The organism is Streptomyces tendae, assembly GCF_008632955.1.
In the GTDB taxonomy this organism is placed as follows: domain Bacteria; phylum Actinomycetota; class Actinomycetes; order Streptomycetales; family Streptomycetaceae; genus Streptomyces.
This window is the reverse complement of sequence record NZ_CP043959.1, coordinates 5066574-5124244: the sequence shown is the minus strand read 5'-3', so window position 1 is coordinate 5124244 and position 57671 is coordinate 5066574. Positions and strand designations below refer to the sequence as shown.

Sequence of the window (57671 nt, the reverse complement as noted above, 5' to 3'; positions counted from 1 at the left end):
AGCTTGGTGGCGTTCTGCTGGCCGACGGAGGCCTGGCCCTGGTCGTCGAGGGCCTCGATCTTGAAGGTGACGCCCTCGACGTACTTCTCCTTGTTGGCGGTCTTCGCGGCGAGGTCCACGGAGTTCTTGATGCCGAGGCCGAGCGCGGAGAGGTCACCGGTCAGCGGCGCGTCGACGCCGATGACCACGGTGGTGCCACCGTTGCCGGAGTCCGAGCTGCCGCCGCCGTCGTCGTCGCGTGAGCCGCAGGCGGTGAGGGTGAGTGCACCCGCCGCCAGGGCGGCGGTGATGGCGATGAGCGAACGTTGACGCACGATCCAGTCCTTTCCCCTGACAGCCGCTTCCCGGTGGAAACGGCCGAGTCGAGCGCTGGGCCGAGTGAGAATCAGGCGGCGCGGTGACTGGCCGTGACTCTAAGCGTGTGTGGGGAATGCGGAGGAGACTCTGGCCAAGGCTGTGACGCTCTTGTTATGACACGACGTATTGCAGAGCGGTACTGAGTGGGGGGAAGAGCAGAATTCCCGCCGTTTTGCCCTGTCCGCATGGTGAGAAACCGCAGGACTCGGTGGGGGCGGTTCAGGTGTATCAGGCGTTTTGCTGATTACCGGAATTCGTTGCTGCAGGCTACCTGCAGGGCCCGGGAGAGGTCCTGTGCGTACCGGGCTCCCAGGATGAAGCTGTGCACCTCCTTTGCGTGCGTGTTACGCAGTGTTACATCCAGGAAAGGGAGTCCGGCGTTCCGTGGCACTTTCCCGCATTCCGTCACCTCCGCGGTCACGGTGATCTTGCGTGGCGATCCGCTTTTCACCCCGAAAGGGATGGTCGGGGCGGTGGTGAGAGTCAGGCCCGCGTAGGGCTGGGAAATGCGCAGAACGGTCACCGGAGGGCCGGATTCCATGAATGTTTGTATTGTGAACTCAAAAGTTCGCGCCGTCCCCTGCGAGCCTCTGACCTGCATGTCCAGGTACGTGAAGGCGGTCACCTGGCTCGGAAACGGGGGGTCGGGAGGCGGCTCGGGGCGCGGCCGCGTGAGGTACAGGGACGTGCCGCCCGCCAGGACTGCCGCGGCGAGAAAGGCGCCGGCCACGGTCCTGCGGCGCCGGGGCGACCAGCGCGGGAGGAACACGTGCCGGGCGTCGGGGGCGGGGTCCGTGTCCCGGACGTGCGTGTCCCCCTCCGGCTCCACGGGGCCGACCCCGCTCCCGCTCATCGCCAGGGCCTCTCGCCGGGCCCGCCGCCCCGGTACCACGCCTCGCATCCCTGGCGCGCCTGACGGTCGATCAACGCGTCGGCGTCGTCCGTCCCTTGGCGCCGGGCGGCCCGGGCGGCGTCCACCACCTCGCGCAGGATCTCGTACTGGCCGCCGGACATCCCCATGGACTGGTAGTCGCCGTACCCGCGGCCGTCGAGCACCTCGCGCGACCAGTGGCCGACGATGTTCACGCACAGGTCCACGTCGGACGTCACCCGGGGTGACGGTGACGCGGGGCCGGGCGTCGCCGAGGGGGTGCCGTGAGCCTCGCCCGGGCCCGCCGCGCCGCACCCGGCCACGGCCACCGTCAGGCCCGCCGCGAGCGCGGCCAGCACAGGCACACCGAACGCCCCCGGCCGAGAGGTGCTGCACCGTCCCATGCCCCGAACGCTAAGGCGCCCGCCGGCCGCAGGCAATGGCGGCGACGGGCGCGGTGCGGCAGGGGGTCACGGGGAGCGGTGCGTGCGGGGCGGCCGGTGCGGGTCGCGGGGGCGCGGTGCGTGGTGACGGGGGCGCCGTGCCTGGCACCGCGCCCCCCGCATCGCCAACCCCCGTCAACAGGCGGCCTGTTCCGCGTCGCCGTCAGCCGGCGGCCTTCTCCGCGTCGCCGGGCCGCACGTCCCGCAGCAGGCAGGTCAGCCGGGCGGTGCACACCCGCTTGTCCGCCTCGTCGGTGATCACGATCTCGTACGTCGCCGTGGACCGCCCCCGGTGCACCGGGGTGGCGACCCCCGTGACCAGACCGGAGCGGGCGCCGCGGTGGTGCGTGCAGTTGAGGTCCACCCCGACCGCGATCTTGGTCACCCCGCCGTGCAGCATCGAACCCACCGACCCCAGCGTCTCCGCCAGCACGGCGGACGCGCCGCCGTGCAGCAGGCCGTAGGGCTGGGTGTTGCCCTCCACCGGCATCGTCCCGACGACGCGCTCCGCCGACGCCTCCGTGATCTGCACGCCCATCCTCGTGCCCAGGTGGCCCGCCGAGAACAGCGCCCGGAGGTCCACACCGAGCGCGGCGTACTCGTCGATGACCTCCTGCGGGAACTTCACCTGCTGCGGCTCTCCCATGGGCCCGGCTCCAATCGTCGTGCGTCGGTACGTCGGTACGTCTGTGTGCTGAGCGAACGCTCAGTCGGTCGCCGATTGTTCCAGACGCACCACGACCGACTTGCTGGCCGGGGTGTTGGAGGTGTCCGCGGTGGCGTCCAGCGGCACCAGCACGTTGGTCTCCGGGTAGTACGCGGCGGCGCAGCCCCGGGCCGTCGGGTAGTGCACGACCCGGAAACCGGGCGCCCTGCGCTCCACGCCGTCCTTCCACTCGCCGACCAGGTCGACGTAGGCGCCGTCCGCCAGCTCCAGCTCCCGCGCGTCCTCCGGGTTCACCAGCACCACCCGTCGGCCGTTCCTGATGCCCCGGTAACGGTCGTCGAGACCGTAGATCGTGGTGTTGTACTGGTCGTGCGAGCGCAGCGTCTGCAGCAGCAGCCGCCCCTCGGGCAGGTGCGGGTGCTCGACCGGCGCCGCGGTGAAGTTGGCCTTGCCCGTGGCGGTGGGGAAGCGACGCTCGTCGCGCGGGGCGTGCGGCAGCGCGAAGCCCCGGGACGCGCCACGCGCGCGGGCGTGCGGCAGCGCGAATCCCCGACGCGACGCGCGCGTTGAAGTCCCGAACCGCGCGATGCGGTAGTCCTTCTCGAACTCCTCCCACGGCACCTCGTCCTCCGCGCCCAGGACGCGGCGGGCCAGCCGGCACACGATCGCCGGCTCCGACAGCAGGTGCCGGCTCGCCGGTTCGAGGCGCCCGCGCGAGGCGTGCACCATGCCCATGGAGTCCTCCACCGTCACGAACTGCTCGCCACCCGCCTGCAGATCGCGCTCGGTGCGGCCCAGCGTCGGCAGGATCAGGGCGCGCGCCCCCGTGACCGCGTGCGAGCGGTTCAGCTTCGTCGACACGTGCACCGTCAGCCGGGCCCGGCGCATCGCGGCCTCGGTGACCTCCGTGTCGGGGGAGGCGGAGACGAAGTTGCCGCCCATCGCGAAGAACACCTTCGCCTCGGCGTCACGCAGCGCGCGGATCGCCCGTACGACGTCGTAGCCGTGCTCGCGCGGCGGAGCGAAGCCGAACTCCCGCTCCAGGGCGTCCAGGAACGCCGGCGCGGGCCGCTCGAAGATGCCCATGGTGCGGTCGCCCTGCACGTTGGAGTGACCGCGCACCGGACACACGCCCGCGCCCGGGCGGCCGATGTTGCCCCGCAGCAGCAGGAAGTTCACGATCTCGCGGATCATCGGTACCGAGTGCTTGTGCTGGGTCAGGCCCATCGCCCAGCAGACGACGATCCGCTCCGACTCCAGGACCATCCGCAGGAACCGCTCGACGTCCTCGCGCGCCAGACCGGTCGCGGTGAGCGTCGGGTCCCAGTCGGCGGCGCGCGCCGCCTCGGCGAACTCCTCGAAGCCGTGGGTGTGTTCGCGGACGAACTCCTCGTCGACCGCGCCCGGAGTGTCCAGGATCAGCTTGTTGAGGAGACGGAAGAGGGCTTGGTCGCCACCGATGCGGATCTGCAGGAACAGGTCGGTCAGCGTGGTGCCGGCGGTGAGGCCCTTGGGCGTCTGCGGGTTCTTGAAGCGCTCCAGGCCCGCCTCGGGCAGCGGGTTGACGCTCACCACGCGCGCGCCGTTCGCCTTGGCCTTCTCCAGGGCGGACAGCATGCGCGGGTGGTTCGTGCCCGGGTTCTGCCCGGCGACCACGATCAGGTCCGCCTGGTACAGGTCCTCCAGCAGGACGCTGCCCTTGCCGACGCCGATCGTCTCGGAGAGCGCCGAGCCGGACGACTCATGGCACATGTTGGAGCAGTCGGGCAGGTTGTTCGTCCCCAGCTTGCGCGCGAAGAGCTGGTAGAGGAACGCGGCCTCGTTGCTGGTGCGGCCCGAGGTGTAGAAGACGGCCTCGTCGGGGGACGACAGCGCGGTCAGCTCCTCGGCGACGATGTCGAAGGCGCGCTCCCAGCTCACCGGCTCGTAGTGGTCGGCCCCCTCCGGGAGGTACATGGGGTGGGTCAGCCTGCCCTGCTGCCCCAGCCAGTAGCCGCTGCGGCGGGCCAGGTCGGACACCGGGTGCGCGGTGAAGAACTCCGGGGTGACCCGGCGCAGCGTGGCCTCCTCGGCCACCGCCTTCGCGCCGTTCTCGCAGAACTCCGCCTTGTGCCGGTGCTCCGGCTCGGGCCAGGCGCAGCCCGGGCAGTCGAAGCCGTCCTTCTGGTTCACGCTGAGCAGCGTCAGCGCCGTGCGCCTCACACCCATCTGCTGGTGGGCCATGCGCAGCGTGTGGCCGATCGCGGGAAGTCCGGCGGCCGCCCGTTTCCGCTCGGCCACCTGCGGCGCGTCCTGAACCGGGTCACCCTGGGGCGGCTTCGTTGCCATCGCGCACTCCTGTTCACGCACACGTGTGAGGTGGATCTCTCCGATCCTCGCACGGGGAGGGGCGGGGCCTACGGTGCGGTCCGGTGGGGGTGGGGTGGGGGTAGGGGTGGGGAGCGTCCGACGTCTGCTGCGCGGGGTTCTGTCCGGTGGGGGTGCGCGCCGTGCCTGCGGTGGGTGGGTGTGCGGGGACGGGGTGGGGGCGGTCGTCCTCGGTCCGGCGCGATGAGGCCGCCCGGAGAGGTCAGGGTGCGGACGCGCCGGCCGCTGCGGGCGCCCACCCCCACCCCGTCCCCTCCCCGCCGTACGCGGCTACGCCGACACCGGTGGCCCGGGCGGGCGGCTGGTGGCGGGCGGTGGGCGGTGGGCGGTGGGCGGTGGGCGGTGGGCGCAAGTCTTGCCCACTGCGGGCAGTCGTGCCTCCCCCAGTGCCTTGAGGGCCTGGGAGGTGCCCCCAGGGCGATGGGGGTCCCCCGCTCGAGCCGAGCCGAGAGTGGGGGAGGGTGGGCGCGGCGGCATCCCGTAAGCGCCGGGCTGCGCGACCCCCGGCGCCGGCACCCGGTGTCAGTGGGGCGTGGCAGGATCGGACCTGTGGCAGAGACAGCATCGAAGAAGACCGACCAGACCTCCGGCGGGCCCCGCCCGCGCCTGATGCTCATGGACGGGCACTCACTGGCGTACCGCGCGTTCTTCGCGCTGCCCGCGGAGAACTTCACCACCGCGACGGGCCAGCCGACGAACGCGATCTACGGCTTCGCGTCGATGCTCGCCAACACCCTGCGTGACGAGGCGCCCACGCACTTCGCGGTCGCCTTCGACGTGTCCCGCAAGACGTGGCGGTCCCAGGAGTTCACCGAGTACAAGGCGAACCGCTCCAAGACCCCGGACGAGTTCAAGGGCCAGGTGGAGCTGATCGGCGAACTGCTCGACGCGATGAACGCGCCGCGCTTCGCCGTCGAGGGCTTCGAGGCGGACGACGTCATCGCCACCCTCGCCACCCAGGCCGAGGCCGAGGGCTTCGACGTGCTGATCGTCACCGGCGACCGGGACTCCTTCCAGCTGGTCTCCGACCACGTGACGGTGCTGTACCCGACCAAGGGCGTCTCCGAGCTGACCCGCTTCACCCCGGAGAAGGTCTTCGAGAAGTACGGACTCACGCCCGCGCAGTACCCGGACTTCGCCGCGCTGCGCGGCGACCCGTCGGACAACCTGCCCGGCATCCCCGGCGTCGGCGAGAAGACCGCCGCGAAGTGGATCAACCAGTTCGGTTCCTTCGCCGAGCTGGTCGAGCGGGTCGAGGAGGTCAAGGGCAAGGCCGGGCAGAACCTCCGCGACCACCTGGAGGCCGTCAAGCTCAACCGCCGGCTCACCGAACTGGAGCGCCGGGTGGAGCTGCCGAAGGGCGTGCCCGACCTGGAGCGCACCGCCTACGACCGCAAGGCCGTGGCGATGATCCTCGACACCCTGGAGATCAGGAACCCGTCGCTGCGGGAGCGGCTCTTCGCCGTCGACCCGGGCGCCGAGGAGGCCGACACCACCCCCGTCGTCACGGACGGCGTGGAGGTCGACGGCACCGTGCTGGGCACCGGCGAGCTGGCCGGCTGGCTGACGGAGCACGGCACCGGACCCCTCGGCGTCGCCGCCGTCGACACCTGGGCGCTCGGCACCGGTTCCGTCGCCGAGATCGCGCTGGCCACGGCGGACGGACCGGCCGCCTGGTTCGACCCGTCCGAGCTGGACGAGGCCGACGAGCAGGCGCTGCGCGCCTGGCTCGGCGACGCCGCCCGGCCCAAGGTGTTCCACAACGCCAAGCGCGCCATGCGGGTCTTCGCCGAGCACGGCTGGGTGATCGAGGGCGTCACCATGGACACCGCGCTCGCGGCCTACCTGGTCAAGCCGGGCCGCCGCTCCTTCGACCTGGACGCGCTGTCCCTGGAGTACCTGCACCGGGAGCTGGCGCCCGCCGCCGCTCCCGACGGGCAGCTGGCCTTCGGCGCGGACGACGGCGCGCAGGCGCAGTCGCTGATGGTGCAGGCGCGCGCGATCCTCGACCTGGGCGAGACCTTCGAGGGCCGCCTGGCGGACGTGGGCGCGTCCGACCTGCTGCGCGACATGGAGCTGCCCACCTCGGCCCTGCTCGCCCGCATGGAGCGGCACGGCATCGCGGCCGACCGGGCGCACCTGGAAGCCATGGAGCAGATGTTCGCCGGTGCCGTGCAGCAGGCGGTGAAGGAGGCGCACGCGGCGGCGGGACACGAGTTCAACCTGGGCTCGCCCAAGCAGCTGCAGGAGGTCCTCTTCGGCGAGCTGGCCCTCCCTAAGACGAAGAAGACCAAGACCGGCTACACCACGGACGCCGACGCCCTGGCCTGGCTGGCGGCCCAGACGGACAACGAACTCCCGGTGATCATGCTCCGTCACCGTGAGCAGGCCAAGCTGCGGGTCACCGTCGAGGGCCTGATCAAGACGATCGCCGCGGACGGCCGGATCCACACCACGTTCAACCAGACCGTCGCCGCGACGGGCCGGCTGTCCTCCACGGACCCCAACCTGCAGAACATCCCGGTCCGCACGGACGAGGGCCGCGCGATCCGCCGCGGCTTCGTGGTCGGCGAGGGCTTCGAGTCCCTGCTCACCGCCGACTACAGCCAGATCGAGCTGCGCGTGATGGCGCACCTCTCCGAGGACGCCGGCCTGACCGAGGCGTTCACCTCCGGCGAGGACCTGCACACCACGGCCGCGGCCCAGGTGTTCTCCGTCGAGCAGTCCGCGGTGGACGCGGAGATGCGCCGCAAGATCAAGGCGATGTCCTACGGCCTGGCCTACGGGCTGTCCGCGTTCGGCCTCTCCCAGCAGCTGAACATCGAGGCGGCGGAGGCGCGCCAGCTGATGGACGCCTACTTCGAGCGCTTCGGCGGCGTACGGGACTATCTGCGCCGCGTCGTGGACGAGGCGCGGGCGACGGGGTACACGGCGACCCTGTTCGGCCGCCGCCGCTATCTGCCGGACCTCAACAGCGACAACCGTCAGCGCCGCGAGGCGGCGGAGCGGATGGCGCTGAACGCGCCGATCCAGGGCACGGCGGCGGACATCGTCAAGATCGCCATGCTGAACGTGGACCGCGCGCTGCGCGAGGCGGACCTGCGCTCCCGCATGCTCCTCCAGGTCCACGACGAAATCGTCCTGGAACTCGCCCCCGGTGAGCGCACCCAGGTCGAGGAACTGGTCCGCCGCGAGATGGCGTCCGCCGTCGAGCTGAGGGTGCCCCTGGGCGTCTCGGTCGGTGTCGGCCCGGACTGGGAGTCGGCGGCCCACTGACGCGAGCCGCCGCGGCCGGCGGCGGGGAAGGTGGGCCGATCGGGCGGGCGTCCGATCGGCCCGCCCCGCCGTGCGCGGGCGACGGCCCCGGCGGCCCCCGGCTGCAAGGTGGTCCGTACGGGCCGCTCGGCCGCGTGGTCCGTCGCCTGCCGGCCGCCGTGAGAATGCGGCGGAGGCGCTCCGAACCTCCGGCTGCGGGGGCGCCTGGCAGGTGGGTGGGGCGCCGGAGCCCGACCGGTCACCGGGTGTCTCGGACACCGGTTGGGCGTCGTGAGCCTTGGGCCTGGTGGCGAGCAAGCAGGGCTCCGTGGCGGGAGCCGGCATCCAAGCCGGGCGTCGTCCTGGCGGGCGGCGGGGCGTATGCCGGGCACGTGGGGGTTTCACCCGCGTGGCCCTCGCAGGGGAGCCGTCGGCGAGGTGGGCGGACAGCATGCCATGCATGGGTATACGCATGCTTCACCGCAGAGCGGCACCCCCGCGGGCCGGATCCGACGGACCCACCCCCAAGACGTTTCCGCCGGTCCCGGTCTTCGCGGCCGCCGCAAGTACCGCCCGCATCCCCACCGGTCTCACCACCGGACTCCGTGACGCCGCCGCACACCTCGGCCGCCGCCTCACCGACGGCCGCTGGAGAACGGGCCGCACCCCCACCGCCCCGGGCCGGGGGACCGAGCAGCCACCGTGGCGGCTGTGGGCCGAGCTGGCCCGCGCCTACCTCACCCTCGTCCTCACCCTGCTGCCCCGGCCCCGCCCGGTCCGCACGGTCACCGTGTTCGTCGCCGCGAGCGAGACGCTCAGCGTGCGGCCGTACGGTCCGGCCGCCGCGTATCCGCGTCCGCAGGGCCCTCCGTGGCCGGGGCCGGACGCCACGCCCTGACGGCCACGGCGTAGACCGGCAGCGCGAGGACCAGCCCCGCGCCCGCGCCGAAGCACACGGTCGGAATCAGCTCGTAGGGCTTCGCGACGGAGCCCCAGTGGGCCCACCACCGCGAAGCCCGCAGCGCCGCCGCCACGAGCGCGCAGCCGCCGATCAGCGCGAGCGCCCTCCACCGGTCGCCCGTGGACAGCACCGGCACCCCCGAGGCCCCCGTGGCCGCGGGGACCGCGCGGCGCACCGCCCGCGCCACGAACAGCGCGACCACCACCGCGGCCACCGCCGAACTCCCGTACTGCGCGTACCAGTACACCGGCGACCCCCCGATCTCCTCGCCCAGCACCGGGACGAGCCGCGTCCCCCACCGGTCGTGATGGGTGAACGCGTCCCAGACCACGTGCGTCGCGACCCCCAGCACCGCCGACACGTACCAGCGCGCCACCAGGGAGGGCCGTACGCGCGCCCGGGGCGCACCGCACCGCGTCAGCGCCGCCACCCGCCCCTGGCGCGCCCGCGGCAGCAACGCCACCAGCGGCTCCCGCACCAGCAGCCACAGCCCCACCAGCACCCAGGCGATGACCACGTCGACGGTGAACACGCCCCAGGCCGCGTGGGTCACGTCACCGAACTCCATGGCCCCCGGCACCGCACTTGCCGCGTAGTAGGTCATGTCGGGTGCGAAGCTGCCCGCGACCAGCACGGCCGGGACCAGTGGGCCCCGTCCGCCTCCGTCGGTGCGGACGGCGGGCAGGACCGCCGCCGCGTGGCTGAGTGTGAACGGCAACGGGACTCCTCGCGGCAGGGGTTGGCCGGGACGGTCGGCGGGCGCGTCGGCCGGCGGCCCCGGTGATCGGCGCACCCAGTATTCGGCAGAGCGCGCCGCCACACCGCGGACCTGGCCGTCGAAGAGATGGCCAACCGGTGAATATCGGGCAGCAACGGGTGTCCGCGCAAAGCAAGTTGTCGTAGGGTCGCGAGGGTCGCCGAGCCGGTGGCGCACAACAAGGCAACCGGCGGGGCGCACGGATCGTCACAACAGGGCGGGCACAGCACACGGTGACGGGCGCCGACAGCGCCCACGGGAGGGGTTCACTCTATGGCGGCGCAATTCGGCAGGAGGCTGCGCAAGGGAGCGGCAACCACCGCCGTGGCCGCGGCAGCGGTGGCGGCCCTGTCCGCGTCCCAGGCTCCCGGCGTGACGGTCGACGACCAGGGCAGACAGAACACCGGCGACGCCACGTCCGTGCCCGACGCGACCGTCGACGGCGACGACAGCGCCACCGGCAACTCGCCGTACTACACGGACCTCCCTCCGCTCAGCAGCCCCAACCCGTCGCCCTCCGTGGGCTCGGAGACCGGCACCGGTGCCCAGGGCGCCACGGAGGCCGGCATACCCGCGACCGTCCTCGACGCCTACAAGAAGGCCGAGGCCGCGCTGCGCGAGAAGAAGCCCGGCTGCAACCTGCCCTGGCAACTCCTCGCCGCCATCGGCAAGGTGGAGTCCGGCCAGGCCCGGGGCGGCCGGGTCACCGCCGACGGCACCACCGTCTCGCCGATCCTCGGCCCCCAGCTCGACGGCAACGGCTTCGCCCTCATCAAGGACACCGACAACGGCGCCTACGACGGCAACGCCACCTACGACCAGGCCGTCGGCCCCATGCAGTTCATCCCCTCCACCTGGGAGTGGGCGGGCCGCGACGGCAACGGCGACGGCCGCAAGGACCCCAACAACGTCTACGACGCCGCCCTCGCAGCCGGTCACTACCTGTGCCGCTTCGACTGGGACCTGTCCGAGCCGAAGGACCTGAGGAAGGCGATCCTCAGCTACAACAACTCCACGGACTACCTGAACACCGTCCTGTCGTGGCTGGAGTTCTACCGCAAGGGCACGCACGAGATCCCGGACGGCAGCGGGAGCCTGCCGGTGGACCGCAGCGACGACGGCGTGCGCCCCGGCATCACTCCGTCGGCCCCGGGCACCACCCCGCCGGCCAGGCCCGGCACCCGGCCCGGCAAGCCCTCCGGTTCCCGGCCCACCCCCACCTCGCCCGCCCCCGGCGGCCCGAGCGCGCCGCCCACCACGCCGCCGGCGACCACCCCGCCGACGCCCACCGACACGGTCGGCCGCCTGGAGCACGCCGGCACGGCGAGCCTGACCGCCATGGCGGGCCACACCTTCGCCGAGCGCATCAGCGCCCGCGCGGAGACCGACGCGGGCAAGGCGGTGGCCAAGGTACGGATCCGCTTCACGATCGCCGGGGACACCGACACCACCTTCGCCGGCGGCGAGAGCGTGGCGACCGTCGTCACCGACGCGTCGGGTGTCGCCGTGGCGCCCGCGCTGCTGGCGGGGGAGAAGACCGGCGCGTTCGCCGTCCAGGCCGCCGTCGTGGGGCGCTCCGTCAAGGGGGTCGCCTACAAGGCCACGGTCACCGAGCGGGCCGCCGACGCGCTCGTCCGCACCGGCGAGAAGGCGCTGACGTGCGTGCCGGGCGGCGAGTTCGCCGAGCCGGTCGAGGTGAGGGCCACCTACCGGGGCGAGGCCGCGGGCAAGGTCGCCGTCGCCGCCACCCTCGTCACGTCGGCCGACGACCCCACCGAGAACGACAAGGGTCCCTTCTTCAAGGACGCCGACGGCAAGGCGGTCCGCACCCTGACGGGTCTGAGGACGGACGCGGACGGCCGGCTGACCCTGCCGAAGCTGTACGCGGACGACGCCGCCGGCACGTTCCTGCTCCGCCTCACCACGGCGGGCGGCGCGACCCTCACGGTGGAACTGACCGTGGCCCCGGCCGACACTCCGTCCCCGGAACCGGACCCTTCCTCCGACCCGGACCCGAGCCCGATGGAAACCCCGACGCCCTGACGCCCTGACGCCCGCTCACCGTGGTGAGCGGGCGGTGTCGTCCCGCCTCACCGCCCCGCGCGCGTGCGGGCCCTCACCGGCGCAGCCGTGCGTTCGTGTGGCGGGTCGGCCGGGCCGACGCCGGGTCCTCGGGCCAGGGGTGCCGGGGGTAGCGGCCGCGCAGTTCGGCGCGCACCTGCTGGTAGCCCTCCCGCCAGAAGGACGCGAGGTCGGCGGTCACCGCGGCCGGCCGCCCGGCCGGGGACAGCAGGTGGACCAGCAGCGGCACCCCGGCGACCGTGGGTGACTCCTGCAGCCCGAACATCTCCTGGAGCTTCACGGCCAGCACCGGCCGCTCCGGGTCGGACCAGTCGATCCGTATCGCCGACCCGCTGGGCACCGTGATCCGCTCGGGCGCCAGCTCGTCGAGGCGGGCGGCGTCCCCGGAGGCCCACGGCAGCAGCCGCGCCAGCGCCTGCCCGGCGTCGATCCGGGCGAGGTCCGCCCGGCGCCGCGCCCGGCTCAGCTCCGGTTCCAGCCACTCGTCCACGCGCGCGTGGAGCGCCTCGTCGGACACGTCGGGCCAGGGCGCGCCCCGTCGCGCGTGCAGGAACGCCAGCCGCTGCCGCAGGACGTCCGCCCCGGCCGGCCACCGCAGCAACCCGAAGCCCTCCCGCCGCAGCCCGTCCAACAGCGCGGCGCGCACCAGCGACGGGTCGGCGTCCGTGAGCGGCCGCGCGGTCAGCTCCACCGCCCCGAGCCGTTCGACGCGCCGCGCCACCACGTCCCCGTCGGCCCAGCGCACCTCCTCGCGCCGCTCCGCGAGCGCCCCCGCCGCCCAGCGGGCCACGCCCTCGTCGACGGCGGCCCCCAGCAGGACGCGCGCGTGCCCGCGCCCCACGGGACGGTCGGCCACGGCGACGGCGATCCACTCGGTCCCGCGCAACGCGGACGCCGCCCCCACCTCGGCCCGGGTCCCGCCCGCCATCAGGTACGACCCGCCCTCCGCCCGCGCCACCCGTTCGGGGAACGCGAGCGCCACGACGACACCGGCCGCACGCTCGTCCGCCCCGGTCCCGGCGCCCGGCACCGCACCGCTTCCACCGCCCGCACCGGCTCCCGCACCCGCGGACGCGGTTGCTGTCCCGCCGCCGAGCACGGTCCCGCCCGCCTCGGACGCCGCCCGGCGCAGCCGGCGCACCTCCGTGCGCCAGCGGGCCGCGTACCCGTCACCGCCGCGGCGCGCGGCGCGCAGCGCGACGGCGAGGTCGTCGCCGTAGTCGCGCGGGGGCTCCTCGGAGAGCAGGGCGACGACCTCGGCCGCGAGGCCGGGACCCACCCGGGGTGCGGCGTCCGTCAGGGCCCGCCCCAGACGCGGATGCAGGCCGAGGCGGGTCAGACGGGTGCCGCGCTCCGTGGGGCGCCCGTCCGGGCGTACGGCGCCGATCGCCGCCAGGACGTCCCGGGCCGCCGCCATCGCACCGCCCGGCGGGGTGTCCAGCAGCGCCAGCCCCGAGGCGTCCGGATCGCCCCAGCAGGCCGCCTGCAACGCGAACGCCGTCAGGTCGGCCACCTTGATCTCGGGGGAGGGGAACGACGGCAGCCGTCCGTCCTCGGCCTCCGCCCAGCAGCGGTACACCGCGCCCGGGGCCTCACGTCCGGCGCGGCCCGCCCGCTGCCGCCCCGCCGCCCGGGAGGCCCGTACCGTCGCCAGGGCGCTCAGCCCGCGCGCGTGGTCGACTCGGGGCTCGCGGGCGAGACCCGAGTCCACGACCACCCGCACACCGGGCACTGTCAGCGACGACTCGGCGACCGACGTCGCCAGTACCACCCGGCGCCGCTCCCCGGGCGACAGCACCGCGTCCTGCACTGCGGCCGGCGCCCTGCCGTGCACCTGGAGGACGTCGACCCCGGCCAGGCCGCCCAGCAGCCCGGCCACCCGGGCGATCTCCCCGACCCCCGGCAGGAACACCAGCACGTCGCCGTCCCGCTCGGCCAGCGCCCGGCGCACCACCGCCGCCACATGCGTGAGCAGCGCCGGGTCCACCCGCATGCCGTGCGGGGGGCGCACCGCGCGCGGGGGCGGCGCCCACACCACGTCCACGGGGTGCGCGGTGCCCCGCGCCTCGACCACGGGCGCGTTCCCCAGCAGCCGGGCCCACCCCTCCGCGTCCGTCGTCGCCGAGGCGGCCACCAGCCGCAGGTCGGGCCGCAGCGTCTCGCGCACGTCGCACAGGAAGGCCGCCGCCGTGTCCGCGTCCAGATGCCGCTCGTGGCACTCGTCGAGCATCACGACGTCCACGCCGGCCAGCTCCTGGTCGCGCTGCAGCCGCTGGAGCAGCACACCGGTGGTGACGACCTCCACGCGCGTGTCCGGGCCTACGACCCGCTCCCCGCGCACCGTGAAGCCGACCGACCCGCCGACCCGCTCGCCCAGCAGCCACGCCATGCGCCGCGCCGCCGCGCGGGCCGCGATCCGCCGCGGCTCGGCGACCAGCACCCGCCGCGCGGGGCCCGCGCCCCACAGACCGGCCAGCACCAGCGGCACCAGGGTCGTCTTGCCCGTTCCCGGCGGGGCGACCAGCACGGACGTGCCGTGCGAGTCGAGGGCGCCGGCGAGCCCGGGCAGGGCCTCGCGTACGGGAAGGGACTCCAGGGCGTCCTGACGGATCACGCGCTCAGTCCCGCGCGCACACGAAGATCGCCGTACCGGGGATCAGGTTGCCCCGCAGCGGGGACCAGCCGCCCCACTCGGAGGTGTTCCAGGCCGGCCACTCCGGCTCGACCAGGTCCACCAGCCGGAAACCGGAGGCGACCACGTCACGCACCCGGTCCCCTAGCGTCCTGTGGTGCTCCACGTACACCGCGTTCCCGCTGTCGTCCTGCTCGACGTACGGCGTGCGGTCGAAGTACGACCCGGACACGCTCAGCCCTTCCGGGCCCGGCTCGTCTGGGAACGCCCAGCGGATCGGATGGGTCACGGAGAACACCAGCCGCCCGCCCGGCCGCAGCACCCGGCGCACCTCGCGCAGCACCAGCCGCGGATCGGCCACGAAGGGCAGCGCGCCGTACGCCGAGCAGGCCAGGTCGAAGGAGCCGTCGGCGAAGGGCAGGGCGACCGCGTCCGCGCACACCAGGGGGAACGCCCCGCCGATGCGCAGCGCGTGCTGGAGCTGGCGGTGGGAGATGTCCAGGGCGACCGGGAGGGCGCCCTGCGCGGCCAGCCAGCGGGAGCACTGCGCCGCGCCGGCGCCCAGCTCCAGGACGTCGCGCCCCTTCAGCTCCTCCGGCGGGCCGAGCAGCTCCGCCTCCACCTCGTCCAGGCCCTCGGGGCCCCACACGAAACGGTCGTCGCCGAGGAAGGTGCCGTGCTCGGTCTGGTACTCGTCGGCGTTGCGGTCCCACCAGCCCCGGTTGGCCCGGGAGCTCTCCGTGACCCCGGCCTGCCGCCGGGTCGCCTCGGGTTCGGGGACTTCGGGCTCTTGGATGATGGGCTCCCTCGTCGTACTCTTCCGTCCAGCCGGGTCCCCGGTGTGTCGCCGAGGGGGTCTTCTTCACCCCTGCGTGGCCTCGGGAGACGGCAGTTGTGCCGGTTATGCGGCGATCCGCCCCCGGTGGGCGGCTTCGCGCATTGACCCTGCCCGGCCGCCCCCGTATGCTACAAGTTGCGCTGCGGGCCTGCGCACCTCAGACGTAGCAGGCTGCGCTCGCATCTGTATGTATGTCCCCTCGGTTGTCGAGGCGTCACCGGTTTTTCGTGGCGCTTCCTTGGCTGTCCGGCTTCTGCAGAGCGAAACGGGCTCCGGCGTAGCAGTACCTACGACTTCAATGTCCGTACCGGAGCCCTTTCCCACATGACGAGCAGCACCGAGACCACCGCCACCACCCCGCAGGTAGCGGTCAACGACATCGGTAACGAGGAAGCCTTCCTCGCCGCGATCGACGAGACGATCAAGTACTTCAACGACGGCGACATCGTCGACGGCGTCATCGTGAAGGTCGACCGGGACGAGGTCCTGCTCGACATCGGTTACAAGACCGAAGGCGTTATCCCGAGCCGCGAGCTCTCGATCAAGCATGACGTCGACCCCAACGAGGTCGTCGCCGTCGGTGACGAGATCGAGGCCCTTGTTCTCCAGAAGGAGGACAAGGAAGGCCGCCTGATCCTCTCGAAGAAGCGCGCCCAGTACGAGCGTGCCTGGGGCACCATCGAGAAGATCAAGGAAGAGGACGGGATCGTCACCGGTACCGTCATCGAGGTCGTCAAGGGTGGTCTCATCCTCGACATCGGCCTCCGTGGCTTCCTTCCGGCCTCCCTCGTGGAGATGCGCCGTGTCCGCGACCTCCAGCCCTACGTGGGCAAGGAGCTCGAGGCCAAGATCATCGAGCTGGACAAGAACCGCAACAACGTGGTCCTGTCCCGTCGTGCCTGGCTGGAGCAGACCCAGTCCGAGGTCCGCCAGACGTTCCTCACCACCCTGCAGAAGGGTCAGGTCCGTTCCGGCGTCGTCTCCTCGATCGTCAACTTCGGTGCCTTCGTGGACCTGGGTGGCGTCGACGGTCTGGTCCACGTCTCCGAGCTGTCCTGGAAGCACATCGACCACCCCTCCGAGGTCGTCGAGGTCGGCCAGGAGGTCACGGTCGAGGTCCTGGACGTCGACATGGACCGCGAGCGCGTCTCCCTGTCGCTGAAGGCGACCCAGGAAGACCCGTGGCAGCAGTTCGCCCGCACCCACCAGATCGGCCAGGTCGTGCCCGGCAAGGTCACGAAGCTGGTTCCGTTCGGTGCGTTCGTCCGCGTGGACGAGGGCATCGAGGGTCTGGTCCACATCTCCGAGCTGGCCGAGCGCCACGTGGAGATCCCGGAGCAGGTCGTCCAGGTCAACGACGAGATCTTCGTCAAGGTCATCGACATCGACCTCGAGCGCCGTCGCATCAGCCTCTCGCTGAAGCAGGCCAACGAGGCCTTCGGTGCCGACCCGTCGACGGTCGAGTTCGACCCGACTCTGTACGGCATGGCCGCGTCGTACGACGACCAGGGCAACTACATCTACCCCGAGGGCTTCGACCCCGAGACCAACGACTGGCTCGAGGGCTACGAGACCCAGCGCGAGGCGTGGGAGACGCAGTACGCCGAGGCGCAGCAGCGCTTCGAGCAGCACCAGGCGCAGGTCATCAAGTCCCGCGAGGCGGACGAGAAGGCCGCTGCCGAGGGTGGCGAGGCTGCCGCTCCGGTCGCGTCCGGCGGTGGCGGCGGTTCGTACTCCTCCGAGGGTGGCGACCAGTCCGGCGCCCTGGCTTCGGACGAGGCGCTGGCCGCGCTTCGCGAGAAGCTGGCGGGTGGCCAGAGCTGAACGCTCGCCGCTGAGGCATAGCGGTTGAACCGAGGGGCCGTACCTTTCGAGGTGCGGCCCCTCAGTGCTGCCCGGGGGGTTCGGCGCCGGCCGCGGGGCGGTGGGGCCGGGCGCGCAGTTCCCGCGCTCCCGGGGCGCGGGAATGCCTGTGCTTCGTGCCACGTTGTCGTGGTGGGAACACGAGGAGGAGCGGTCACTGTGCTTGATCCGCGGGATTTGTACGCCTGGGAGCCGAAGGGTCTGAGCGTCGTCGACATGGCGCTGGCCCAGGAGTCGGCCGGACTTGTCATGCTCTACCACTTCGACGGATACATCGACGCGGGGGAGACCGGGGACCAGATCGTCGACCGGCTGCTCGACTCGCTGCCCCACCAGGTCGTCGCCCGGTTCGACCACGACCGGCTCGTCGACTACCGGGCGCGTCGCCCGCTGCTCACCTTCACCCGCGACCGATGGACCGACTACGAGGAGCCGGACATCACCGTGCGGCTCGTCCAGGACGCCACCGGCGCGCCCTTCCTGCTGCTCTCCGGTCCCGAACCGGACGTGGAGTGGGAGCGCTTCGCCGCCGCCGTGCGCCAGATCGTGGAACGCCTCGGGGTGCGCCTCTCGGTGACCTTCCACGGCATCCCCATGGGCGTCCCGCACACCCGCCCGGTCGGCATCACGCCGCACGGCAACCGCACCGACCTCGTCCCGGTGAGCAACAGCCCCTTCGACGAGGCGCAGGTCCCCGGCAGCGCGGAGGCCCTCGTCGAGTACCGGCTCATGCAGGCCGGTCACGACGTGCTGGGCGTCGCGACGCACGTGCCGCACTACATCGCCCGCTCCCCGTACCCGGACGCGGCCCTGACCGCCCTGGAGGCCGTCACGGCCGCCACCGGACTGGTGCTGCCCGGCGTCGCGCACGCGCTGCGCACCGACGCCCAGCGCACCCAGACCGAGATCGACCGCCAGATCCGGGAGGGCGACGACGAGCTCACCGCCCTCGTCCAGGGCCTGGAGCACCAGTACGACGCAGCGGCGGGCGCGGCGACCCGGGGCAACATGCTGGCCGAGCCGGTGGACATCCCGTCCGCGGACGAGATCGGCCGTGAGTTCGAGAAGTTCCTGGCCGAGCGGGAAGGCGACAACTGACGCCCGCCGGACCGTGTGCCGGCGTCAGCGCCTAGGCTGCTGCCCATGCTGACAGTGGGGCTGACCGGCGGTATCGGAGCCGGCAAGAGCGAGGTGTCGCGGCTGCTCGTGGAGCGCGGGGCCGTGCTGATCGACTCCGACCGCATCGCACGCGAGGTCGTCGAACCGGGCACCCCCGGCCTCGCCGCGGTCGTGGAGGCCTTCGGCGAGGAGATCCTCGCCGAGGACGGCAGCCTGGACCGGCCCCGCCTCGGCGCGCTGGTCTTCGGCGACCCGGAGAAGCTGGCCCGGCTGAACGCGATCGTGCACCCCCTCGTGGGCGCCCGCTCGCGGGAGCTGGAGGAGGCCGCGCCCGAGGGCGCCGTCGTCGTCCACGACGTCCCCCTCCTCACCGAGAACGGCCTCGCCCCGCTCTACGACCTCGTGATCGTCGTCGACGCGAGCCCCGAGACCCAGCTCGACCGGCTGGTACGGCTGCGCGGCATGAGCGAGGAGGACGCCAGGGCCCGCATGGCCGCCCAGGCCGGCCGGGAGCAGCGCCGGGAGATCGCCGACATCGTCGTCGACAACGACGTGCCCCTCGACGCCCTGCGACGGCGCGTCGAGGAGGTGTGGGCCGAGCTGGTCCGGCGCGCGCAGGCGTCCCCGTCGGAATAGCCGGCACCGCCCGGGGCGTTGATCCCGTTCAGCGAGGGAAGGATTCCGCCGTGCCCGAGACCAGTGGTGTGCCCGGACGTACGCCGGAGACGCACGTCATCGACTTCCGTGCCGCCGAGCACCTGCTCGCCTCCCGGGACCCGCGGGGCGCGGTGAAGCTGCTCGACGGCGTCATCGACGTCCACCCCGAGAACACGGCCGCCCGGCTGCTGCGGGCGCGCGCCTTCTTCGCGGCGGCCCAGCTGCGGCCCGCCGAGCTGGAGTTCTCCCTCGTCCTGGAGCGGGAGCCGGACAACGCCTTCGCGCACTTCGCGCTCGCCCGCACCTACCAGCGGCAGGGCCGCCCCCACCCCGCCAAGCGCCACTTCCGGCTGGCGGCCGCACTGGACCCCAACCCGGAGTACCTGAAGGCCGCCCGCTTCGACGACTGACGACGGCTGAGCCGGCACACGGGTCCGGGCGACACCGCCTCGCCCTGGAGGCTCAGCGCCGGTCCGCCGGCGGCTCGTACGGCGGGACGTCCGTCCCGGCTGGTAGTGCGCGCCCTGGCGGATGTGCCGCAGGACGAGGACCAGGTCGGCCGTGACGAGCAGGAACAGCATTCCGCAGGCCAGCGCCCAGCCCGGATACCCCGCGAGCGCGAACGCCACCGTCCCGGCAACCGTCCAGACGCCACCCCACACGCTGAGCCAGAACCGCATCCGCAGCGGACTCCGCGCGGTCGTCGGTTCACTGCCCGTACGCATCGCGATCCTCACTCCGTCCACGCCGACGGTCCCTCTTCTTGCGGGTTCCCGGAATCGTCCCCGGACCACGCGTTCACTCGATCGGGTGGAATCGGCGGGGAAGGGAACGGGCGTGCGGGCGCGGGCCGTTCGACAGACATGAAACCGACGATGCGTGAAGGCCATGAGGGGACGGGGCCCGGGGTGATCACCCCGGACGGCTGCGCGGTGGAGCTGTACGAGCGGCTGCCCGTGGGGGAGGAGCCGGACGTCGTCGCCGCCGCGGTGCCGGCCGGGGCGCGGATCCTGGAGCTGGGCAGCGGTGTCGGGCGGATGACCCACGCACTGGTGGAGCGCGGCTTCGAGATGACGGCGGTGGACGAGTCCGCCGAGATGCTGCGGCGCGTCCGCGGGGCGCGGACGATATGCGGCCCCGTGGAGCGGCTCGACCTCGGTGAGACGTTCGACGTGGTGCTGCTCGCCTCGTTCCTCGTGCACACGGGGGACACGGAGGTGCGGCGGGGCATGCTGCGCACCTGCGTGCGGCACCTGGCGGAGGGCGGGTGCGTGCTGATCCAGCGGGAGGGCGAGGACTACCACACCGACGTGCCGCGCGAGCGGACCGACCCGGCGGGCTTCACGGTGCGGATCGTGTCGGTGGAGCCGCTGGGTGACGGCGTCGACTCGGTACACGCGGAGTACGTGTTCCCGGACGCGACCTGGACGCAGACGTTCCGGGCGCGCCCGCTGACCAGGGAGCAGTTCGAGGCCGCACTCGCGGAGGAGGGGCTGAGGGTGGACCGGTACCTGACCGAGGACCGGATGTGGGTGAGGGCGGTGCCGGTGTCCCGCGGCTGACAGCGGGACACCGGGCTCACCTGTTCCGGCCCCTGCGGCTGCCGCCGCCCGTGCCCCGGCCCCCGGGCTTGCCGCGCCCGCCGGGTCCGGCGGGTCCACCGGGTCCGTCGGTTCCTGCGGACGTTCCTGCGGACGGGGAGCCGGGAGCGGCCGGACCCGCGAACCCGCCGAACGGGCCGGGGCCGCCCAGCGCCCGCAGCCGCTCCATCTCCCGGCGGTCGCGCTTGGTCGGGCGGCCCGCGCCGCGGTCGCGGACACCGGCCGGGGCGACGGCCTCGCGGGGCGGGGGCGGCGGCGAGTTGTCGATGTAGCACTGGACGGCCACCGGGGCGCCCACCCGCTTGCGGATCAGCCGCTTCACGAAGACGACCCGCTCCCGAGTCTCGACGCGCACCCGCACCTCGTCACCGACGCGCACGGAGTGCGAGGGCTTCACCCGCTCGCCGTTCACCCGGACGTGCCCGCCCTTGCAGGCGGCCGCCCCCATGGACCGGGTCTTCACCAGCCGTACCGCCCAGATCCAGCTGTCGATCCGCACGGTCTCGCCGTTCTGCGGTCCGGCCGCCTCGGCGGCCGCCACCGCCGCGGCGATCTTCGGGTCCGCCGGCTCGGGCGTCGTCCCCGCGCCGTCGGCGGGCCCGTCCGCCGCCGCGTCACCGGCCGCACCGGCCACCTTGTCGTCCCGCGCACCCTCCGCAACCATGCTCCCGACCTTAGCCCCAGCGCCCCGCGGCCTGTGCGGGACATCCGCGCGGGCCCGACAACCCGGGCCGGGGGAGGGGCGCCCGCGACCGTGCGACCCGCCCGCCGCCTACCGTGGAGCCATGGATCCCCGTGGCCTGACCCGGCTCGACCGGCGCATCAGCGGCTGCCGTGCCTGCCCCCGGCTGGTCGACTGGCGCGAGGAGGTCGCCCGCACCAAGCGGGCCGCGTTCGCGGACTGGACGTACTGGGGCAGGCCGGTGCCCGGCTTCGGGCCGTCGGACGCGCGCCTTCTGATCATCGGCCTCGCCCCCGCCGCCCACGGCGGCAACCGCACCGGCCGGATGTTCACCGGCGACCGCTCCGGCGACGTGCTCTACCAGGCGCTGTACGACGTGGGGCTCGCCTCCCAGCCCACTTCCACGCACGCCGACGACGGACTGGAGCTGTACGGGGTCCGCGTCACCGCGCCCGTGCACTGCGCCCCGCCCGCCAACAAGCCCAGTCCGGCCGAACGGGACACCTGCCGCCCCTGGCTGGTGCAGGAGCTGCACCTGCTCCGGCCGACGGTCCGGGCGGCGGTCGTCCTCGGCGCCTTCGGGTGGCAGGCGGCGCTGCCCGCGTTCGCCGAGGCCGGCTGGACGGTGCCCCGGCCGCGGCCCGCCTTCGGACATGGCACCCACGTGGTGCTGGGCGCCGCCGACGGGCCGTCGCTCGGTCTGTTCGGCTGCTTCCACGTCAGCCAGCGCAACACCTTCACCGGCAAGCTCACCCCCGCGATGCTCCGGGACGTCCTGCGCACGGCAGCCGAAGCGGCCGGACTGAGCCCCACGTAAAGGGGATGAGACGCCCGGCGCGGTGGCGGTACGGTGCCCCGATGGCCAGGTATCCCGAGATCGAACCGTACGACCACGGCATGCTCGACGTCGGTGACGGCAACCGCCTCTACTGGGAGACCAGCGGGAACCCGCGCGGCAAGCCCGCGGTGGTGCTGCACGGCGGCCCCGGTTCGGGGGCCGGTGCCGGTCTGCGGCGCTACTTCGATCCCGCCGCCTACCGCATCGTGCTGTTCCACCAGCGCGGCGCGGGACGGTCGGAGCCCTCGGCGGCCGACCCCGCCACCGACATGGGCGTCAACACGACCCCGCACCTCATGGCCGACCTGGAGCGGCTCCGCGCCCATCTGGGCATCGAGCGGTGGCTGGTGTGGGGCGTGTCCTTCGGCTCGGCCCTGGGCCTGCGGTACGCGCAGACGCACCCCGGCGTGGTGTCCGAACTCGTCCTGACCGGCGTGACCACCGGCTCCCCCGCGGAGGTCGGCCTGCTGACGCGGGGCCTCGGCCAGATCTTCCCGGAGGCACACGCGCGTTTCCTCGCCGAACTGCCCGAGGGCCGGCGGGCCGGCAACCTGGCCGCCGCGTACAACAGGCTGCTGGAGTCACCCGACCCGGAGGTCAGGGCCCGGGCGGCCCAGGCATGGACGGACTGGGAGACGGCGATCATCCCCGCCCCGCCCGGTTCCGTCGAGCGGTTCCGCGACCCCGCGTACCGCCTGAGCTTCGCCCGCACCGTCACCCACTACTGGGGCAACGACCACTTCTTCGGGGACGGGGGAGAGGAAGGCGTCGTCCTGCGCGACGCCCACCTCCTCAAGGGCATCCCCGGCACCCTGGTCCAGGGCAGCCTCGACTTCGGCAACCTTCTCGGCATCGTCTGGCGGCTGCACCACGCCTGGCCGGACAGCGAGCTGATCGTCGTCGACGACGCCGGCCACGACGCGGGCGCGACCGGCGACGACGCCCTGGTGGCGGCGACGGACCGGTACGCCCGCCGCCCGGCCTGACGGACCCGTGGCCCGTTACGGGTGCAGCACCACCTTGGTGTAGCCCTCGATGCGCTTGTCGAACTTGTCGTACGCCGACGGAGCCTGGTCCAGCGGCAGTTCGTGCGAGACCACGAAGCTGGGCTTGGCCCGGCCCTCGATGATCATGTCGCGGAGCTGCCGGTTGTAGCGCTTGACGTTGCACTGGCCGGTGCCGAGCTTCAGGCCCTTCTCGAAGAGCTTGCCGACCGCGACGAGCAGCATGCCCTGCTTGGACTGCTCGTCCGGGGCGCCCGGGTCGGACGGGACGTACAGCCCGGGGATGCCGAGCATGCCGGTGGCGCGGACCGTGCGGACCAGCGAGTTCAGCACGGTCGCCGGTTCCTCGCGGTCCGTGCCGCCGCCCGCCGAGGCCTGGTAGCCGACGGCGTCGATGCCCTTGTCGGTGCCCATGCCCTCGGTCTGGTCCTGGATCTGCTCGACCGGGTCGCCCTCCGCGAAGTTGATCGGCACGGCGCCGATCTCCTCGGCCTTCTGCAGCCGCTCGGCCACCCGGTCGACCACGAACACCTTCTTCGCGCCGCGCAGCAGCGCCGAGTACGCGGCCATCAGCCCGACCGGACCGGCGCCGTACACCGTGACGCTCTCGCCGGGGCGTACCTGGGCGAGTTCGCAGCCGTGGTAGCCGGTGGGGAAGATGTCCGCCAGCAGCACGAAGTCCTGCTCGTGCTCGGTGCCCGGCGGCAGCTTCAGGCAGTTGAAGTCGGCGTAGGGCACCCGCAGGTACTCCGCCTGTCCACCCTTCCAGGGGCCCATGGCGACATAGCCGTAGGCGCCGCCCGGGAAGCCCGGGTTCACGGTGAGGCAGTAGCCGGTGAAGCCCTCGACACAGTTGCGGCAGAAGCCGCAGGCGACGTTGAAGGGCATGACCACGCGGTCGCCCTCCTTGAGCGAGGTGACGCCCGGGCCGACCTCGGCGATGGTGCCCATGTTCTCGTGACCGAAGGTGATGCCGGGCTCGGCGGCCGTGCGGCCCTCGTACATGTGCAGGTCGGAGCCGCAGATGGCGGTCGAGGTGACCCGGACGATCACGTCGTTCGGATGCTGGATCGTGGGGTTGTCCACGTCCTCGACGGCGACCTCGAACGGTCCCTTGTACACGACGGCCTTCATGATGCGTTCTCCGTTCGGTTGGTGTGCGTGTCCCGCAGTGACGCCCCTCCCGATGGCCCGCGTGACCGATATCTCATGATTCTCCGGTCTGGCGACCGGGGCAAGCCGGTAATATCCGACGAATATCGTGCGACGCCCGACCCCCTTCCGTGGCGCCGCGACCGGCATCCCGACGAAAGGGGAACAAGCAGAGATGGCAGCTCAGAGGCTGGGAACCCTGCTCGTGGCCGTGCCCGGGCTGTCCGGCACCCCCCCGGGCACGACCGTGACCGTGCGCGGCCGCGGCGCTTCCGTCGACGCCTTCGTCAACGGCGACTGGCTCCCGTTGTCGTGGTGGGAGTTCTCCGACGGTCTCCGCGAGGACATCGCCGACCGCTGACCCGCCGACCCGCCGGCCGCGAAGCGCCGCCCGCCGGCTCAGTCGACCGTGACCCAGTCCAGGGTGCGCTCGACGGCCCGCTTCCAGTCCTGGAAGCCCTGCTGACGCCGGTCCTCGCTCCACTGCGGCTCCCAGCGCTTCGACTCCTGCCAGTGCGAGCGCAGTTCGTCGGTGTCGCTCCAGAATCCGGTGGCGAGCCCCGCCGCGTAGGCGGCTCCCAGCGCGGTGGTCTCGGCGACCACGGGCCGGCTGACCGGCACCCCGAGCACATCCGCCTGGATCTGCATGCACAGGTCGTTCGCGGTGACGCCGCCGTCGACCTTGAGCACGTCCAGGTGCACCCCGGAGTCCTGCTCCATCGCCTCGACCACGTCACGGCTCTGGTAGCAGATCGCCTCCAGCGTGGCCCGCGCGATGTGGGCTCCGGTGTTGAACCGGGACAGGCCGACGATGGCGCCCCGGGCGTCGGAGCGCCAGTAGGGGGCGAACAGGCCGGAGAAGGCCGGCACGAAGTACATGCCGCCGTTGTCCTCCACCGACCGCGCCAGCTGCTCGCTGTCCGGGGCGCTCCCGATGATCTTCAACTGGTCGCGCAGCCACTGCACCGCCGCGCCGGTCACCGCGATGGAACCCTCCAGCGCGTAGACCGCCGGGCTGCCGGCGAACTGGTAGGCCACCGTCGTCAGCAGCCCGTTCTGCGAGCGCACCAGCTCGGTGCCGGTGTTCAGCACCAGGAAGTTGCCGGTGCCGTAGGTGTTCTTGGCCTCGCCGGGGGAGAAGCAGACCTGGCCCACGGTGGCCGCGTGCTGGTCGCCGAGGACGCCGGTGATCGGCACGGCGGCGCCCAGCGGGCGGGAGGTGCGGGCCTGGCCGTACGCCTCGGCGTCCGACGAGGGGTGGATGGCCGGGAGCATCGACCGGGGGATGCCGAAGATGCCGAGCAGCTCGTCGTCCCAGTCGAGGGTCTCCAGGTTCATCAGCATGGTGCGGCTGGCGTTGGTGACGTCCGTGGCGTGGATGCCGCCGTTGGGGCCGCCGGTCAGGTTCCACAGCACCCAGGCGTCCGTGTTGCCGAACAGGGCGTTGCCCGCCTCGGCGGCCTCGCGCAGCCCGTCCACGTTGTCCAGCAGCCACTTGATCTTGCCGCCGGAGAAGTAGGTGGCCGGCGGCAGTCCCGCCTTGTGGCGGATGGTGTCGCCGTGGCCGTCACGCTCGAGGGCGGCGGCGATGCTGTCGGTGCGGGTGTCCTGCCAGACGATTGCGTTGTAGTACGGACGGCCGGTACGCGGATCCCAGACGACGGTCGTCTCGCGCTGGTTGGTGATGCCGATGGCCCGCAGGTCGGAGGCCGTCAGGCCGCCGTCGCGCAGCGCGTTCTGGATCACCGTGTTGGTGCGCTCCCAGATCTCCACCGGGTCGTGCTCGACCCAGCCGGAACGGGGCAGGATCTGCTGGTGCTCCAGCTGGTGCTTGGCCACCTCGTTACCGGCATGATCGAAGATCATGAAGCGGGTGCTGGTGGTCCCCTGGTCCACCGCGCCGACGAATTCGGGCATCGCTGACACCTTTCGTGAGTGACACAGGGCCCGGGGACCTACACGTCCTCGGTGGCCGGGCCTTCCTCCTGGGCCTCCATCGCCCGTGCCCTGGCGTTGATCACCGGCTTGATGAGGAGGTCGTACACCAGCACGCCGATGACACCGCCGATCAGCGGGCCGACGATGGGGATCCACCAGTAGCTGCTGAACCACCCGAACGTGCCCGGCAACGCGATGTCGCCCCAGCCCTCGAAGTAGGTGAACAGCCGGGGGCCGAAATCACGCGCGGGATTGATGGCGTAACCGGCGTTCGTGCCGAAGGTCATACCGATGGCGACGACCACCAGTCCGATGAGGAACGGGTGGAGATTCGCCAGGGGCGCGACATTCTTCAGGTCGATGAGCGCGCAGATCAGCAGGAGCAGGATTCCCGTACCCACGATCTGGTCGAGCAACGGACCCCACCAGGAATCCCCGAAGTATTCCGCGGGGAAGGTGGCGAAGATGGAATAGGTGCCCAGCGACTGGTCGCGGGCGAGCCCCGCCTTCGCGTCGGCGGCGTCGATCGCCCAGTGGTAGCAGGCGTAGACGAGCGCGGCGGCGACGAAGGCGCCGAGCAGCTGGGCCAGCCAGTAGGCCGGCAGCTTCTTCAGGGGGAAATCCCTGCGTACGGTGAAGGCCAGGGTCACCGCCGGGTTGAGGTGGGCGCCGCTGATGCCGCCCGCCACGTAGACGCCGAAGATGACGCCGAAGCCCCAGCCCCAGCAGATGATGAGCCAGTTCGCCGGGCCGAAGTCCACGAACTGGCGCCCGGAACCGGGCAGACCCACGAGTGCGACGGCGACGGATCCGATACCCAGCAGAATCAGGACGAAAGTCCCCAGGAATTCAGCGAGCATCTCACCGCCGAGGCCTTCGCGATAACCGCGTCGGCGCGCAGGTGCAATGCGTTCAGCCATCGGCTCTCCTCGAACTGAAATGGCGCGGACTTTGCCTCCCCATGTCGGCAGCGTAGGGGCAAAGGTGTGACGGGGCGCGCGGAGAGCGGGCTTTCCCACCAACAGCCCAATTCGAAGAGCGGCCGGGGCGTCCGCGGCGAATACTGCGGGGCCGAGCGGGCCGCCGGCCCCACGGGACCCGGACGGAACCGGCCGGGGCGTGGGTGCGCCGTCCGCCCGTCATGGCACACGCCGGAAACACATTCGTGCGCTTCCGTCCCACGGGACGGCCTACTGTGGGGGCAGGCAACCCGCTCGGCCACCGTCGCCCGAAGGCCCGCCCCGCCTCGACCGGACGACTGGAGCCCTGTGACCCGCACCTCCCCCGCCGTACCCCCGTGGCTCGCCCACGCCCTGCGGTCCCAGCGCGGGCCGGTCTCCTGGAGCGCGCTGCTGCGCGGGGCGCTGAGCGGCGGGCCGCTGCTGCTGGCCGCCGTCCTCGCCGGGCGGCCCACCCTCGGGGTGGTCGCCGCGATCGGCGCCATGTTCGCCGGGATCAACGACCGGCCCGGCGGCCGCCGCACCTCCGTCACCCGCATCGGGACCCCCGCACTCGCGGGCGCGGCCGGACTGCTCACCGGCACCGTCGCGGGGGACCACGCCCCCGCCCTGCCGCTCACCCTGCTCCTCACCGCCCTCGGCCTGCTGGCCGGCGGGATCAGCGCGCTGGGGCCCGTCGGCTCCTCCGTCGGCACCCAGCTCCTGGTCGGCGCCGCCGTCGGTGCGGGCATGCCGCTGCCCGAGCCGGGATGGCTGCGGGCGTCCGCGTTCCTCGCGGGCGCGGGCTGGCTGCTCCTGCTGCGGCTCGCGCTGCCCACCTCCCACACGCTCGCCGGGGACCTCCGGTCCGGCCTGCGCTTCGACGGGGAGCGCGCCGCCGTCGCCGGGGTCTACGAGGCGATCGCCGCACTCCTCGACGCCGCGGGCTCGGACCGGGCGACCGTACGGCGGGCCGCGCTCACCGCGGCCCTCGACCAGGCCCAGGACGCGCTCGCCGGACCCCGGCTGCGCCGCCACCCCTCCTCGGCGGCCGAACGCCGGCTGCACGCCCAGTACGCCGCGGCCCTGCCCCTCGCCGAGGCCGCGACCGCGCTGGCCTGGGCACAGCAGGAAGTACCGGACCGCGCCTCCGAGGGTCCGCGCCGCCTCGCCGCCGCCGTACGCAACGGCGCACCCACCGGTCCGCTGCCCGCCCCCTCCCGCCACGCGCCCGGTCTGCGCGCCCTGGACGACGCCCTCCTGTACGCGGCCGAGGCGTTCGACCGCGCCGACGGCGGGCGGCTGCACGGCCGCAGGCGGTCCCGGTCCGCCGTCCTGCGGACCGTCCTCGGCGCACGCGGCCGGGAGTACGGGATGCGGGTGGCGCTCTGCTTCGGGGTGAGCGCCGCCGTCGCCCAGGTGCTGTACCACGCCCACTGGTACGGGCAACACGAGCACTGGTACTGGCTGCCCGCCACCGCCGTCTTCCTCGTCAAGCCCGACCTCGGGCCGCTCGCCTCCCGGGTGCTGTCCCGCGCCGCCGGAACCGTCCTCGGGGCCCTGCTGTTCGCCGGGCTCGCCGCGGTGCTGCCCCGGCCGGACGGGCTCGTCGCCGTCGTCACCGTCTGCGGGGCGCTGATCCCCCTCGCCACCCGGCACTTCGCCGCACAGACCGCCGTCGTCACCGTTCTCGTGCTGGCGCTGGTGATGGCGGGAGGCGAACCGCAGGCGTCCCTCGCCCGGATCGGCGAGACCCTGCTCGCCTGCGCCATCGTGCTGGTCGTCGGACACCTGCCGACACCGGGCCGGCGCGGCGACGCCATCCGGGCCCGGCTCACCGAGGCGAGCGGGGCCGCACAGGAGTACCTCGCCCACGTACTCGGGGAGTCCGGGGACCGCGAGGCCCGCTGGGCCCTGCGTCGCGAGGCCTACCGCACCCTCGCCGAGGCCCGCACCGCCATCGCCCTCGCCTCCGCCGAACTCCCGCCGCTCGCCCGGCACGCGGACGGCGCCGACGAGATCGCCACGACCCTCGAACTGCTCGTCGACACCATCACGGCCTGCGCCGTCCACCTGGACGACACCGGCCACCTCGACCCCCACCACCTACGCAGCCTCACCACCCTCCAGAACAAGCTCCCCCACCTCGACCCCCGCACATCCCTACGCCCAGACCAACCACCCGGCCAACGCGGTCGGAGACCCCCTGAAGGCGCGGGGAACTGCGCGACCGCGAGTTCCGGGGCCGGTCGCCTCACGAGTGGCCGGAGAGCCCCTGAAGGGCCGGGGCGCGGTCGCGCGTCGTCAACGGTGACCGCCCCTTCGCCGTGGCCGGAGACCCCTGAAGGGGCGCGGGGAACTGCGCGACCAGCCCTCACGAGTTCCGGGCCGGTCGCGCGTCGACGGTGACCGCCCCTTCGCCGTGGCCGGAGCCCCCCTGAAGGGGCGCGGGGAACTGCGCGACCAGCCCTCACGAACCGGCACCCGCAATCTCGCGCAGCCCGCCCCGCAGGGGGCGAACCCCGCGAGGAACGCCCCGCGTTCACCCCACCCGCACCCACACCGGCGCATGATCCGACCCCGCCACCCCTCGCCGCTCCCCGGGATCCGTCCCCACGGACGGCAGACGGGGCGGCCCGTCATCCGGCAGCCCCGTCCCCGCCACCGACACCCTCCGCACCAGCCGGTGACTCAGCAGCACATGGTCGATCAGCTCCCGGCGCCCGGAGTTCACCCGCGAGTACCGTTCCGCCGCGGGGATGAGCGGGGCCACGTCCCACAGCCGGAACGCGTCCCCCCGGTCAGGACGGTCGTACCCGGGTGTGCCGATCTCCGAGCCGGGCGGCCCGAGCAGCATCTGCGTCGTCGCCGCCTGCACCTCGTCGTTGAGGTCGCCGAGCACGGCCACGTCCCGTTCCCGCCCGTCGCCCTCCAGCAGCTCGTCCGCCAGGGCGCGCAGCGCCGCCGCCTCGGCCGCCCGCCGGTACAGCGCGTAGGCGGCGTACCGGGCCCGTTCACCCTCGTCGCGCGGCTGGAAACGGCCGTCGGGATACGTCAGCAGCTTCGACTTCAGATGGCAGACCGCCACCCGCAACGGCCCCCGCTCGCCCGCCACCTCCACCGCGAGGAAGCCCCGCCCGGCCCGCCCGGCGGTCAGCCCCGTGTCGTCCGCCTGCACCGGCAGGATCCGCGCCGGGAACACGGCCGTGTCGGCGACCACCGTCAGCTCCGTACGGCTGAGGAACCCCACCCGTATCCCCCGGCTGTCGGCGTGCTCGGACAGCGCGACGTGCCAGCCGTCGTCCAGCAGTCCGGCGAGATCCTCCAGCGCGCCGGGGTCGCCCACCTCCTGCACGCCGAGCAGCCCCGGATCCAGTTCCGTGATCACCGCGGCGAGCGCGGCCAGTTTCGACGCGTACGCGGCCTCGTCGCCGGGCCCGAAGGGGCCGCCGGGCCGGTACAGGTTCTCCAGGTTCCAGGTGCCGAGGAGCAAGGCGGGCCCCTTTCAGCCGTGGGCGGGCTCGTGGTCGGAGCCAGGGTGCGCGCCCGGCCCGCCCTGCGACAGTGCCGCGACGGGATGTCGCGGTTCGGCTCACCCCGGGTCAGGGTCCCGTCGTACGTTGACGTGATGACGCCTTCTGCCGTGGAGAGTCCCGCCGGGCTCATCATCACCGGATGCACCGTCCTCACGCACGACGATCAAGAACGCGTCGGTTTCCGTGAGAACGCCGCCGTCGTGGTGCGCGACGGGGCCGTGGCGGAGGTGACGGACGCCGGGGCCGTCGCCGGGCGGGCGGCCGACGAGTGGATCGACGCGCGCGGGCAGGTCGCGCTGCCCGGCCTGATCAACTGTCACACCCACGCCCCTATGGTCGCGCTGCGCGGACTCGCCGAGGACCTGCCGACCGAGGAGTGGTTCAACGACGTCGTCTGGCCGGTGGAATCCAACCTCACCGGGCGGGACGTCACCCTCGGGGCGCGGCTCGCCTGCGCGGAGATGATCCGGGCCGGCGTCACCTGCTTCGCCGACCACTACTTCGGCATGGACGCGGTCGCCCCGGTGGTCGCCGAGAGCGGGATGCGGGCGCTGCTGGGGGAGGCGTACTTCTCCTCCCAGGGCCCCGGCGGGCGCGAGCGGTCCCTGGAGTTCGCGCTCGGGCATCAGGGGAGCGCCGACGGACGGATCACCACCGCGCTCGCCCCGCACGCCCCCTACACCGTGAACGACGCCGACCTCGCCGCCACCGCCGAGCTGGCCCGCGCGCACGGCCTGCCCGTCCATCTGCACGCGGCCGAGAACCGCGACCAGACCGAGGCCTCCCTCGCCCGGCACGGCGTCACCCCTGTCGAGGTCCTCTCCCGTACCGGGGTCCTGGACACCGACGTGCTCATCGCCCACGGAACCGGCATCGTCGAGAGCGATCTCCCGCTGCTGCAGCGGGCGGGGGGCCGTACGGCGGTGGCGACCGCGCCCCGCGGCTACCTCAAGTTCGCCTGGCCCACCACCACGCCCGTGCGGGCGCTGCGGGACATCGGGGTGCCGGTCGGCCTCGCCACGGACGGCGCCGCCTCCAACAACTCCCTCGACGTGTGGGAGTCGATGGCGCTCACCTCCCTGATCCAGAAGTCCGTGGAGGGTGACCCGCGGTGGCTGACCTCCCGTCAGGCACTGCATCACGCCACCCTGCAGAGCGCCCGCGCGGTCGGCCTGGACGGGAGCGTGGGCCGGATCGCGCCCGGCCACCGCGCCGACATCGTCCTCGTGGACCTCACGGGCCCGCACACCCAGCCGGTGCACGACCTGGCGGCGACCCTGGTGCACAGCGCCCGCGCCGCCGACGTCCGCACGACCGTCGTGGACGGCCGGATCCTCATGCGCGACCGGCGCCTGCTCACCGTCGACGTCCCCGAGACCGTACGAGAGCTGGGGGAGCGCCTGCCCGCCCTGACCGAGCGGAGCCACGGCCGCCGCATCCAGCGGTACGACACCTGAACCGGCGCGCGCCGGCCCTCGCGCGGCCGGCGCGGACGGGCCGGCGGAAAAGATCTTGGACGCGAACGATGAGTTCCGCGCGGCAGCCCGGTCACCCCTCGCAACGGGACCGTCGCACAGGAGGAACCATGTCGCTTCCGGAGATCGTCCCGCGCGCCGAGTGGCGCGCGGCGCGCGAAGAACTGCTCGACAAGGAGAAGGCCGTCACCCGCGCGCTCGACGCCCTCCGAGCCGAACGGCGCCGGCTGCCGAGGGTCCCCGTCGACCGCGAGTACGTCTTCGAGGGCGGCGACGGCAGGGCCACGCTGCTCGACCTCTTCCAGGGGCGGCGGCAGCTCGTCGTGCACCACTTCGAGTTCGCCCCGGAGTGGGAGACCGGGTGCCGCTGCTGCTCGGCGTTCCTGGACCAGATCGGGCACCTGGCACACCTCCAGGCGCGGCGCACCACCTTCGCGGCCGTCTCCCGGGCGCCGTTCACCAGGATCCTGCCGTTCAAGGCGCGGATGGGGTGGACGGTGCCCTGGTACTCGTCGTACCCCGGTGACTTCGACGCGGACTTCGAGGTGTTCTCCGAGGAGGGCGGGACGCCCGTCCAGCGGCCCGGCGTGAGCTGCTTCCTGCGTGAGGGCGACCGCGTCTTCCACACCTACTCGGCCTACGGACGCGGCCTGGAGGGGCTGGGCTCCACCACCAGCCTGCTGGACCTCACCGCGCTCGGCAGGCAGGAGCCGTGGGAGGAACCCGAGGGGCGCGCGTGGGCCGTCGGAGCACCCGTGGCACAGGCGCACCTCCGCTACCACGACGAGTACGACCTCTGACACGGACGGTGACGGATTACTCCGAAAAGCTGAGAGCGCGCTCACACTTGGCAGTGAACGGGTGTCAACTACGTCTCAGTACCGTCACCGGACGAGGCGTTCGCCCCATGGTTGGCGTTTAACTCTACGAGTACAGCGCTACATGGAGGTGGCAGGGTGAACGGGCGAACAGTGCTCGAACGCTTTCCCGCAGGTGGACCGCGCGGCTCATGGCCCGCGGAGGAGTTCGCGCACGCGCGGCGCCTGGAGGGCCTGCCCGCCGAGGTTGTCATGGACCTCGCGACCGACATGTTCCTGGTGATCGTCCGCGGCGAGCGCGCCGGCGGTGAGGTGGTGGCCTGAGCGGTCCGCGAGGGGCCGTCGGAGGCCGTCAGGCGGTGACGGGGCGTGACCAGGCCGGGGTGGTCCCGGTGAGCCGGCACAGGGCCAGGTAGAGCGGTATCGGCGGCGTGTAGGGGAGCGTGCCGTCCGGGCGGTGGATGAGACCCGGGAGGCCGGCGTCGCCCGTGGCGGCCGGGCCGTCGGGGAGGACCGCGCCGGCCGCGTAGTGCGCGGGGGCGGGCCAGTCCAGGGCGTAGTCGGAGTCGGACGGGACCAGCCACCACCAGTGCGCCTCGTCGGCGTAGACGCACCCCACGCGAGGCAGCCGGGGCAGGACCAACGGGCCGAAGCGGGCGGGCACCGCCACCGCGTCGCAGCCCATCGGGGCGGTCATGCCGTCGGGGACCGGAAGGCGCCGGGGTGTGTCCGTGGCCGTCCGTCCGCGCTGCAGGCGGACCAGTGAGTCCAGGCTCACCACGCGGGTGCCGCCGGCGCCCGTCACGCGCGTCCTCCGTCCCGGCCGGGATGCCGCCCCGCGGGGAGGTCGAGCCTCTTCTCCGCCGGGTGCGAACGGGCGCTCTCGTCGCCGTCGCTGTCGCCGTCCTCCGAGCCGCCGGCCGGGCCGGGCTTGGGCCGGGCGCCCCAGCCGAGGTCGTTGTGGGGTTCGGCGGGTTCGTGCGGGGTGTCCGCCTGGCGCGGGAGTTCCGCCCAGACCAGCAGGCCGGGACCGTGCTCGTGGGCGCCCCACGCGTGGCACAGGGCGTCGACGAGGAGCAGTCCCCTCCCGTGCTCCTCCTCCGGCTGCTGCCGGGTGTTCGCCCGGGGCCGGTCCGGCGCGCAGCCCTCGTCCCGCACGGCTATGCGCACCAGGTCGTCACCGTCGTGCAGCTCGCAGACGACATGGCTGCTCGCGGTGTGCACGATGGCGTTGGTGACCAGTTCGGAGACGACCAGGGCCGCGGTGTCGCAGGTGTCCTCGCACACCGACCAGCCGGACAGCCGGGCCCGGGTCAGCCGTCTGGCCCGGGCAGGGGAACCCGGGTGGGCGGCCAGTTCGAAACGGAACCGGCGCACGGCGTCATCCCCCGAAGGGGCGGTGGCCGGGGCGGCGCCGAGGTCGACGGAGGCCGCGGCGGCGTCTGTTCCTAAGGGCGCGGACGGAATCACGCTTGCCACTATCGCCCCGCCGTGAACACTTGGCAAGTGTCACTCTGAAAAATGCAGAGTGCTGTGTGACGGTCTGGACCGGCGTGGCACACTGCTCGCAACAGGACCTCGCGCGGCGCCAGTTGGGATCGCCGAAGATTGATTCGAATGTGTGTTCGGTTCGAGCGGTCTCCGTGGCAGATCATCGAATGGCGCCGCCGGGCTGTCAGGATTTGTTCGAGGGAGGTGGAGCGTGAGTGAACCCCGGTCCGCGCCGACGGTGGGGCAGGTCGTCCTCGGGCGCCGCCTGCTGGACCTGCGCGAGCGCGCCGGTCTCAAGCGGGAGGAGGCCGCCCGCATCCTGCGCGTCGCCCCCGCCACCGTACGCCGCATGGAGATGGCCGAGGTCGCGCTCAAGATCCCGTACCTCCAGCTGCTGCTGAAGGCCTACGGTGTCTCCGACGAGGAGGCCGACGCCTTCGTGCAGCTGGCGGAGGACGCCAACAAGCCCGGCTGGTGGCAGCGCTTCCACGACATCCTGCCCGGCTGGTTCTCCATGTACGTCAGCCTGGAGGGTGCGGCCTCCCTCATCCGCAGCTACGAACCCCACTTCGTCCCCGGACTGCTCCAGACCGAGGACTACGCGCGCGGCGTGCTGCGCTCCGGTGCCATAGGGCAGACCCGGCCCGACGACATAGAGCGCCACGTCGACCTGCGCATGCAACGGCAGGAACTGCTCACCCGTGAGGACGCGCCCCGACTGTGGGTCGTCATGGACGAGACCGCGCTCCGCCGCCGGGTCGGCGGCCCGGAGGTGATGCGTGCACAGATCGACAAGCTGCTCGAAGCGGCGGCGCTGCCCAATGTGACGCTTCAGGTCGCGACCTTCGACAGCGGGCCGCACCCCGGCACGTACGGGCCGTTCGTGCTGTTCCGATTCGCCATGCCCGAACTGCCGGACATGGTCTACAGCGAGTACCTGACCGGCGCCGTCTACCTGGACGCGCGCACCGAGGTGGCGACCCACCTCGAGGTCATGGACCGCATGGCGGCCCAGGCCGCCACGGCACATCGCACGAAGGAGATCCTCCGGGATCTCCGCAAGGAGCTGTGAATGGAACTCATCAAGCCCCCGAAGACCCAGCCGCGTGCGCGGGCGCACGCCGGGAGGATCTACAACGGCATGCCCGCGCGGGAGCTGGGCAGCGAGGGCTGGCACAAGCCCTGGAGCGGTGGCAACGGCGGCAACTGCCTCGAGGCGATGAAGCTCGACGACGGCCGCATCGCCGTCCGCCAGTCCACCGACCCGGACGGACCGGCGCTCATCTACACCTCCGCCGAGATGACGGCCTTCATCGAGGGGGCCAAGGCCGGAGAGGCGGATTTCCTGCTGTCCTGACCCCCGCTTGCCGCACTACCTTGCTTTTTCTCCCTTGGCACTTGGCACTCGGCATTGGCGCTCGACACTCAGCACTTGGCACTGTATTGATCACTAAGGCTTGCGGACAGTTACGGAGCTTGTCATGACCGGGCAGCACCCCGTGGAGATCGACACCACCAGGCCGCATCCCGCGCGGATGTACGACTGGTACCTCGGCGGCAAGGACAACTACCCGGTCGACGAGGCCATGGGCCGGCAGATGCTCGCCCTGGACCCGCGGGTGCCGGTCATGGCACGCGTGAACCGGGCGTTCATGCAGCGGGCCACGCGCTGGCTCGCCGGACAGGGCGTGCGCCAGTTCCTGGACGTCGGCACGGGCATACCCACCGAGCCGAACCTGCACCAGGTGGCCCAGCGCATCGCGCCGGATGCCCGCGTCGTGTACTGCGACAACGACCCCATCGTGCTGGCCCACGCGGCGGCACTGCTGCGCGGCACGGACGAGGGGGTCACCGACTACCTCCAGGCCGACGTCCGCGACCCGGACACGATCCTGGAGGGCGCGCGCAAGATCCTCGACTTCGACGAGCCGATCGGTCTTTCGCTCATCGCCCTGCTGCACTTCGTCCCCGACGAGGACGGCGCGCACGAGCTGGTGCGGCGGCTGCTGGACGCGATGCCCTCGGGCAGCCACCTGGTGATCAGCCACGCCACGGCCGACTTCACGCCCGAGGAGTCGGAAGCGGCCGTCGCGAAGCTTAGGGCGGCGGGCGTCACGCTGGCGCTGCGCAGCCGCGAGGAGTTCACCCGGTTCTTCGACGGCCTGGACCTCGTGGAGCCGGGCGTCGAGGTGCCGCACCTGTGGCACCCCGAACTGGGCGACCCGGTCCCGGGCCAGGAGGACGGGGTCATCCCGGGCTACGGGGCGGTGGCCCGCAAGCCGTAGTCCCACGCACCCGCCCCTGGACGCCCGGTTCGTACCGGGGGTCCAGGGGCGGCGGCGTGTGTGCCGATGCCGGCCGGGTTGGCTGCCTAGGGGGAGGGGCGGGGGCGGCGGGTTCCGGCCACGGGGTGGGGGGCGGGCGTTCGTCGTGGGCGGGCGCGGAGTCAGGCTTCGGCAACCAGCCGGGCGGTTCGGTCGGTCATCGGCTCGGGCAGGGGAGTCGGATCGTCACCCGCCGGGGCGCCTAGCCCCGTGAGCCACAGGCTGTCGTCTGCCGGGGCGTACGAGCGCGTCAGGGCGTCGTCTGCCGGGGCGTACGAGCGCGTCAGGGCGTCATCGGCCGGTCGTAGGGGTTAGTCAGGCCGTCATCGGCCGGTCGTACGGGCCGATCGGTGCCGGCAGGCGGGATGTGCCGCCCGTCAGGTAGCCGTCCACCGCAGCCGCCACGGCCCGGCCCTCCGCGATGGCCCACACGATCAGCGACTGCCCCCGGGCGGCGTCCCCCGCCGCGAAGACCCCCGGCACGTTCGTGGCGAAGTCCGCCCCGCGCGCCACGGTGCCGCGGGGCTCCAGCTTCACACCGAGCTGGGCGGTCAGCCCGTCACGCTGATCGGGCCCGGAGAAACCGAGCGCGAGCAGCACCATGTCGGCGGGCAGCACCCGCTCCGTGCCCGGCACCGGCCGACGCCCCGCGTCCACCTCCACCAGACGCAGCGCGCTCACGCGCCCCTCCCCGTCCCCTTCGAAGCGCAGCGTCGACGCCGCGAACAGCCGCGCGTCCGCATCCGCCGCCGGTGCCGTCCCCAGCGCACCCGCCTCCTCGTGCGCCGCCGACAGCCGGTACAGCTTCGGATAGGTCGGCCAGGGCTCGGCCTCCTCGTCGCGTTCGGCGCCCGGCCGGTGGTAGATGTCGAGCTGGGTGACCGACGCGGCCCGCTCCCGCACCGCCGTGCCCAGACAATCGGCGCCCGTGTCGCCGCCCCCGACGATGACGACGTGCCGGCCCTCCGCGGACAGCGGCGACGTCTCCAGGTCCCCTTCGCGCACCCGGTTGGCCAGCGGCAGGTACTCCATGGCCTGGTGGATCCCCGCGAGCTCACGTCCCGGTACCGGAAGCTCCCGCCACGCCGTCGCCCCCGTGGCGATCACCAGCGCGTCGTAACGGCTCCGCAGCTCCGCCGCGTCCACGTCCCGGCCGACCGTGGTGGAGGTACGGAACTTCGTGCCCTCGGCCCGCATCTGCTCCACCCGCCGCTCCAGATGGTGCTTCTCCATCTTGAACTCGGGGATGCCGTAGCGCATCAGTCCACCGATCCGGTCGTCCCGCTCGTACACGGCGACCGTGTGCCCGGCCCGGGTCAGCTGCTGGGCCGCGGCCAGCCCGGTGGGGCCCGAGCCGATGACCGCGACCGTACGGCCGGAGAGCCGGTCCGGCGGGGCCGGTGCCGCGAAACCCTCCTCCCAGGCCCGGTCGGCGATCGCGCACTCGACGTTCTTGATCGTGACCGCCGGCTGGTTGATGGCGAGCACACAGCCCGCCTCGCACGGAGCCGGACACAGCCTCCCCGTGAACTCGGGGAAGTTGTTGGTGGCGTGCAGACGCTCCGCCGCCGCCCGCCAGTCCTCCCGCGACACCAGGTCGTTCCACTCCGGGATGAGATTGCCCAGCGGGCAGGCCTCGTGGCAGAACGGCACACCGCAGTCCATGCACCGGTCCGCCTGCGTGCTGATGATCGGCAGCAGCCCTCCGGGGACGTACACCTCGTCCCAGTCGCGGACCCGTTCCTCCACGGGCCGGCGCGGCCAGTCCTGGCGGGGCGTGGTGAGGAAACCCTTGGGATCGGCCATGGCCGTGTTCCTTGCGTGGGCGGGTGACAGGCCGTGCGTCGTCGGGCGGCACTGCTGCGAACACGATACGTCCGCCCACCCCCTCCCGCAGCGCGCCCGACGGCGTCCGCACGGGACCCTGCCTGCCCCTGCCGCGCAGGTGGGACCTGGTGCGGGCGTCGGTACGTCAACCGGTGAGGGCGAGGAGGTACGCCAGCGCCGCACCGGCGGAGGCCAGGGCGCGGACGTGGTTCCACCGGGTCCACCCGCGCACGTACACCGGCCAGTACGCGGCGGCCTCCGCGCTGTCCGCCTCCAGCCGGGCCAGCCGGTCGTTGCGGGGTATGTGCGCCACCACGGTCAGCCCGAACGACCCGCACAGGTACAGGGCACCGCCCACCAGCGACGCGACCGCCCCCTCGTCCGGCCACACCACGCACGTCACCGCCGTCAGCACCGCGCACAGCACCGTCGAGCCGAGGAACACCAGCATGAACGGCGCTCGCACCGCCGCCACGTTGATCGCCTGCATCGCGGCCACGCCCCGCGCCGGCGGCACCGCCGCGAGCCCTCGCATCACGAACGTCGAGAACGCGCAGAACACCCCGGCCACCACCCCGGTCCCGAGCACACCCAGCATCGTCAGCACCAGATACGGCCCGTCGCCCATGTGCCGTCACCCCCGCCGTCCCTGGCACCGGGACTCCCTCCCGGTCGCCGTCACCACCAGTCAACGCGCCCCGCACACTGCGGGCCATGGCCGAGCGGCGCACGGCCATGCGCGATCGTCCACGCTCCGCGTTCGCAGGTAGGCACCGCGGGTGCCGCAGGTGCCGGGCTCGGGCTCTCCCGGCGCTTCGAACGCCACCGGGGACGTGACGCATCATGGCCCTGTGCGACTCGAAGCGATCACCTGGGACCGGCTCGTCGACCTGCTCGCCGAGCGCCTGCTGGAGCTCGAGACGGCCGACGGCGCCCCCTGGCCCCGCGTCGCCCTCGACGGTGCCCCGGCCGCCCGCCCGGGCGACCTCGCCGAACGCCTCGCCGAGGCACTGCGCGCGGGGGGCCGCCCCAGCCTGGTCGTGGGCACGGACGGCTTCCTGCGCCCCGCCTCGGTCCGGCTCGAATACGGCCACCAGGACCTGGAGTCCTACTACGGCGGCTGGTACGACACCGGCGCCCTGTGGCGTGAGGTGTTCGACCCGCTCGGGCCCGGCGGCAGCGGGCGGGTGCTGCCCGACCTCTGGGACCCGGCCACCGACCGCGCCACCCGCAGCCCTTACGTCCAACTGCCACCCGGTGGCGTGCTGTTGCTGCACGGACCGCTTCTGCTGCGTCACTGGTTCCCCTTCGATCTGAGTGTCCACCTCCTCCTCTCAACCGGTGCGCTGCGCCGCCGCACCCCCGAGGCCGAGCACTGGACGCTCCCCGCCTTCGAGCGCTACGAGGAGGAGACCGACCCGGCCGCCACGGCCGACGTGCTGGTGCGGGCCGACGACCCCCGCCGTCCGGCCTGGCGCGGCTGAGACCGCGCGGGCCCCGCTCCCGGACCTGGGACGCCGGTCGCGCACCTGGGGCGCGGGCCACGAAGCCTGTGCTGCGGGTGCCGTCCGCCGACGACCCGGCGACAATGAAGGGCGTCGGGACTCGCGGCGCGCCCCCGCGCCGCGCCGGCCGTCCGGCACCGGGAGGTACCTCATGACCACCGCCGGAGACATCATGCACCGCGGCGCCCAGTGGATCCCCGCGCACGAAACCCTCGACCGCGCGGCACAGTTGATGCGCGAGCTGAACGTCGGCGCGCTGCCCATCAGCGACGAGAACGAGCGGCTCTGCGGCATCCTCACCGACCGCGACATCGTCGTCGGCTGCGTCGCCATGGGCCACGACCCCGCCCGGGTCACCGCGGGCGAGATGGCCAAGGGCACGCCACGCTGGATCGCGTCCGACGCCGACATCGACGACGTGCTCAACGAGATGCGGACCCACCAGATCCGCCGCCTGCCCGTCATCGACGACAAGCGCCTCGTCGGCATGATCAGCGAGGCCGACCTGGCCCAGCACCTGACGGACGAGCAGATCGCCGCCTTCGTCGAGAGCGTCTACGCCCGGTCCGCCTCGGGCTGACCCCGCCGCCCGCCGGCGGCGTGGCCGGCGGATGTCACAGCCAGCCGCTGCGCCGGAACGCCCGGTGGAGCAGCACGCACGCCACGGATATCACCGCGATGACCATGCCGTAGCCGTACCGCCAGTGCAGCTCCGGCATGTGGTCGAAGTTCATGCCGTACATGCCGCACACCATGGTGGGCACCGCGACGATCGCCGCCCAGGCGGTGATCTTCCGCATGTCCTCGTTCTGGGCGACCGTGACCCGCGCCAGATGGGCCTGGAGGATCGAGTTGATCAACTCGTCGAACGCCGCTATCTGTTCCGTCGCCCGCTGCAGATGGTCGGCGACGTCGCGGAAGTACGCCTGTATGTCCGGGGCGATCACCCGGCTCGGCCGGGTGGCCAGCTCCTCAAGCGGCCTGCCGAGCGGCACCACCGCCCGCTTCAGCTCCAGCAGTTCGCGCTTGAGCTGGTAGATGCGGCCCGGATCGACCCGGGCGCCGTGCTCCGCGAACACATCCGTCTCGACCCGGTCCATGTCCTCCTGGACTGAATCGGTCACGCTCAGATAGTCGTCGACCACTTGGTCCGCGATGGCGTGCAGCACCGTGGACGGTCCCTGGCCCAGCCTCCCGGGATCGGATTCCAGCCCTTCGCGCAGCGGTCCCAGCGAGCCGTGCCGCCCGTGGCGCACGGTCACCACGAAGTCGGGGCCGACGAAGACCATGATCTCGCCGGTGTCCACCACCTCGCTGTTCGCGGTCAGTTCCTCGTGTTCGACGTAGCAGACCGTCTTGAACACGGCGAACAGCGTCTCGCCGTACCGCTCCAGCTTGGGCCGCTGGTGGGCCTCGACGGCGTCCTCCACCGCCAGCGGGTGCAGGTCGAACAGCTCGGCGATGCCGGCGAACTCCCGGCTCGTCGGCTCGTGCAGCCCCAGCCAGACGAACCCTTCCCCGCTCTCACGGACCCACGTGACGGCGTCGGCCGCCTCCCCGGGCACGGAGACGCGGTGACCGTCCCGGTAGGTCACGCAGTTGACCACCGAGGAGCCCAGTGGGGACCGGGCGGGGTGGCTCAGATCGACCCGGGGACGGCGGCGCGCCAGCCCGCGCAGCCTGCCGACCCGGCCCAGACCCCTGACCTTCCGCAGATTCCCTGCCATCGACATTCGGTCCCCCTCGCGTGATCCCCCGTGCCGACCTGCTCGTCGGCCCTGCCGCGCCAGTCTGCCAGCCACCGGCCGACCTCGTCCGGGCCTGTGGAAACGTCAACTTCCGCTTGGTTCCCGCCTGTGGACAGCAGGGCGGCGCACCCCTCGTCGACCGGCGCGGCCGGTGCCGCGCATGCCGTCGAGGGGCGCCGCGCAGGCCGACGGCCGGTCCCGAAGCGGCGGTCGGTCGTGGGCCGAGAGCCGGACGATCCCGTACCGCCCCGCTGCTCAGCGCGTACTTCTGCCCGCTCAGCCGCGGGCCGGCGGCCGTGCTCCGGTCCGCTCCACCGCCCGAGCTCCCGCCCGGCACCCCTCCTCGGCCGCCTTCTCGGGCATCGCGCCCGCGAGCAGGGCCGCGAGGAAGGCTCCCGTGAAGGCGTCTCCGGCACCGGTGGTGTCCCGGGGCGTCACCGGCACGGCCGGCACACGGGCCCACACCTCGCCGGACCGCGCCAGCAGCGCACCCTCCGCGCCCTGCTTGACCACCACCAAGGGGATCCGCCGGCTCAGCCGCGCCGCCGCGTCCGCCACGTCGGAGCGACCCGTCAGCAGGCACGCCTCGTCCCGGCTGGGCAGCAGCACTTCCACGCCCTCCACCAGCGACAGGAAACGGTCCGGACCCAGCCGGGCGAGGAACCCGGCCGACGCCGGGTCCGTACTCACCGGAATCCCGCGCGCCGCTGCCGCCTTCAGCGCCACCGCCACAAGGGCCCGGCTGCTGTCGCCGAACAGCAGGTAACCCGACAGATGCAGCCGCGCCACCCCGTCCAGCAGCATGTCCGACCAGTCCTCGGGGCCGAGCCGCAGCGACGCTCCACTGTCCGTGAGGAAGGTCCGCTCGGCCTCCGCCTGCCCGTCGACCAGGCAGACGACCGTCCCCGTCGGCACCTCGTCGTCCACGACCAGCCGCGGGCGCACGCCGCAGGCGATCAACTCCCGTTCGTGCCACGCCGCCGCGTCCGAGCCCACCCGTCCCAGCAGGCGCACCTCGCAGCCACCCCGGTGCGCGGCCCAGCAGGCCACGTTCGCGCCCGCCCCACCAGGCACCGTGCGGATCACGGCCGCGGTGTCCGTGCCCGCGGCGAGGGAGCCCGGGTGCCGCGCGACCACGTCCGTGATCACGTCCCCGACGACCAGCAACGCCCCGTCCCGCGCCCTTCCGGTCACGCCGCGGCGGCCCAGGCCGCCGCCACCCGGGCCGCCAGCCGCACATTGCCCCGCACCGCCGCCAGATTGGCCTCCAGGGAGGCGCCGTCGGTGTGCCGCACCAGGTGGTCCAGCAGGAACGGGGTGATTCCCTGGCCGGTGACCCCGGCCTCCTCGCACGCCCGCAGCGCCTCGTCGAGCACCCGCGCGTGCACCCCGGGATCCAGCTGCTCGTCCTCCGGCACCGGGTTGGCCACGATCAGCGCAGATTCCGGCCCGCCCACCGCGTCCTGCGCCCGCATGACCCGGGCCACCTGCTCCGGGCTGTCCAGCCGCCAGTCCACGGGATGTCCCGAGTCCGACAGGTAGAAGCCGGGGAAGCGGTCCGTCCCGTACCCGGCGACCGCCACTCCCAGGGTCTCCAGCCGCTGCAGGGTCGCCGGCACGTCCAGGATCGACTTCACCCCCGCGCACACCACGGTGATCCGGGTGCGTGCCAGCAGCCCCAGGTCGGCCGACTCGTCCTGGGTGACGGTCCACTCCCGGTGCACACCCCCGAGCCCGCCGGTGGCGAACACCCGGACCCCCGCGAGCGCCGCGAGGAGCGCGGTCGCCGACACCGTCGTCGCCCCGCTCGCCCCCGCGGCCACCGCGAGCGGCAGATCACGGTGGCCCAGCTTGCGGATGCCGTCCTCGTTCGCGACCCGCTCCAGCTGCTCCTTGTCCAGGCCGACCCGCGGCTTCCCGTCCAGCACGGCGATCGTCGCCGGAACCGCGCCCTCCCGTCGCACCAAGGCCTCCAGCTCCCGTGCCACCAGGAGATTGCGCGGCCGGGGGAGTCCGTGGGCGATGATCGTGGACTCCAGGGCCACCACCGGCCGACCCGCCGCGAGCGCCTCCCGTACCTCTTCCGACACCATGAGCACCACGCGCTGCCTCCCGTCTGCCGCCTCTCCCTCCATCTCTGGCGAGCGCCACACCGGGCCAAACCCTTGCGGCCCGTCACAGGGGTCACGGAGGCTGGAACCATGACGCACCAAGAAACCCGGCTCGACCATGTCGTCCTGTGGGTGAGCGATCCCGTCGCCGCCGCGCACTTCTACGAGAAAGCCGTGGGTCTGGAGCCGGTCAGGCTCGCCGACTTCTCGGCGGGCGAAGCGCCCTTCCCCTCGGTACGCGTCAACCGGGAGACGATCCTCGACCTCATGCCGCGGTCCAAGGCGAACCGCATGTCGATGCTCCCCGGCGCCGCCGAGAGTTCCGGCCACCCCGTCAACCACGTCTGCCTGTCCCTGACCGCGGCCGCCTTCGACACGCTTCTGGACCGCCTGCGGGAGCAGTCCGTGCCGGTGTCGGACGTCTCGCACGACTCCTTCGGGGCGCGTGGCCCGGCCAAGCGCAGCTTCTACTTCCGCGACCCGGACGGCAACGTCTTCGAGGCCCGGCACTACGACTGAAACGCGCCGCGACGACGCAGGCACGCCGGGAACGGCCACGCGCGCTGACGACCGACGAGGACCGACGGCAGGCGGGGCGGGTGACAGCGCCCGCCGGCCTCGCGCTCGTCGCGCCGCCGTCAGAACAGCGGCTCGGGCAGCACACCCTCCAGGGCGAGCAGCCGCCTCTTCGCCTCCAGCCCGCCCCCGAAACCGCCGATGCCGCCCCCGCTCTCCACGACCCGATGGCAGGGCACCACCACCGGCAGCGGATTGGCGCCCATGGCCATGCCCACGGCCTGCGCGGCGCCGGGCTGACCGACCCGCCCCGCCAGATCGCCGTACCCCACCACCGTGCCGAACGGCACCCCCCTGGCCAGCTCCCGCAGCACCTCGCGGTTGAAGCCCGAGATCAGCGACCAGTCCAGTGGCAGCTCGAACGAGTCCCGCTCACCCGCGAAGTAGGCGCGGAACTGGCGTATCGCCTCGGCCAGCAGCGGAGAGCCGGGTTCCTCCACGGGTTCGCAGCCGAGGCGGGAGGCCAGCCGCTCCACAGCCCTGTCGCGGACCTTGCCGGTTGCGTGGAACACGACGTTGACCAGGCCCTCGCGGGTCGCGGCCAGCAGCAGCGGGCCGACGCCGCTGTCCACGACGGCCCACACGACCCGCGGCTCGTACCGCCCATCGCTGTCCATGAGCCCCACCGTACGGCCCGCCACCGACAACACCCCGGGGCCGGGCAGGGCTCAGGGCCGGAGACTCAGCCCTCCACCGCGTCGCGCACCACGTCGGGACGGTTGGTGATGATCCCGTCCACCCCGAACCCGGCCACCCGCCGGGCGGCGGCCGCGTCGTTCACCGTCCAGGTGAACGTCTCCAGCCGCTTGCCGTGCGCGCCCTCGAAGCCGTGCACCGCGCTGACGTAGGCGGCGGTGAGGGAGCTGTGCGACGGGTTGATCTGGTCGGCGAAGGCCGCGTACACGGGCAGGTCGGCGACCGGCGGCGTCCCGAGGAAGCCGGTCTTCACCTCGGGCTTCAGCTCGTGGACCGTACGCACGCTGTCCGTGCTGAAGCTCTGCACGATCAGCCGCTGCTGCACGTGCGCGCGGTCGAGCCACCCCTCGTTGTCGAGGACCTTGAGGATGTCCCGCTCGATGCCGGGGTACAGCTCCGGATTCTTGATCTCCAGCAGCAGTTTCTGCCGGTGCTGGTCGACCCGGTGCACGAACTGCTCCAGTGTCGGCACGCGCGCGCCCGCGTACGCGGGGTCGAACCAGCCGCCGGCGTCCAGGCGGGCGATCTCGGCGGCCGTGAAGTCCTTCACCTTCCACGGCGCCCGGTCGGGGAAGACCTCCTCGACGTCGGTGGTGCGCTGCAGGCTGTCGTCGTGGACGACGACGAGCTCACCGTCCTTGGTGCGCTGGACGTCGTTCTCCACCCACGCGGTGCCCAGGGCGGCCGCCTTGTCGACGGCCGCCAGCGTGTTCTCCGGGGCGTACCCGGAGGCGCCACGGTGGGCGACGACGACCGGAGCGGTGGCGGTGCCGTCGGCGGCCCGGGCGGGGGAGAGCGGGAGGAGGAAGGCGGTGGTTCCCAGGAGCGCGGTGGTCGATGCGGCGACAGCACGGGCGTGCATGCGGACTCCTCGCGTCGAACGGTCACGGTCAGAACCACTGTGACAGCAGAGGGTCAACACGAGACGGCCGCGGAATGGCCACGGACCGAACGCCGGCGGCCCGCCCCCGCACACCGGTGCCACACACCTGGGGCAAGGACGTGTTTCTTTGCCGGATAGTCGTTCGACCATTCCGGTGGGGGTCATACTCTCTGCGACACCCTGGCCGCCGCTGCGGTCCTGGGAGGGGGCGCACAACGGGTCAACGCGGGACGTACAGGGCGGGAAGGGTAGCCGCGCATGCAAGGCACGGTCGACGGATTCAGTTACGGCATGGTCACACCCTTGGTGGCCTATCTCATGGCCTGCCTCGGCGGAGCGCTCGGGTTGCGCTGCACCACCCGGGCCGGGCTGGCGCCCCGCTCCTGGCGCCCCGGCTGGCTCGCCCTCGGCGCGGCGTCCATCGGCGCGGGCATCTGGACGATGCACTTCATCGCGATGATGGGCTTCACTGTCGAGGGCACGCCGATCCGCTACGACCGCGCGATGACCTTCGCGAGCCTGGCCGTCGCCGTCGTCATGGTGGGCGTCGGCATCTTCATCGTCGGCTACAAGGGCGCCACCGGGACGGCCCTGTTCACCGGGGGGACCGTCACCGGTCTCGGCATGGCCTCCATGCACTACCTCGGCATGGCCTCCATGAGCCTCGACGGACAGCTGGAGTACAACACCCTCACCGTCGCCGCCTCCGTGGCCGTCGCCATGGCCGCCGCCAGCGCCGCCCTGTGGGCTGCCGGCCAGGCCAGGGGCTTCCTGTGGAGTGTGGGCGCGAGCCTGGTCATGGGCCTCGCGGTCACCGGAATGCACTATCTCGGCATGGCCGCCGTCGACGTCCACGTGCACGGCACGGTCGCGCCCGACACCGGAGATTCCGCGGCCGCGCTGCTCGGCCCCATGATGATCGGCCCGCTCGCCGTCCTCGTCCTGGCGGGCGTCGTGGTGGTCTTCGACCCGCTGGTGGTCATGGGCCGGCCCGCGGCGCCCGCCACCGACCCCCGCCCCGGCATACCCGCCCACTCCCCGGCCCACCACCCCTCACCGCGCGCCCGGCTGAGCGCCCGCGGCCCCGTGGAACACCGCTCCCGCACCCCCCAGCGACGCTGACCCGGACCCGTTGTCAGTGAGGGGTCGTACCGTGGATGGCATGCGGCCCGTTTCCAAGATCGAACGCACGGTGGCGCCCTTCGAGGTCGTCAGCCCCTACCAGCCCAACGGCGACCAGCCCGCGGCCATCGCCGAGCTCGCCCGGCGCATCGAGGCGGGCGAGCAGGACGTCGTCCTGCTCGGCGCCACCGGCACCGGCAAGTCCGCCACCACCGCGTGGATGATCGAGAAGCTCCAGCGCCCCACCCTGGTCATGGCGCCGAACAAGACCCTGGCCGCCCAGCTGGCCAACGAGTTCCGCGAGCTGCTGCCGAACAACGCGGTCGAGTACTTCGTCTCGTACTACGACTACTACCAGCCCGAGGCGTACGTCCCTCAGTCGGACACCTACATCGAGAAGGACTCCTCGATCAACGAGGAAGTCGAGCGGCTGCGGCACTCGGCGACCAACTCGCTGCTCACCCGCCGCGACGTCGTCGTGGTCGCCTCCGTCTCCTGCATCTACGGCCTGGGCACACCGCAGGAGTACGTGGACCGCATGGTGCCCCTCCGCGTCGGCGACGAGTTCGACCGCGACGAGCTGCTGCGCCGCTTCGTGGACATCCAGTACACGCGCAACGACATGGCCTTCACCCGCGGCACCTTCCGCGTCCGGGGCGACACCATCGAGATCTTCCCGGTCTACGAGGAGCTCGCCGTCCGCATCGAGATGTTCGGCGACGAGATCGAGGCGCTGTCCACGCTGCACCCGCTCACCGGCGAGATCATCAGCGACGACCAGCAGCTCTACGTCTTCCCCGCCTCCCACTACGTCGCCGGCCCCGAGCGTCTGGAGCGCGCGGTCAACGACATCGAGAAGGAGCTCGTCGAGCGCCTCACGGAGCTGGAGAAGCAGGGCAAGCTGCTGGAGGCCCAGCGGCTGCGCATGCGGACCACCTACGACATCGAGATGCTCCGCCAGATCGGCTCCTGCTCCGGCGTGGAGAACTACTCGATGCACTTCGACGGCCGCTCCCCGGGCTCCCCGCCCAACACCCTGCTGGACTACTTCCCGGACGACTTCCTGCTCGTCATCGACGAGTCGCACGTCACCGTGCCGCAGATCGGCGCCATGTACGAGGGCGACGCCTCCCGCAAGCGCACCCTCGTCGACCACGGCTTCCGGCTGCCCTCCGCCCTGGACAACCGCCCGCTGAAGTGGGAGGAATTCCAGGAGCGCGTCGGTCAGACCGTCTACCTGTCGGCCACCCCCGGGCAGTACGAGCTCTCCCGCTCCGACGGCTTCGTCGAGCAGATCATCCGCCCGACCGGGCTCGTCGACCCCGAGGTCGTCGTCAAGCCCACCGAGGGCCAGATCGACGACCTGGTCCACGAGATCCGCACCCGCGTGGAGAAGGACGAGCGCGTCCTGGTCACCACGCTCACCAAGAAGATGGCCGAGGACCTCACGGACTACTTCCTCGAGCTCGGCATCCAGGTGCGCTACCTGCACAGCGACGTCGACACCCTGCGCCGCGTGGAACTGCTGCGGGAACTGCGCAGCGGCGAGTACGACGTCCTCGTCGGCATCAACCTGCTGCGCGAGGGGCTCGACCTGCCCGAGGTCTCCCTGGTGGCGATCCTAGACGCCGACAAGGAAGGTTTCCTGCGGTCCGGCACCTCCCTCATCCAGACCATCGGCCGCGCGGCGCGCAACGTCTCCGGCCAGGTCCACATGTACGCCGACAAGATCACGCCGGCGATGGAGAGGGCCATCGAGGAGACCAACCGCCGCCGGGAGAAGCAGATCGCCTACAACCAGGCGAACGGCATCGACCCGCAGCCCCTGCGCAAGAAGATCAACGACATCGTCGCGCAGATCGCCCGCGAGGACATCGACACCGAGCAGCTGCTCGGCTCGGGCTACCGCCAGGCCAAGAAGGACGGCGGCGGCACCAAGGCACCCGTGCCGGCCCTCGGCAAGGCGGCCAAGGGCGCGAAGAACGCCAAGGGTGCCAAGGCCAAGGCCGCCGAGACCGTGCCCACCGACCGTCCCGCCGCCGAACTCGCCGGGCAGATCGAGGAACTCACCACACGGATGCGGGCCGCCGCTGCCGACCTGCAGTTCGAGATCGCGGCACGGCTGCGCGACGAGGTGTCGGAGATGAAGAAGGAACTGCGGCAGATGCAGGAGGCGGGTCTGTCCTGACGTCCACCGGAATGTGTTGCAAGACCGACACAAAGTGCGGACCGGGGTACGTCACTGTCAGTGCATCTGCGTAGGGTTCTCGGCAACCGCGGTCTTCGCGGCAACAGGGGACGTTCGAGAGGGGAATCAGCGCGTGACCGTCAACATGACCAAGGGTCAGGCCATCAGTCTGCAGAAGAACGACGGCGGCAGCCTGACCGCGGTGCGCATGGGTCTCGGCTGGCAGGCGGCTCCCCGTCGCGGCCTGTTCGGCTCGCGCACCCGGGAGATCGACCTGGACGCCTCCGCCGTCCTGTTCGCCGACAAGCAGCCGGTCGACGTCGTCTTCTTCCGTCACCTGGTGAGCGACGACGGCTCCGTGCGTCACACCGGTGACAACCTCGTCGGCGGTGTCGGCCAGGGCGGCGACGACGAGGCCATCCTCGTGGACCTGTCGCGCGTCCCGGTCCACATCGACCAGATCGTCTTCACCGTGAACTCCTTCACGGGCCAGACGTTCCAGGAGGTGCAGAACGCCTTCTGCCGCCTGGTCGACGAGACCAACGGCCAGGAGCTCGCCCGCTACACGCTCGCGGGCGGTGGCGCCTTCACCGCCCAGATCATGGCCAAGGTGCACCGCGTCGGACCGGGCTGGTCGATGACGGCCCTCGGCAACCCGGCCAACGGCCGCACCTTCCAGGACCTGATGCCGGCCATCCTGCCGGTCCTCTAGGCACCCGGAGGTGAACCGGCCCCCGCCCGGGGCCGGTTCGCGGCACCCGACACATCAACGCGACGCAGGGGGACAAGGCGATGACGGCCGAGCTGGTGCGGGGGCAGAACCACCCGCTGTCCCAGTCCCGTCTGGAAGTCCGGATCTCGGCCGGCACGCCGGTCGCGGCAGCCGCCGCGCTCGGGGACGAGAACGGGCGGATCCACGGCAGGGAGTGGGTGGCCCACCCCGGCGCGCCCGTGCAGCCCGGCCTGGAAGTGTCGCGCCAGGCGGCCGCCGACCACCGTCTCGCGGTGGACCTGGACGCCATGACCGACGCGGTCCACCGTGTCAGCGTGCTGCTCGCCCTGCCCGCCGCGCACGGCGGCGCCGGGCCCGCCCGTTTCGGAGCCGTGGCGGCCCCCTTCGTCGCCGTCACAGGACTTGACGGCACCGAGGTCGCCAGCTACACCATCACCGGTCTGGAGGCCGAGACCGCCGTCGTCGCGCTGGAGCTCTACCGGCGGCAGGGCGCCTGGAAGGTGCGCGCCGTGGGCCAGGGCTATGCGGGCGGCCTGGCCGAACTCTTCGCCGACCAGGGCCTTTCCGAGGCCGTGCAGCTCGCGGCCGGCATCGACGAGGCGGTCGCCCGGGGCCTCGCCCGCTCCGTCCAGGCGCCCCCGCCCCGCCCGGCCGAGGGAGACCGCTCCCGGCAGGCGGCGGCCCCCGCGGTCGGCCCCGACCAGGGCGCCGCCCCCCAAGGCACCCCCGGCCCCGCGCCGTCGTACGGCGGACAGCCGGTCGGTGGCCAGCCGGTCGGCGGCCAGGGAGAGGGGGGACCGCAGCCCGCCTACGGCGGCGCGGACCCGCACGCCACCTCCGGTGGCGGTCCCGTCAACTACAGCCACCCGCGCAGGCAGACCTCCGCCCCGCCTCCGCCCCCGCCCGCGGCACCCCCGGCGCAGCCAGGACAGCCCGCGCGGCCGGTGGCCGGCGACGCGACCGGCTGGTCCATGGAGGAGCGGCTCTACAACCAGGTCTGGGGCATGTTCGAGGACCTGGCCCGCACCACCGCCGCGTACCGCAGCGCGGTGGACTTCGCCGAGTCACGGATGGACAAGGAGCTGGAGCAGGCCCTGTCCGACCCGCGCAGCCGCATCGGCGGACAGGGCGACGGCGCCAGGGAGGCGGCCCGTACCCGGTACACGCAACTCGTCGACCAGGCACGGGCGTCCCTCGACCGGGACGTCGCCCAGCTCGTCGCGGAGGCCGAGGTCGTCGAGCCGGCCCTGCCTCAGGCGTTCGCCCGCTGGGACAACCCCTGCTGGCACGCCTACCGGGTGCCGATGGAGATACCCATGGCGCTGCGCCTGGGCGACCTCCGGCTTCCGGAGGCCGAGTCGATCCGCATCCCGATGCTGCTCAGGCTGCCGCTGGAGCGTGGGCTGTGGATCGACAGCGGACGCACCGACGCCCTGGACGGGTCGTTCACCGACTCCCACGACATGCGGCGCCTGGCCATGGAGACCGCGGTGGCGCACGCGGCGCGGCTGCTCGCCGTCTACCCGGCGGGCGAGTTCACCGTGCACGTCATCGATCCGGCCGGGTCCGGGGCGCAGGCGCTCGCACCCCTGACCCAGACCGGCGTCCTCGCCGCCCCGCCCGCCCAGGGCGCCGCGGGTGTGACGGACGTGCTGGCCCGGCTGACGCAGCGGGTCGACCTGGTCCAGATGGCGCTGCGCGGTGGCGCCTCCGACGCGCTGCCGCCCGGGTTCGACACCTCGCAACAGCTGCTGATCGTCAACGACTTCCCGCACGGCTTCGACGACCGTGCCGTGAACCAGCTGCGCTACCTCGTCGACGAGGGGCCGTCGGTCGGCGTCCACCTGATGATGGTCGCGGACCGTGAGGAGTCCGCGGGGTACGGGCCGCTGCTCGATCCGCTGTGGCGTTCGCTGCTGCGACTGACCGCGGTGCCGGACGATCACCTCGCCGACCCGTGGGTGGGGCACGCCTGGACCTACGAGCCGCCGGTCGTGCCGCCGGGCAGCCAGGTGCTTCGTCAGGTGCTCACCCAGGTCGCGCAGGCCCGCCGGACATGGAACAGGTGAGCCCCCGGCACCTTCGACCAAGGACATGTAAAGCCTCCGACCTGGGGCTTTGTGTCTTTCTTTACCGATCTCTTTACCAATCCTTGGTGATTGGGTAGTGTTGGCGGCACGGAGGGGAGTACTCCCTGTCTGTGCGGCGACCCCGTCAATACGGATCAGGCCAGATCCCGGGGCGTCGGCCCAATAGCCGTCCGGGCGCGCAGCAAGCGCCCTGGGTTGGGTGGAAGAGACCTCCGGCAGCGACGACGCTGACATTTGCCGTGTGACGTATCTGCCGGAGGCGCAGTGGATGTTTCCCTGACCCTGTGGGTCTTGACGATCGTGGGCCTGTGCGCCCTGATCGCTGTCGATTTCTTCATCGGCCGCAAACCTCATGACGTGTCCGTCAAGGAGGCCGGGATCTGGACCGTCGTCTGGATCGTCCTGGCCGGGCTCTTCGGGCTCGGGCTGCTGGTCTTCGGAGGCGGCCAGCCGGCGGGCGAGTTCTTCGCCGGCTACATCACCGAGAAGTCGCTGAGCGTCGACAACCTCTTCGTCTTCGTGCTGATCATGGCGAAGTTCGCGGTGCCCTCGCAGTACCAGCAGCGCGTACTGCTGGTCGGCGTACTCATCGCCCTGGTGCTGCGCGCGGTGTTCATCGCCGCCGGTGCCGCCATCATCGCCAGCTTCTCCTGGGTGTTCTACATCTTCGGCGCCTTCCTGATCTACACCGCCTGGAAGCTCATCCAGGAGGCCAGGGCCGACGAGGAGGACGAGGAGTTCGAGGAGAACAAGCTCCTCAAGGCGGCCGAGCGTCGCTTCGGCGTGGCCGACCGCTACCACGGCACCAAGCTGTGGATCCAGCAGAACGGCAAGCGGGTCATGACCCCGATGCTCGTCGTGATGCTCGCCATCGGCACCACCGACGTCCTGTTCGCGCTGGACTCGATCCCGGCGATCTTCGGTCTGACCCAGGACCCGTACATCGTGTTCACGGCCAACGCGTTCGCGCTGATGGGTCTGCGGCAGCTGTACTTCCTCATCGGCGGACTGCTCAGGAAGCTGGTCCACCTGTCCTACGGGCTGTCGATCATCCTGGGCTTCATCGGCGTGAAGCTGGTGCTGCACGCCCTGCACGAGTCCGGGCTGCACGTGCCCGAGATCAGTATTCCGGTCTCGCTGGGCGTCATCTGTTCGGTCCTGATCGTCACCACGATCACCAGCCTCCGGGCGTCCCGCAAGAAGGCGGAGGCCGAGGCGGCCACAGACCGGGGCGAGAGTTCCGCGAAGACCGACGTCGACGCCTGACCCGTCGGACAACGCCGTCCGGCATCGGGAAACCGCACTTCAGGAACACCGGGCACCGGGAGCGTAGGGCAGCACGTCGCCGTCCGACGCTCCCGGTCCCGCACGTTCACCGCGCCGTCTGCGGGCGGCGCAGACCGCACTCGACTCGAGAAGGAGGCCATGCGTGACCATGATGACCCCGAGACGATCAGGATCGCGGAGCGGAAGGGGTCGCCGCACGGCGGTGACACATCCGACGCCCTCCACGGTCGCCCGGTGGTCGAAAGTCCTCGAAATGCCGTGCCCCCTCGTGCCGGGGACGATCGCCGCATGACGGATCGGATCAAGTCCGTGGCCTCACGATGGACGCTCGCCGTTCCGGTGCTCGCGGTGGTGCTGCTCGCCCTGACCTGGGGGAGGGACCTGCCCGGCGGGATCGTCGGGTTGGTGACCGTGGTCCTGGCGGGGGCGGTGCTGGCGGCCGTGCACCATGCCGAGGTGGTCGCCCACCGGGTCGGCGAGCCGTTCGGCTCCCTGGTCCTGGCGGTCGCCGTCACAGTCATCGAGGTGGCGCTCATCGTCACCCTGATGCTCGACGGCGGCGACAAGAGCGCGACGCTCGCCCGGGACACCGTGTTCGCCGCCGTGATGATCACCTGTAACGGCATCCTCGGGCTCAGCCTGCTCGTCGGCTCGCTGCGGCACAAGACGGCCGTCTTCAACTCGGAGGGCACCGGAGCCGCTCTCGCCACCGTGACCACGCTGGCGACGCTCAGCCTCGTGATACCGACGTTCACCACGAGCAAGACGGGTGCGGAGTTCTCCACCGTCCAGCTGGCCTTCGCCGCCATCGCGTCGCTGACCCTCTACGGGCTGTTCGTCGCGACCCAGACCGTCAGGCACCGCGACTACTTCCTGCCGGTGGTGAAACAGGGGGAGAAACCCTCTCCCGAGGCGCACGCCGAGGCGCCCTCCACGCGCACCGCGCTGATCAGCCTGGGGATGCTGCTCCTGGCGCTCGTCGGTGTCGTCGGTCTGGCCAAAGGCGTCTCACCGACGATCGAGTCCGGGGTGGAGGCGGCCGGTCTCGGCCATGGTGTCGTCGGTGTGATCATCGCCCTGCTGGTGCTGCTGCCGGAGACCATCGCCGCCGTGCGCGCGGCGCGCCGCAACCAGGTGCAGACCAGCATGAACCTGGCCCTGGGGTCGGCCATGGCCAGCATCGGCCTGACCATCCCCGCTGTCGCGGTGGCCACCCTCTGGCTGCCCGGTGCGCTCGTCCTCGGCCTCGGCAGCACCCATATGGTGCTGCTGGCCCTGACCGTGGTGGTGAGCGCGCTGACGGTGGTCCCGGGCCGCGCCACTCCGCTCCAGGGAGGCGTGCACCTGGTGCTGCTCGCCGCCTATCTGGAACTCGCGATCAACCCCTGACGGCGGCAGCGGCCCGCGCCCGTACCAGTGCCCGGGCCGCCCGGACGACCATGTCGCCGGGAGGCCCGGGCGCTTCCATGAGCGGGAGTCACCGCGGGCGCGGCGGCGGCGTACGCCACCTCGGTGCGGCGTGATAGACCGGGTGCGATCAGCGGTTCCGGCGAGGGACCGCACCTCGACGGACCGGAGGAACCGTGCCCCGCAACCTGGCCGACGCCCCGATCATGATCCTCAACGGGCCGAACCTGAATCTGCTCGGGCAACGGCAGCCGGAGATCTACGGACGCGAGACCCTGGCCGACGTCGAGACGATGTGCGCCAGGGCGGCCGCCGCCCGCAACGGCACCGTCGACCTCCGCCAGTCCAACCACGAGGGGCAGCTGGTGGACTGGATCCACGAGGCACGGCTGAACCACTGCGGCATCGTGATCAACCCCGGCGCCTACTCCCACACCTCCGTCGCGATCCTGGACGCCCTCAACGCCTGCGACGGACTGCCCGTGGTGGAGGTCCACATCTCCAACATCCACCGCAGGGAGAGCTTCCGGCACCACTCCTATGTCTCCCTGCGCGCCGACGGCGTCATCGCGGGATGCGGTGTCCAGGGGTACGTGTTCGCGGTGGAGCGGATCGCGGCGCTGGCCGGCCCGGGACTGGCCGAGGCGTGACCTGAGCGGGCCGCCGCCGGTTCACCAGCCCCGCTCGCGCCACTCCCGCAGGTGCGGGCGCTCGGTCCCGAGAGTGGTGTCGTTGCCGTGGCCCGGGTAGACCCAGGTCTCGTCCGGGAGCGCGTCGAAGAGCTTGGTCTCGACGTCGTGCAGCAGGCTCGCGAACGCCTTCGGGTCCTTGTGGGTGTTGCCCACACCGCCCGGGAACAGACAGTCCCCGGTGAACACATGAGGATGCCCGTGGGGGTCGTCGTAGACGAGGACGATCGAGCCGGGAGTGTGCCCGGCGAGGTGGCGGGCGGTGAGCTCCACCTGTCCGACGCGGATGACGTCGCCGTCGTCGACCGGTACGTCGGTCGGCACCGGGATGCCCTCGGCGTCGTGCCGGCCCGCGTAGGTGCGGGCGCCGGTGGCGGCCACGATCTCCGCGAGTGCCTGCCAGTGGTCGCCGTGCCGGTGGCTGGTGACGACGGACGCGATGCCGTCGTCACCGATCGTGCCCAGCAGGGTCCCGGCGTCGTTCGCCGCGTCGATCAGCAGTTGCTCGTCGGTGGCCCGGCAACGCAGCAGGTACACGTTGTTGTCCATGGGACCGACCGCGATCTTGGTGATCATCAGGTCCTTGAGTTCGTGCACGTCGGCTGGGCCGCCGACCGTCACCCGACCGCTGTACGTCATGAACGTCAGCCTAGCGCCGGAACGGGCACCGGACAGACCTCACAGCGGGGGCAGCGACGGGAGATCTCCGCCCTTCACCGCGAGGGCGGCGCCGTCCCGGCGGCCGGCGAGCCAGCCGAGCAGGCCGGCGGCCGTCCCCTCGACGGCGACGGGGTCGCCGTCCGCCCCGCCACCGGTCGTCCAGGTGCGGCCGTCCACGGCGGCGAGGGTGGTCGCGGGCACGTCCGGGTGGCCGCTGAACCGTGCGGTGAGGAAGTCGATCTCCCGTTCGGTGAAGTCGGCCGGCAGGTCCTCCAGCTCGTAACCGATCCCCAGGTCCACGTGGTGCAGCTCCACCTCGATCCAGCGCCGGAACGGCACCCGCTCCGCACGGTCGGTGACGCCGTTGCGCAGTTCTACGACACGGGACCAGTCCGTCACGTCCGCGGCCGCCCCGCGGAGGCGCTCCGCGCTCTCCCGCAGGTCCGCGAGCTGCACGTCCAGGGGGCGCGGGGCGCCTGTCTCGATGTCGGCGTCCCGGGCCTCGGCGGAGACGTACATGGGGCGGCCCTCGAAGACGTTCACCAGGGCGTCCGCGTTGCGGGACAGGTGGGTGAGGACGTGACCTCGGGTCCAGCCCGGCAGGCGTGACGACTGGGTCACAGCCGCGTTGTCCAGTGCGCCGACCGCGCGGAGCAGCCGCTCGGTAGCGGCGTGTACAGACGCCAGGTCATCAGCGTGATCCATCATGCCGCCGACCCTAGACGCGTCACACCTTCGGGTGAAGCAGATGAACCGGACGGTAAAATCGAATGCACGTGCTATAAGGTCGGGTGCGGCGTCGGGCATGCTGGAGAGCCGGGGTTTGTTGACTATCCGTGAATCCGAACCGGCGTTGTCAGTGGCTCCCCCTAGTCTGAAAAGGACGGGGGCCCCGCCCCTGTCACTTCCCTCAAGAAAGGTGCGGACCGGCGTGGCCGACCGTCTCATCGTCCGTGGAGCGCGCGAGCACAACCTCAAGAACGTCTCGCTCGACCTCCCGCGCGACTCGCTCATCGTCTTCACGGGCCTGTCGGGGTCGGGCAAGTCCTCGCTGGCCTTCGACACCATCTTCGCCGAGGGGCAGCGGCGTTACGTCGAGTCGCTGTCCTCCTACGCCCGGCAGTTCCTCGGCCAGATGGACAAGCCGGACGTCGACTTCATCGAGGGACTGTCCCCGGCCGTCTCGATCGACCAGAAGTCGACCTCGCGCAACCCGCGCTCCACGGTCGGCACCATCACCGAGGTCTACGACTACCTGCGCCTGCTCTTCGCGCGCATCGGCAAGCCACACTGTCCCGAGTGCGGCCGTCCGATCACCCGCCAGTCGCCGCAGGCCATCGTCGACAGGGTCCTGGAGCTGCCGGAGGGCAGCCGCTTCCAGGTGCTCTCGCCGCTGGTGCGTGAGCGCAAGGGCGAGTTCGTCGACCTCTTCTCCGACCTCCAGACCAAGGGCTACTCCCGCGCGCGGGTGGACGGCGAGACC

52 protein-coding genes and 1 pseudogene (2 of these 53 cut by a window edge) are annotated in these 57671 nt (G+C 72.4%); 29 read left to right on the top strand and 24 right to left on the bottom strand.

Annotated features, from left to right (window positions below; genetic code table 11):
• The 4 genes from F3L20_RS23610 to F3L20_RS23590 all read right to left on the bottom strand — a co-directional run.
• On the bottom strand, positions 1–314 hold the start of the coding sequence (locus F3L20_RS23610) for a branched-chain amino acid ABC transporter substrate-binding protein (protein WP_150156064.1). 922 nt of this gene lie to the left of the window's left edge; only the first 314 of its 1236 coding nucleotides appear in the window; the start codon lies at positions 312–314; the stop codon falls past the left edge of the window.
• Between the two features lie 892 nt (positions 315–1206).
• Positions 1207–1632 carry a hypothetical protein gene (locus F3L20_RS23600; protein ID WP_150156062.1) on the bottom strand — a complete coding sequence of 142 codons (426 nt, stop codon included), beginning with the start codon at positions 1630–1632 and terminating at the stop codon, positions 1207–1209.
• Positions 1633–1834: 202 nt separating this feature from the next.
• Positions 1835–2317: a PaaI family thioesterase gene (locus tag F3L20_RS23595; protein ID WP_145825231.1), complete on the bottom strand. Its 483-nt coding sequence runs from the start codon at positions 2315–2317 to the stop codon at positions 1835–1837.
• A gap of 60 nt (positions 2318–2377) precedes the next feature.
• A complete protein-coding gene (locus tag F3L20_RS23590; protein WP_150156061.1) occupies positions 2378–4666 on the bottom strand; it encodes an FdhF/YdeP family oxidoreductase in 2289 nt (762 codons plus the stop codon).
• 588 nt (positions 4667–5254) lie between these two features.
• On the opposite strand from F3L20_RS23590, the gene polA reads away from it, so the two are divergent.
• Both polA and F3L20_RS23580 read left to right on the top strand, forming a co-directional pair.
• Positions 5255–7981 carry a DNA polymerase I gene (polA, locus tag F3L20_RS23585; protein ID WP_150156060.1) on the top strand — a complete coding sequence of 909 codons (2727 nt, stop codon included), beginning with the start codon at positions 5255–5257 and terminating at the stop codon, positions 7979–7981.
• Between the two features lie 439 nt (positions 7982–8420).
• Complete coding sequence (locus tag F3L20_RS23580; RefSeq protein ID WP_206338817.1) at positions 8421–8858, top strand: hypothetical protein; 438 nt, start codon at positions 8421–8423, stop codon at positions 8856–8858.
• On the opposite strand, the gene F3L20_RS23575 is transcribed toward F3L20_RS23580, so the two are convergent.
• The gene (locus F3L20_RS23575) at positions 8776–9639 is read right to left on the bottom strand and encodes a DUF4184 family protein (protein WP_150156059.1); all 864 of its coding nucleotides are present in this window, start codon (positions 9637–9639) and stop codon (positions 8776–8778) included. The genes F3L20_RS23580 and F3L20_RS23575 overlap by 83 nt on opposite strands.
• Positions 9640–9951: 312 nt before the next feature.
• Here F3L20_RS23575 and F3L20_RS23570 point away from each other — a divergent pair, with 312 nt between their 5' ends.
• Entirely contained in the window at positions 9952–11721 is a 1770-nt protein-coding gene (locus tag F3L20_RS23570; RefSeq protein ID WP_150156058.1) for a lytic transglycosylase domain-containing protein, read from the top strand.
• A gap of 73 nt (positions 11722–11794) precedes the next feature.
• Here the strand turns inward: F3L20_RS23570 and hrpB are convergent, their stop codons facing one another.
• Entirely contained in the window at positions 11795–14374 is a 2580-nt protein-coding gene (hrpB, locus tag F3L20_RS23565) for an ATP-dependent helicase HrpB (RefSeq protein ID WP_150156057.1), read from the bottom strand.
• Between the two features lie 4 nt (positions 14375–14378).
• Positions 14379–15191, bottom strand: coding sequence for a class I SAM-dependent methyltransferase (locus F3L20_RS23560; protein ID WP_150156056.1), 813 nt, complete (start codon positions 15189–15191; stop codon positions 14379–14381).
• A gap of 363 nt (positions 15192–15554) precedes the next feature.
• On the opposite strand from F3L20_RS23560, the gene rpsA reads away from it, so the two are divergent.
• From rpsA to F3L20_RS23540, 4 genes are all read left to right on the top strand, one after another.
• The gene (gene rpsA, locus F3L20_RS23555) at positions 15555–17054 is read left to right on the top strand and encodes a 30S ribosomal protein S1 (protein ID WP_150156055.1); all 1500 of its coding nucleotides are present in this window, start codon (positions 15555–15557) and stop codon (positions 17052–17054) included.
• A gap of 198 nt (positions 17055–17252) precedes the next feature.
• Complete coding sequence (locus F3L20_RS23550; RefSeq protein ID WP_150156054.1) at positions 17253–18191, top strand: PAC2 family protein; 939 nt, start codon at positions 17253–17255, stop codon at positions 18189–18191.
• A gap of 45 nt (positions 18192–18236) precedes the next feature.
• A complete protein-coding gene (gene coaE / locus F3L20_RS23545; RefSeq protein WP_150156053.1) occupies positions 18237–18848 on the top strand; it encodes a dephospho-CoA kinase in 612 nt (203 codons plus the stop codon).
• 50 nt (positions 18849–18898) lie between these two features.
• Positions 18899–19279 carry a tetratricopeptide repeat protein gene (locus F3L20_RS23540; RefSeq protein WP_150156052.1) on the top strand — a complete coding sequence of 127 codons (381 nt, stop codon included), beginning with the start codon at positions 18899–18901 and terminating at the stop codon, positions 19277–19279.
• A 52-nt stretch (positions 19280–19331) separates the two neighbouring features.
• Here F3L20_RS23540 and F3L20_RS34905 read toward each other — a convergent pair.
• Positions 19332–19594 (bottom strand): annotated as a pseudogene (locus F3L20_RS34905) (DUF6343 family protein).
• 138 nt (positions 19595–19732) lie between these two features.
• On the opposite strand from F3L20_RS34905, the gene F3L20_RS23530 reads away from it, so the two are divergent.
• Positions 19733–20431, top strand: coding sequence for a class I SAM-dependent methyltransferase (locus F3L20_RS23530; RefSeq protein ID WP_150156051.1), 699 nt, complete (start codon positions 19733–19735; stop codon positions 20429–20431).
• 16 nt (positions 20432–20447) lie between these two features.
• On the opposite strand, the gene F3L20_RS23525 is transcribed toward F3L20_RS23530, so the two are convergent.
• On the bottom strand, positions 20448–21134 hold the full coding sequence (locus tag F3L20_RS23525; protein WP_150156050.1) for an RNA-binding S4 domain-containing protein: 687 nt from the start codon (positions 21132–21134) through the stop codon (positions 20448–20450).
• 121 nt (positions 21135–21255) lie between these two features.
• Here F3L20_RS23525 and F3L20_RS23520 point away from each other — a divergent pair, with 121 nt between their 5' ends.
• Complete coding sequence (locus F3L20_RS23520) at positions 21256–21969, top strand: uracil-DNA glycosylase (protein WP_150156049.1); 714 nt, start codon at positions 21256–21258, stop codon at positions 21967–21969.
• 41 nt (positions 21970–22010) lie between these two features.
• The gene (gene pip, locus F3L20_RS23515; RefSeq protein ID WP_150156048.1) at positions 22011–22976 is read left to right on the top strand and encodes a prolyl aminopeptidase; all 966 of its coding nucleotides are present in this window, start codon (positions 22011–22013) and stop codon (positions 22974–22976) included.
• Positions 22977–22991: 15 nt separating this feature from the next.
• Here pip and F3L20_RS23510 read toward each other — a convergent pair whose 3' ends face one another.
• Entirely contained in the window at positions 22992–24128 is a 1137-nt protein-coding gene (locus tag F3L20_RS23510; protein WP_150156047.1) for a glutathione-independent formaldehyde dehydrogenase, read from the bottom strand.
• A gap of 193 nt (positions 24129–24321) precedes the next feature.
• On the opposite strand from F3L20_RS23510, the gene F3L20_RS23505 reads away from it, so the two are divergent.
• Entirely contained in the window at positions 24322–24507 is a 186-nt protein-coding gene (locus F3L20_RS23505; RefSeq protein ID WP_150156046.1) for a hypothetical protein, read from the top strand.
• Positions 24508–24545: 38 nt separating this feature from the next.
• Here F3L20_RS23505 and glpK read toward each other — a convergent pair whose 3' ends face one another.
• Both glpK and F3L20_RS23495 read right to left on the bottom strand, forming a co-directional pair.
• Complete coding sequence (gene glpK, locus F3L20_RS23500; protein ID WP_145825214.1) at positions 24546–26063, bottom strand: glycerol kinase GlpK; 1518 nt, start codon at positions 26061–26063, stop codon at positions 24546–24548.
• 38 nt (positions 26064–26101) lie between these two features.
• Positions 26102–27004, bottom strand: a complete 903-nt coding sequence (locus F3L20_RS23495) for an MIP/aquaporin family protein (RefSeq protein WP_145825213.1) — start codon at positions 27002–27004, stop codon at positions 26102–26104.
• A 348-nt stretch (positions 27005–27352) separates the two neighbouring features.
• On the opposite strand from F3L20_RS23495, the gene F3L20_RS23490 reads away from it, so the two are divergent.
• Entirely contained in the window at positions 27353–29431 is a 2079-nt protein-coding gene (locus F3L20_RS23490) for an FUSC family protein (RefSeq protein ID WP_150156045.1), read from the top strand.
• A gap of 133 nt (positions 29432–29564) precedes the next feature.
• On the opposite strand, the gene F3L20_RS23485 is transcribed toward F3L20_RS23490, so the two are convergent.
• Entirely contained in the window at positions 29565–30515 is a 951-nt protein-coding gene (locus F3L20_RS23485; protein WP_150156044.1) for an endonuclease/exonuclease/phosphatase family protein, read from the bottom strand.
• A gap of 135 nt (positions 30516–30650) precedes the next feature.
• Here F3L20_RS23485 and F3L20_RS23480 point away from each other — a divergent pair, with 135 nt between their 5' ends.
• The 3 genes from F3L20_RS23480 to F3L20_RS23470 all read left to right on the top strand — a co-directional run bounded on the left by F3L20_RS23480 (position 30651) and on the right by F3L20_RS23470 (position 33175).
• Positions 30651–32015, top strand: a complete 1365-nt coding sequence (locus F3L20_RS23480) for an amidohydrolase (protein WP_206338816.1) — start codon at positions 30651–30653, stop codon at positions 32013–32015.
• A gap of 128 nt (positions 32016–32143) precedes the next feature.
• Positions 32144–32833: a DUF899 domain-containing protein gene (locus tag F3L20_RS23475; RefSeq protein ID WP_150156043.1), complete on the top strand. Its 690-nt coding sequence runs from the start codon at positions 32144–32146 to the stop codon at positions 32831–32833.
• Positions 32834–32989: 156 nt separating this feature from the next.
• Positions 32990–33175 (top strand): hypothetical protein, encoded by a 186-nt coding sequence (locus F3L20_RS23470; RefSeq protein WP_150156042.1) that lies wholly within the window; start codon positions 32990–32992, stop codon positions 33173–33175.
• Between the two features lie 28 nt (positions 33176–33203).
• On the opposite strand, the gene F3L20_RS23465 is transcribed toward F3L20_RS23470, so the two are convergent.
• Both F3L20_RS23465 and F3L20_RS23460 read right to left on the bottom strand, forming a co-directional pair.
• Complete coding sequence (locus tag F3L20_RS23465) at positions 33204–33656, bottom strand: hypothetical protein (RefSeq protein ID WP_150156041.1); 453 nt, start codon at positions 33654–33656, stop codon at positions 33204–33206.
• Positions 33653–34357, bottom strand: a complete 705-nt coding sequence (locus F3L20_RS23460) for an ATP-binding protein (protein WP_431193175.1) — start codon at positions 34355–34357, stop codon at positions 33653–33655. The genes F3L20_RS23465 and F3L20_RS23460 overlap by 4 nt, the downstream gene beginning before the upstream one ends.
• A gap of 196 nt (positions 34358–34553) precedes the next feature.
• Here F3L20_RS23460 and F3L20_RS23455 point away from each other — a divergent pair, with 196 nt between their 5' ends.
• The 3 genes from F3L20_RS23455 (at position 34554) to F3L20_RS23445 (ending at position 36627) form a co-directional block, all read left to right on the top strand.
• A complete protein-coding gene (locus tag F3L20_RS23455; RefSeq protein WP_150156039.1) occupies positions 34554–35414 on the top strand; it encodes a helix-turn-helix domain-containing protein in 861 nt (286 codons plus the stop codon).
• Positions 35415–35699 (top strand): DUF397 domain-containing protein, encoded by a 285-nt coding sequence (locus tag F3L20_RS23450; RefSeq protein WP_093766710.1) that lies wholly within the window; start codon positions 35415–35417, stop codon positions 35697–35699.
• 124 nt (positions 35700–35823) lie between these two features.
• Complete coding sequence (locus F3L20_RS23445) at positions 35824–36627, top strand: SAM-dependent methyltransferase (protein WP_150156038.1); 804 nt, start codon at positions 35824–35826, stop codon at positions 36625–36627.
• Positions 36628–36981: 354 nt separating this feature from the next.
• Here F3L20_RS23445 and F3L20_RS23440 read toward each other — a convergent pair whose 3' ends face one another.
• Both F3L20_RS23440 and F3L20_RS23435 read right to left on the bottom strand, forming a co-directional pair.
• The gene (locus F3L20_RS23440; RefSeq protein WP_150156037.1) at positions 36982–38472 is read right to left on the bottom strand and encodes a glutamate synthase subunit beta; all 1491 of its coding nucleotides are present in this window, start codon (positions 38470–38472) and stop codon (positions 36982–36984) included.
• Between the two features lie 166 nt (positions 38473–38638).
• Positions 38639–39121 (bottom strand): DUF1772 domain-containing protein, encoded by a 483-nt coding sequence (locus F3L20_RS23435; RefSeq protein ID WP_150156036.1) that lies wholly within the window; start codon positions 39119–39121, stop codon positions 38639–38641.
• Between the two features lie 223 nt (positions 39122–39344).
• Here F3L20_RS23435 and F3L20_RS23430 point away from each other — a divergent pair, with 223 nt between their 5' ends.
• The gene (locus tag F3L20_RS23430; RefSeq protein ID WP_150156035.1) at positions 39345–39977 is read left to right on the top strand and encodes a uridine kinase; all 633 of its coding nucleotides are present in this window, start codon (positions 39345–39347) and stop codon (positions 39975–39977) included.
• 172 nt (positions 39978–40149) lie between these two features.
• Entirely contained in the window at positions 40150–40578 is a 429-nt protein-coding gene (locus F3L20_RS23425) for a CBS domain-containing protein (RefSeq protein ID WP_145825202.1), read from the top strand.
• Positions 40579–40612: 34 nt separating this feature from the next.
• On the opposite strand, the gene F3L20_RS23420 is transcribed toward F3L20_RS23425, so the two are convergent.
• From F3L20_RS23420 to F3L20_RS23410, 3 genes are all read right to left on the bottom strand, one after another.
• A complete protein-coding gene (locus tag F3L20_RS23420; RefSeq protein WP_150156034.1) occupies positions 40613–41731 on the bottom strand; it encodes a magnesium and cobalt transport protein CorA in 1119 nt (372 codons plus the stop codon).
• A gap of 291 nt (positions 41732–42022) precedes the next feature.
• A complete protein-coding gene (locus F3L20_RS23415) occupies positions 42023–42955 on the bottom strand; it encodes a carbohydrate kinase family protein (RefSeq protein WP_150157474.1) in 933 nt (310 codons plus the stop codon).
• Positions 42937–43848 (bottom strand): pseudouridine-5'-phosphate glycosidase, encoded by a 912-nt coding sequence (locus F3L20_RS23410; protein ID WP_150156033.1) that lies wholly within the window; start codon positions 43846–43848, stop codon positions 42937–42939. The genes F3L20_RS23415 and F3L20_RS23410 overlap by 19 nt, the downstream gene beginning before the upstream one ends.
• A 99-nt stretch (positions 43849–43947) precedes the next feature.
• Here F3L20_RS23410 and F3L20_RS23405 point away from each other — a divergent pair, with 99 nt between their 5' ends.
• Positions 43948–44376: a VOC family protein gene (locus tag F3L20_RS23405; RefSeq protein ID WP_150156032.1), complete on the top strand. Its 429-nt coding sequence runs from the start codon at positions 43948–43950 to the stop codon at positions 44374–44376.
• A gap of 119 nt (positions 44377–44495) precedes the next feature.
• On the opposite strand, the gene F3L20_RS23400 is transcribed toward F3L20_RS23405, so the two are convergent.
• Both F3L20_RS23400 and F3L20_RS23395 read right to left on the bottom strand, forming a co-directional pair.
• Complete coding sequence (locus tag F3L20_RS23400) at positions 44496–45050, bottom strand: methylated-DNA--[protein]-cysteine S-methyltransferase (protein ID WP_150156031.1); 555 nt, start codon at positions 45048–45050, stop codon at positions 44496–44498.
• A 65-nt stretch (positions 45051–45115) separates the two neighbouring features.
• Positions 45116–45991, bottom strand: coding sequence for a glycerophosphodiester phosphodiesterase (locus F3L20_RS23395; RefSeq protein WP_150156030.1), 876 nt, complete (start codon positions 45989–45991; stop codon positions 45116–45118).
• 279 nt (positions 45992–46270) lie between these two features.
• On the opposite strand from F3L20_RS23395, the gene F3L20_RS23390 reads away from it, so the two are divergent.
• From F3L20_RS23390 to aroQ, 7 genes are all read left to right on the top strand, one after another.
• Positions 46271–47134 (top strand): MHYT domain-containing protein, encoded by an 864-nt coding sequence (locus F3L20_RS23390; protein WP_150156029.1) that lies wholly within the window; start codon positions 46271–46273, stop codon positions 47132–47134.
• Positions 47135–47174: 40 nt separating this feature from the next.
• Entirely contained in the window at positions 47175–49322 is a 2148-nt protein-coding gene (uvrB, locus tag F3L20_RS23385; protein WP_150156028.1) for an excinuclease ABC subunit UvrB, read from the top strand.
• Between the two features lie 133 nt (positions 49323–49455).
• Complete coding sequence (locus F3L20_RS23380) at positions 49456–50034, top strand: TerD family protein (protein WP_150156027.1); 579 nt, start codon at positions 49456–49458, stop codon at positions 50032–50034.
• Positions 50035–50114: 80 nt separating this feature from the next.
• Positions 50115–52124: a TerD family protein gene (locus tag F3L20_RS23375; protein WP_150156026.1), complete on the top strand. Its 2010-nt coding sequence runs from the start codon at positions 50115–50117 to the stop codon at positions 52122–52124.
• Between the two features lie 285 nt (positions 52125–52409).
• Positions 52410–53411 (top strand): TerC family protein, encoded by a 1002-nt coding sequence (locus F3L20_RS23370; RefSeq protein WP_150156025.1) that lies wholly within the window; start codon positions 52410–52412, stop codon positions 53409–53411.
• Positions 53412–53720: 309 nt separating this feature from the next.
• Positions 53721–54821: a calcium:proton antiporter gene (locus F3L20_RS23365; protein WP_150156024.1), complete on the top strand. Its 1101-nt coding sequence runs from the start codon at positions 53721–53723 to the stop codon at positions 54819–54821.
• A 194-nt stretch (positions 54822–55015) separates the two neighbouring features.
• Positions 55016–55489 carry a type II 3-dehydroquinate dehydratase gene (gene aroQ / locus F3L20_RS23360; RefSeq protein ID WP_150156023.1) on the top strand — a complete coding sequence of 158 codons (474 nt, stop codon included), beginning with the start codon at positions 55016–55018 and terminating at the stop codon, positions 55487–55489.
• A 21-nt stretch (positions 55490–55510) separates the two neighbouring features.
• Here aroQ and F3L20_RS23355 read toward each other — a convergent pair whose 3' ends face one another.
• On the bottom strand, positions 55511–56167 hold the full coding sequence (locus F3L20_RS23355) for an MBL fold metallo-hydrolase (protein ID WP_150156022.1): 657 nt from the start codon (positions 56165–56167) through the stop codon (positions 55511–55513).
• Positions 56168–56206: 39 nt separating this feature from the next.
• Positions 56207–56896 carry a maleylpyruvate isomerase family mycothiol-dependent enzyme gene (locus F3L20_RS23350; protein ID WP_150156021.1) on the bottom strand — a complete coding sequence of 230 codons (690 nt, stop codon included), beginning with the start codon at positions 56894–56896 and terminating at the stop codon, positions 56207–56209.
• A 223-nt stretch (positions 56897–57119) separates the two neighbouring features.
• On the opposite strand from F3L20_RS23350, the gene uvrA reads away from it, so the two are divergent.
• Positions 57120–57671, top strand: partial view of an excinuclease ABC subunit UvrA gene (uvrA, locus tag F3L20_RS23345; protein WP_150156020.1) — the start only. It continues 2463 nt past the right edge of the window; 552 of the gene's 3015 nt are visible here — the first part of the coding sequence; its start codon is at positions 57120–57122; the stop codon falls past the right edge of the window.

Coding starts and splice junctions, on each gene's coding strand:
- F3L20_RS23365 (WP_150156024.1), top strand. CDS start 53,721: ATGACGGATCGGATCAAGTCCGTGGCCTCACGATGGACGCTCGCCGTT.
- F3L20_RS23595 (WP_145825231.1), bottom strand. CDS start 2,317: ATGGGAGAGCCGCAGCAGGTGAAGTTCCCGCAGGAGGTCATCGACGAG.
- F3L20_RS23580 (WP_206338817.1), top strand. CDS start 8,421: ATGGGTATACGCATGCTTCACCGCAGAGCGGCACCCCCGCGGGCCGGA.
- F3L20_RS23405 (WP_150156032.1), top strand. CDS start 43,948: ATGACGCACCAAGAAACCCGGCTCGACCATGTCGTCCTGTGGGTGAGC.
- F3L20_RS23600 (WP_150156062.1), bottom strand. CDS start 1,632: ATGGGACGGTGCAGCACCTCTCGGCCGGGGGCGTTCGGTGTGCCTGTG.
- F3L20_RS23390 (WP_150156029.1), top strand. CDS start 46,271: ATGCAAGGCACGGTCGACGGATTCAGTTACGGCATGGTCACACCCTTG.
- F3L20_RS23445 (WP_150156038.1), top strand. CDS start 35,824: ATGACCGGGCAGCACCCCGTGGAGATCGACACCACCAGGCCGCATCCC.
- F3L20_RS23425 (WP_145825202.1), top strand. CDS start 40,150: ATGACCACCGCCGGAGACATCATGCACCGCGGCGCCCAGTGGATCCCC.
- F3L20_RS23395 (WP_150156030.1), bottom strand. CDS start 45,991: ATGCACGCCCGTGCTGTCGCCGCATCGACCACCGCGCTCCTGGGAACC.
- glpK (WP_145825214.1), bottom strand. CDS start 26,063: ATGCCCGAATTCGTCGGCGCGGTGGACCAGGGGACCACCAGCACCCGC.
- F3L20_RS23350 (WP_150156021.1), bottom strand. CDS start 56,896: ATGATGGATCACGCTGATGACCTGGCGTCTGTACACGCCGCTACCGAG.
- rpsA (WP_150156055.1), top strand. CDS start 15,555: ATGACGAGCAGCACCGAGACCACCGCCACCACCCCGCAGGTAGCGGTC.
- F3L20_RS23505 (WP_150156046.1), top strand. CDS start 24,322: ATGGCAGCTCAGAGGCTGGGAACCCTGCTCGTGGCCGTGCCCGGGCTG.
- coaE (WP_150156053.1), top strand. CDS start 18,237: ATGCTGACAGTGGGGCTGACCGGCGGTATCGGAGCCGGCAAGAGCGAG.
- F3L20_RS23495 (WP_145825213.1), bottom strand. CDS start 27,004: ATGGCTGAACGCATTGCACCTGCGCGCCGACGCGGTTATCGCGAAGGC.
- F3L20_RS23375 (WP_150156026.1), top strand. CDS start 50,115: ATGACGGCCGAGCTGGTGCGGGGGCAGAACCACCCGCTGTCCCAGTCC.
- uvrB (WP_150156028.1), top strand. CDS start 47,175: ATGCGGCCCGTTTCCAAGATCGAACGCACGGTGGCGCCCTTCGAGGTC.
- pip (WP_150156048.1), top strand. CDS start 22,011: ATGGCCAGGTATCCCGAGATCGAACCGTACGACCACGGCATGCTCGAC.
- F3L20_RS23530 (WP_150156051.1), top strand. CDS start 19,733: ATGAAACCGACGATGCGTGAAGGCCATGAGGGGACGGGGCCCGGGGTG.
- F3L20_RS23450 (WP_093766710.1), top strand. CDS start 35,415: ATGGAACTCATCAAGCCCCCGAAGACCCAGCCGCGTGCGCGGGCGCAC.
- F3L20_RS23590 (WP_150156061.1), bottom strand. CDS start 4,666: ATGGCAACGAAGCCGCCCCAGGGTGACCCGGTTCAGGACGCGCCGCAG.
- F3L20_RS23475 (WP_150156043.1), top strand. CDS start 32,144: ATGTCGCTTCCGGAGATCGTCCCGCGCGCCGAGTGGCGCGCGGCGCGC.
- F3L20_RS23400 (WP_150156031.1), bottom strand. CDS start 45,050: ATGGACAGCGATGGGCGGTACGAGCCGCGGGTCGTGTGGGCCGTCGTG.
- F3L20_RS23520 (WP_150156049.1), top strand. CDS start 21,256: ATGGATCCCCGTGGCCTGACCCGGCTCGACCGGCGCATCAGCGGCTGC.
- F3L20_RS23480 (WP_206338816.1), top strand. CDS start 30,651: ATGACGCCTTCTGCCGTGGAGAGTCCCGCCGGGCTCATCATCACCGGA.
- F3L20_RS23420 (WP_150156034.1), bottom strand. CDS start 41,731: ATGTCGATGGCAGGGAATCTGCGGAAGGTCAGGGGTCTGGGCCGGGTC.
- F3L20_RS23355 (WP_150156022.1), bottom strand. CDS start 56,167: ATGACGTACAGCGGTCGGGTGACGGTCGGCGGCCCAGCCGACGTGCAC.
- F3L20_RS23525 (WP_150156050.1), bottom strand. CDS start 21,134: ATGGTTGCGGAGGGTGCGCGGGACGACAAGGTGGCCGGTGCGGCCGGT.
- F3L20_RS23570 (WP_150156058.1), top strand. CDS start 9,952: ATGGCGGCGCAATTCGGCAGGAGGCTGCGCAAGGGAGCGGCAACCACC.
- F3L20_RS23440 (WP_150156037.1), bottom strand. CDS start 38,472: ATGGCCGATCCCAAGGGTTTCCTCACCACGCCCCGCCAGGACTGGCCG.
- F3L20_RS23435 (WP_150156036.1), bottom strand. CDS start 39,121: ATGGGCGACGGGCCGTATCTGGTGCTGACGATGCTGGGTGTGCTCGGG.
- F3L20_RS23510 (WP_150156047.1), bottom strand. CDS start 24,128: ATGAAGGCCGTCGTGTACAAGGGACCGTTCGAGGTCGCCGTCGAGGAC.